Source organism: Thermocaproicibacter melissae, from assembly GCF_024498295.1.
Classification (GTDB): Bacteria; Bacillota; Clostridia; order Oscillospirales; family Acutalibacteraceae; genus Thermocaproicibacter; species Thermocaproicibacter melissae.
The window spans coordinates 1650149-1707819 of sequence record NZ_CP101827.1 but is presented as its reverse complement, the minus strand read 5'-3'; the positions used below and the strand labels follow the sequence as shown (position 1 = coordinate 1707819).

Below are 57671 nucleotides of genomic sequence, written 5' to 3'. Positions count from 1 at the left end.
CGCTCCATGGTTGGCGAGGTTTATGCAAAGATTCCCGAAACCGAAAAGAAGGATCCAGGCAACGGCGTCATGCTGATTGATCTAGCCCGAGAAGCGGCGGAACATGCGTTCGGCCACAAAGAGAATGAAAAAGGAGAAAAAGAATAATTCTATAGTTGACAAAATGCCTGTTCGTGCGTATAATATCAGTAATTTAATACTTTAAAAGGCAACGAAGGGAAAAAGGCATTAACTGCAATGTTTCAGAGAGCCGGCGTTTGGTGCGAGATCGGTACTGTGGTTTTTGCGTATAGCTCATCCTGGAGCCGCCGTATTCGATGCGCAAGCGTTAGAAGCGGCCGCAGCGGCAGCGTTACTGGCCGAGGCCTTGTTTGAGGCTGCTGAGGGCTCATTTTTGAGCCGAAGTTTGGGTGGTACCACGAAAGCAATTTCGTCCCGAATACAGCAAAAGCTGTATTCGGGATTTTTTTTATTGGGTAAGGTATTCCAATTGTGCCTGCACTTTGTGTATAAATCCTTTGAAAACGATAGGCAATTTCAGACTAGAAAAGGAGAGTGTTTGGTATGTATCAAGGCTGCAAAAAGTACATCCCGTTTCATCCGATTTCGTTGCCGGACCGCCAGTGGCCGGATAAGGTCATTGACAAGCCGCCCATCTGGTGCAGTGTGGATCTTCGCGACGGCAATCAGGCTCTCGTGGATCCGATGAATCTGGAAGAAAAACTACTCTTTTTCCAGACGCTTGTTGATATCGGCTTCAAAGAAATCGAGGTCGGGTTCCCCTCCGCCTCCGAAACGGAATATGAAATTCTTCGCACTCTAATTGAAAAGAACTTTATTCCGGACGACGTGACGATTCAGGTGTTGGTGCAGGCGCGTGAGCATCTGATTCGCAAGACGTTTGAAGCAATCCGCGGCGCGAAAAATGTAATCGTGCATTTCTATAACTCCACTTCCACCCTGCAGCGCAAGGTCGTGTTCAAAACCGATATGCAGGGGGTCATCAACATTGCGGTGGAAGGCGCAAAGCTGATTAAAAAACTGACCGATGAAGAAACCGCAAAGAGCGGCATCAACATCCGCTACGAGTATTCTCCGGAGAGCTTTTCGGGAACAGAAATCGAGAACTCCATTCTCATCTGCGAAAAAGTCATGGAAGTGCTTGAGCCTACGCCGGAGCACAAGCTGATTCTGAACCTGCCGAACACGGTGGAATTGGCAACGCCGAACTGCTACGCAGACCAGATTGAATATTTCAGCCGGCACATCAAAAACCGTGACAGCATTATCCTCAGCATCCACCCGCACAATGACAGAGGAACGGCAATCGCCGCAACGGAGCTCGGCATTATGGCAGGCGCCGAACGCGTGGAGGGTACCCTGTTCGGCAACGGTGAGCGCACCGGTAATGCCGATATCATGGTAACTGCCATGAATATGTATTCGCAGGGGGTAGACCCGGGCCTTGATTTTTCCCATATTTCGGACATTCGCCGCATGTATGAAAAATGCACGAAGATGAAGGTCCATGAGCGTCACCCGTATGCGGGAGACCTTGTTTTCACAGCGTTCTCCGGTTCCCACCAAGACGCCATCAGCAAAGGTGAAAAGTATATGGCCTCGGGCGCCACGCAGTATTGGGAGGTTCCGTACCTGCCCATTGATCCGGCGGATGTGGGGCGTCAGTATGAACCGATTATCCGCATCAACAGCCAGTCCGGCAAAGGCGGCGCCGCGTTTGTATTGGAGCAGAGTTTCGGCTTTGAACTGCCTAAGGCGATGCATCCGGAATTCGGTGCTCTCGTCAAGAATGCATGCGACAAGGCCGGCCGCGAGCTGAAGGCGGAAGAGGTTTACGAAATTTTCCGCAAGAATTATATTGATGTTCACGCACCGTACAACCTGAAAAAATATCGCCTCCACGACGCAGGCGAAGGCGAGGTCGGCACGCAGGTGCGCTTTGAAGGCGTCATCCGCTTCGGCCACGAGGACCACATCATCGGCGGAACAGGCAACGGCCCAATCAGCGCGTTCTTCAATGCGCTCCGCTCAGTCGGCATCACGGATTACCAGTTTGTCACTTACCGTGAAAATGCTATCAGTTCGGGCGCTGATTCTCAGGCAGTCTCCTATATTCATCTGACTGCACCGGACGGATCTCCCGCATTCGGCGTCGGTATCGACAACAATATCAGCCTCGCTTCCATTAAGGGCATCATCTGTGCCATCAACCGCGCAGAACAGAAAAAGAAGGGAGAAATGCCCGTATGAGGAGCTATCGAATCGTCCTCCTCAAGGGAGATGGAATCGGGCCGGAAATCGTAACGCAGGCCGCGCTGGTTTTGCAGAAGGCGGGGGAGAAGTTCGGTTTCGGCGTGGAGTTTGAGGAAGCTCTTCTCGGCGGCTGTGCCATTGATGCCGTTGGAACCCCCTTTCCCCAAGAAACGGTGGAGAAATGCAAAGCTGCCGATGCCACGCTGCTCGGAGCGGTGGGCGGCCCCAAGTGGGATTCCCTGCCGGGCGAGAAGCGGCCGGAGGCAGGCCTACTCGGTATCCGCAAAGCGCTGGGGCTTTATGCGAACCTGCGCCCGTCGATGATATTTCCGCAGCTTCGCAGCGCATCTCCTCTGAAGGATTCCGTCATCGGAACGGGGCTTAACATTATGATTGTGCGCGAGTTGACGGGCGGCATCTATTTCGGGGAGCGCGGCAGAAAGCAGGTGGACGGTGCAGAAGCCGCCTATGACACCGAAATGTATACCGTGCCCGAAATTGAACGCATCGCCCGTGTCGGTTTTGAAACCGCGCGCAAGCGCAAGAAAAAGCTTTGCAGCGTGGATAAAGCAAACGTGCTGGAATCTTCGCGCCTGTGGCGCAAAACTGTCGAGCGCATCGGAAAGGAAGAATACCCGGATGTGGAGCTTTCCCACCTGTATGTCGACAACTGCTCCATGCAGCTTGTGCGCGACCCGAAGCAGTTCGATGTCATTGTAACGTCGAATATGTTCGGCGATATTCTTTCCGACGAAGCCTCTATGATAAGCGGTTCCATCGGCATGCTTCCCTCTGCAAGCCTCGGAAACGGTACGAATGGGCTATATGAGCCGGTTCACGGCTCTGCCCCCGATATTGCTGGAACGGGAATGGCAAATCCCCTCGCGACGATTCTTTCCGCGGCTATGATGCTCCGAATTTCGTTCGGCGAGGCGGAAGCCGCCGATGCTGTGGAGAACGCGGTTTCCACAGCGCTGGAAACGGTTCGCACGCCGGATATCTGGACGGAAGGGATCAGAAAAGTCGGCTGCGAGGAAATGGGAAAGACAGTCTGCAGTTTCCTTTAATCTAAGCAAGAAACAAAACAGGCCTGCCGTATCAACGGCAGGCCTGTCTTTTACCATTTTGCAGGTACCTCGGCACAATGACGGTCCTTCACGGCAGCCCGCACTTCCGCAAAACATCCGCAGAGGAGGCACATCCCTCCCGTAAGTCTTTTGCAGGTGCTGCAGATTTTCAGTCTGCGGCTGTATTCCTCCTCGGGGGTGCGTCTGTCCTCGGCGATTGCGTCAATGTATCGCCCGATAAGGCTGCGGTATTCTTCCTCCGTCATGTCCTTGTCGAGGCATTTACGGCACGGAATGCGTTCCATCAGGCAATCGTCAGTTCCATCACGCTGCAGGCCGGAATTTCAAAGCGGAACCCGTCAGCGGTAGTCGTAATATCCTTGAAGTCCTCGATTTTAACAGTGTTCGGCGCTTCAAACGTGTTGAACGCATTGTATTTGTTGGTGAGAATTTTGGCCGTAACGGATTTTGCATCCAGTCCTGCGAGGAGTGCCTCCACGGGATATGCCTTGTCGATGGAAAGGTTGGCAAGGGTGACGTGAACGGTGCCGTCTTCGCTGACGGATGCGGATTCATGAAGACTCGGAACCGTGTCCTCGCCGCCGATGGTTTCGGCTTCCACGAAGCTTTCAATCAGGGTTGCATCCTGATGATCCTTGTAGAGGTCGAACACATGATAGGTCGGTGTCAGAATCATCTTGTCACCTTCGGTGAGGATGACGGACTGCAGCACGTTGACAACCTGCGCAATATTCGCCATGACAACGCGGTCGCTGTGTTTGTTGAAGATGTTGAGGTTGATGGCGGCAACAAGTGCATCGCGCATGGTGTTCTGCTGGTAGAGGAAACTTGGGTTGGTTCCCGGTTCTACATTGTACCAGGTGCCCCATTCGTCAACGACAAGTCCGACTTTATGTTCGGGGTCGTAGCGGTCCATAATGGAGGTGTGGTGGTTAATCAGTTCTTCCATAAAAAGCGTTTTGCGCAGGGTCTTGTACCACTCGGCTTCCGTAAATTCCGTCGCTGAGCCTTTGTCCTCCCAAGTGTTTGGCACGGTGTAATAGTGGAGGGAGAGGGCATTCATGAATTTTCCCGCAAGGCGCATGACGGTTTCCGTCCAGTTGTAGTCGTCGCCGTTCGGGCCGCAGGCAATGCGGTAAAGTTCGTTGCCGCTGTAATTGCGTGCAAAGGTTTGGTAGCGGCGGAATTCGTCGGCGTAATATTCAGGGCGCATATTTCCGCCGCAGCCCCAGCACTCGTTGCCGAAGCCGAAGAATTTCAGCTTCCATGGCTCCGGGTGTCCGTTGGCACGGCGAAGATCAGCCATGGGGGATACGCCGTCAAAGGTTATGTATTCTATCCAGTCATGCATTTCCTGAACGGTTCCGCTGCCGAGGTTGCCTGAAATATACGGTTCGCAGCCAAGCTGACGGCACAGCTCCATGAATTCATGCGTGCCGAAGCTGTTGTCCTCCAGAACCCCGCCCCAGTTGGTGTTGATGAGCTTTTTGCGTTTTGATTTCTCTCCGATGCCGTCCATCCAGTGGTATTCGTCGGCGAAGCATCCGCCGGGCCAGCGCAGAGCCGGAATACGGATGTTTTTCAAGGCCTCAACAACATCGTTGCGCATTCCGTTTGTGTTCGGAACGGGGGAATCCTCTCCGACGTATAGACCGCCGTATATGCATCTGCCGAGATGTTCTGAAAAGTGACTGTAAATTTCTTTGTTGATTTTGCTTTTGCGGTTGCTAGCATTAATAAAAAGTTTGCTCAATTCCCTCACCTCGTTTTAGTTTTTCAGATACAATTTTACACATCATCCTAAAATATTACAATAGAATCGCAATATGTATGATTGAAAAAAGCATTGAAAAAATCTCACAGTTGTTCTCTCATTTCATTGTGATGCCAAAGAAAATAAATGTCCGCGGAAAGGTAGCGGCTTGCCAGTGTCAATGTGGTTCATTCGCTGGAGATTTCTGCAAAGGTTGTCCGGAACCGCTTGATTCGGGGCAGTATAATGGATATGATAGAAGATGGAAAAGTCGGCGTTACCATTCATATTTCATAAAACGCATGACTTGCTCTCCTGAAACATGACGATTATCATCGCCGTGATTGTCGGCACAGTGATTATCTCCATTGTGATGCCCATGTTCGGAATGTACAGTGTGGTGAGCCAAAACTGACTGTTGACCGTGCAAAAAGGAGCGGGAGAGAACCCGCTCCTTTTTTCTGTGTATTATCAGAACATTCCCTGAATGTTGCTGAAAAGCTGTTCCATGGCGCGCATGGTCTTGTGAGCGTTGCGCCGGTAATTGCGGTTGTTTTTCATCATTTTGTCGTTCATCATAGCAATTGCGGCACCGGCTACCATCCCTGCGCCGACACCTTTCAGAAATCCCATAGCCTGTTGACGCATCGCATACAACCTCCAAACTTTGTTTACAGTGCAAATCAATTTTTGAATAATGCTGAATCCATTCATTAATTTACCCCCTATTCCCAGAAAATATTGAAGGGAAATCCTTCATGAAAACAATCGAAAAGGAGAATACTATGCCTGCCCTGAATGTTGTCCTCGTTGAACCAGAGATACCTCAGAACACGGGAAATATCGCTCGCACCTGCGCTCTAACCGGAGCGCGGCTGCATCTTGTTGAACCGCTCGGCTTTAAAATTGACGATCGCAAATTAAAACGAGCCGGGCTTGACTATTGGCATTTGCTCGATATTACCGTCTATCACAGTCTTTCCGATTTTTTCAGCCGAAATTCAGGAATTTTCTACTACTTCTCTACAAAAGGCCGCAAAATTCACTCCGAGGTGTCTTATCCGGACGGCTGCTATCTCGTTTTCGGCAAAGAGACTGCAGGTCTGCCGGAGGATTTGCTCTACAATAATCCGGAAACCTGCGTCCGTATTCCCATGCTGAACAATCCGGATGCCCGAAGCCTAAACCTTTCCAACTCGGTTGCCATAGGTGTTTATGAAGTACTTCGCCAATGGAATTATCCGAATTTGCTGTGTGAAGGGCAATTAAGACAGTATAAATGGTAAATTTTTAACAAACTTTTGGCTCGATGTGTAAAACAGATTTCTTAGTGCTTGAAAAAGCGAAAAAACCGTTGTATAATCGGGAAGGATTGTTATAAAGTAGACAATTTCAACTAATATGAATACAAAGGAGAGGCTATATGAACTACTTAAACAAAAAAACCGTAGAAGATATTGATGTAACGGGTAAAAGAGTTCTTGTTCGCTGCGACTTCAATGTTCCGTTTGATGATCAGGGAAACATTACAGACCCGAAGCGTATCAACGAAGCTCTCAAGACCATTCGTTACCTTATTGACCACAAGGCGAAAGTAATTCTTTGCTCCCATCTGGGCCGCCCGAAGGGCGAATTCAACATGAAGTATTCTCTTGCGCCGGTAGCAGCATACCTCTCCAAAGCTCTCGGTCAGGAAGTCAAGATGGCAAAAGACGTTATCGGCGAAAGTGCAAAGAGCATTGCTGCTTCCCTCAAAGAGGGCGAAGTGGAACTGCTTGAAAACGTTCGTTTCCACAAAGAAGAAGAAAAGAACGACCCCGCTTTCGCAAAGGAGCTTGCTTCTCTTGCTGAAATCTATGTAAACGATGCATTCGGCACCGCTCACCGTGCTCATGCTTCCACCGCAGGCGTTGCAGATTATCTGCCGGCTGTTTGCGGCTACCTGATTCAGAAAGAAATCACGATTATGGGCAAGGCTTTGGAAGACCCGAAGCGCCCGTTCGTTGCAATCCTCGGCGGCGCCAAGGTTTCCGACAAAATCGGTGTTATTACCAATTTGCTTGATAAGGTAGACACCCTCATCATCGGCGGCGGCATGGCCTACACCTTCATGAAGGCGCTCGGTTATTCCATCGGCTCCTCCATCTGCGAGAACGACAAGATTGACCTGGCAAAAGACATTATGGCAAAAGCAAAGGAAAAAGGCGTTCGCTTCCTGATTCCTGTTGACAATGTGATTGGCCTTGAGTATAAGCCAGACACAGAGTTCCGTCGTGTGGATTCTGACACAATTCCGGATGGCTGGATGGGCCTTGACATCGGTGCAAAATCCTGCGCACTGTTTGCCAGCGCTATCAAGGGCGCAGGCACGATTGTGTGGAATGGCCCGATGGGTGTCAGTGAGTGGGAGCATTTTGCAAATGGTACCATCGCTGTTGCTCAGGCTGTTGCAGACAGCGACGCAATTTCCATCATCGGCGGTGGCGACTCTGCTGCTGCGATTGAAAAGCTCGGCTTCGCAGATAAGATGACGCACATTTCCACAGGCGGCGGCGCATCGCTGGAATTCCTCGAAGGAAAAGTCCTGCCGGGAATTGCCTGCCTCAATGATAAATAATTCACTGTGAACTGTCTCGGGGGCGAATTTAATTCGCCCCCGTTTGGCATGTGAATCCTGAAATCTATTGCGAAAGGAATATTAAATCATGAACAAGCAACTCAGAAAGGCAGTAATTGCCGGAAACTGGAAAATGAATAAAACCCCAGCAGAGGCGAAAGAACTCATAGAGGGCATTAAGCCTCTCGTTAAGAATGCAGACTGCGATGTTGTTGTCTGCGTACCTTATGTGGACCTCAGCGTTGTGCTCGAGGCTACGAAAGGAACCAACATTGGTGTCGGCGCCGAAAACTGCCATTGGGAGAATTCCGGCGCGTTCACCGGTGAGATTTCCGCCCCCATGCTTACTTCCATGGGCGTGCAGTATGTCATCATCGGCCACAGTGAGCGCAGAACCTACTTCGGTGAAACGGACCAGACGGTCAACAAGCGCATCCGCGCAGCTCTCAATGCTGGCCTCAATGTTATCCTCTGCGTTGGCGAATCTCTGGAGCAGCGTGAGCAGGGCATTACCGCTGAGCTCGTTGCCATGCAGACGAAAATCGCTCTCTGCGGCGTAACAAAAGAAGAACTCAAGAAGATGATCATTGCCTATGAGCCCATTTGGGCAATTGGCACCGGAAAGACCGCAACCGCACAGCAGGCAAACGAAGTCTGCGCAGTGATTCGTTCCGTTATTGCCGACCTTTACGGCAAAGACGCAGCGGATGCCTTTACGATTCAATACGGCGGTTCCATGAATGCGAAAAACGCGGCAGAACTGCTTGCACAGCCGGATGTTGACGGCGGGCTCATCGGTGGCGCTTCTCTGAAGCCGGCTGATTTCGCTGAAATCGTCAAGGCAGCCAGCAAATAAGAAACTTCCTTAAGGAGCTATGTAAATGAAAAAACCATTGATTCTAATTATTATGGACGGATTTGGCATCGGACCTGATAAGGGGAATGCCATCAAGGCAGCAAAAACGCCGAATCTGGACCGCCTTTTCGCGGAGAACCCCATCACCCAGATCGGTGCGTCCGGTCTTAACGTCGGCCTTCCGGACGGTCAGATGGGCAACTCCGAGGTCGGCCACACCAATATCGGCGCAGGCCGCATCGTATATCAGGACCTGACCCGCATTACAAAGTCCATTGAAGATGGCGATTTCTTCGAGAACTCGGCTCTTGTTGCAGCCGTCGACAATGCCGCGAAGAACGGCAAAGCCCTGCACCTGATGGGCCTCCTCTCCGACGGCGGCGTGCACAGCCACAATTCTCACCTGTATGCTCTTCTGAAGCTCGCAAAACAGCGCGGCTGCAAGAAAGTATATGTTCACGCGTTCCTCGACGGACGCGATGTCCCGCCGACTTCTGGCGTTGATTATGTTGCGGAATGTGTCGCCAAGATGAAAGAAATCGGCATCGGTGAAATTTCGACCGTCATGGGCCGTTATTATGCAATGGACCGCGACAACCGCTGGGAGCGCGTTGGCAAAGCATACGATGCGATGGTTTTCGGCGAAGGCGTGCAGGCTTCTGATCCGGTTCAGGCCGTGAAGGATTCCTATGCTGCCGGCGTTACCGACGAATTCGTGGTTCCTGCCGTATGCTTGAAGAATGCAACGGTTCAGCCGGGCGATTCTGTTATCTTCTACAATTTCCGTCCCGACCGTGCCCGTGAAATCACCCGCACGCTCGTTGACCCGGATTTCAAGGGCTTTGAGCGCAGAAACGGTTTCTTCCCGCTGAATTTCGTCTGCATGACGCAGTACGATGCGACTATGCCGAACGTAAGCGTTGCCTTTGGCCCTGAAACGCTGAAGAATACCTTTGCCGAGTATATTTCGGGTAAGGGCCTCAAGCAGCTTCGCATCGCGGAAACCGAGAAGTACGCGCATGTGACGTTCTTCTTTAACGGCGGTGTTGAAACGGTTTATCCGGGTGAAGACCGTGTCCTGATTAATTCGCCGAAGGTTGCAACTTACGACCTTCAGCCGGAAATGAGCGCCTATCTTGTCACCGACGAACTACTCAAGAGGATTGAAAGCGACAAGTACGATGTTATCATTTTGAATTATGCAAACTGCGACATGGTTGGCCATACGGGTGTCTTTGAGGCTGCTCGCGCTGCGGTGGAAGCCGTCGACACCTGCGTCGGCAAAGTTGTGGACGCAATCCTTGCCCGCGGCGGTACCGCTCTGATTACCGCGGACCACGGCAACGCGGAACAAATGGTCGATGCTGACGGTTCTCCGTTTACCGCGCATACTACGAACCCGGTTCCGTTCTGCGTGGTTGGTTATCCGTGCAAGCTCCGCGAAGGCGGCAGACTCGCGGATATCGCACCTACCATGCTGAAGATCCTCGGTTTGCCTCAGCCGCCAGAAATGACAGGCAAGAGCATTATCGAGTAATTGCTTTGAGCTTTATGAAAATCGCCGCTCCCTACTTGGAAGCGGCGATTTTTTATCGCATGGCGAATCGAGCAATCGAAAAGGAAAGTTAAAAAAGGCCGAGCAAAATGCTCGGCCTTTTCACGTGGACTAAGTAAAGAAGCAGATTTGGCTTGCGCGGAACGATACTTATAAAGCCAAACGATAGATGGCTTTAACATCTTCCGGGCCAAGCTTCATAAATCCGCCGATCGGATTTTCATTCGTAACACCCATATGGCGCACCATCTTAGGAATATCCTCTTCTTTGGCGCCCAATTCCTTGAAGTTTGTGGGCATGCCGATGGATTGCAGGAAAGCGCGGAAGCGGTTAATTCCTTCCTCAGCCGTGATTTCCGGGTTCGCGAAGTTCATGTCGCAGTCCCAAACGCGGACAGCAAACTGCGCAAAGCGGTTAATGTCGTGCTTCATGACATATTTCATCCAAGCAGGCATCATAACCGCCAGACCTGCGCCGTGTGCCACATCGTAAAGAGCGGAAAGCTCATGTTCGAGGCAATGGCTGCTCCAATCCTGCCCGCGGCCGACACCGCAGATATTGTTGTGGGCGACCATTCCGGCCCACATGATGTTTGCGCGGGCTTCATAATCGTGCAGATTCTTGATGACCTTTGGGGACTCCTCAATCATTGCCTTCAGAATTCCCTCGCAAAGGCGGTCGGTAATCTCCACGTTCTTTGTGTTGGTAAAATACCGCTCGCACACATGTGCCATAATGTCGGTAATACCGCAGGCGGTTTGATAAGCAGGGAGCGAGCAAGTGTACTCTGGGTTCAAAACAGAAAACTTCGGGCGCAGTGCTTCACCGGAAGCGCCGAGTTTATACATGCCGTCTTCGTGCGTGATAACAGAGTCGGGAGAACCTTCGCTTCCGGCTGCTGCAATGGTCAGCACGGTGCCGACCGGAAGAGCTTTGTCAACCGGCTTTCCGGTTTTGTAATAGTCCCAGAAATCGCCTTCATAGACCACGCCGGCAGCAATTGCTTTGGCAGAGTCGATTACACTGCCGCCGCCGACGGCCAGAATAAAATCGACGTTCTCTTTGCGGCAAAGATCAATTCCCTGATAGACAAGTCCGCTTCTCGGATTCGGTTTGACGCCTCCCAGTTCTATATAAGAAATGTTGCGGGATTTCAGGGAAGCAATCACCTTGTCCATTAATCCGCTGCGAATGGCAGATCCGCCGCCGTAATGAATCAGTACCTTTTTCCCCCCGAAACGTTCCACCAAAGCACCCACATTTTCTTCGCTGCCTTTTCCAAAGGCGAAATAAGTAGGTGCGTAGAAAGTAAAGTTCTCCATAAACCTGTCTCCTCCTGGATAAAAAATTATAACACTAGGCTTTCCATACTCATTTGCAGGGAAGCATCAATGCTCAAAACCATCATTTTATGCGCTTTCTGCTAGAGTTCACTCCCAATGTATATCCCATTTTATAAATTAATATTGAAATTTTATTAACAAAAAAGAACAATCAAAATTTTATATCGAATCATCTTCCCTGTTAGCTGTTTTGCCGCAGGTGCCATCGTACAGCACCAAGAAATTTATATCCCCTCATTGTCCCCTCTATGTCCCTTTTTATATAATTTTTGTTTACATTTTGTTAATTTTATTTCATTTTCTGTTTACGTTTTGTTAACAAGAACACGAGCCTAAAAATACGAAAAACCCGCATGAATACTAGATTTTCAGCGTTCATGCGGGTTTTTAGTTTGGTGCGCCCGGAGGGATTCGAACCCCCGACCTTTTGATTCGTAGTCAAACACTCTATCCAGCTGAGCTACGAGCGCATTTTCTTGGCTGTCGCGGCAGACAGCTTTATTATTATATTTGATTTTCCAAGCGAAGTCAAGCTTTTTTTCAGAAAGTGGCGATTTCTTGTAAGATTTTTTGTTCCGTTAGACTTCGGGGGAGTGCTTGTAGAGTTCAGGGGAGTACTTGCCACAGCGGAAAATGGAAACTTTGTTGCGTCCGCCTCGTTTTGCCGTGTAAAGAGCCATGTCAGCCCGTTCCAATAATCGCTCGTCGCCTTCGCCGGGGCAGCATGAGGCAACGCCAATCGAAACCGTAATGTGGATGAAGCCGCCGTCCACAAGCGCAAAGTGGCTGCGTTCAATGTCCATGCGAAACTGCTCCGCCGCCGCGAGCGCCTGCATCTCGTCGCAGTTTCGCAGAATTATTGTAAATTCTTCGCCGCCGTTGCGCGAAAGAACGCAGTGCGGAAAATCCCGCTGTAAAATCCAGCTGAACTGAACGAGTATCGCGTCGCCGTTCTGGTGACCGTATTGGTCATTGATTTTCTTGAAAAAATCAATATCGCACATCAGCAGAGACAGGCTTTGATTCAGCCTTCTTGAGTTTCGCACGGCGAGGTTGAACATTTCGTCGAACCGGCGCACGTTATTCAGGCCGGTCAGATAGTCCCGTGTGGATTCTCGGTGCAGACGCTGTAAAAGCACATCTAACTTTTGCTGTGTGTTGGCAATGCAATAGCAAAACGCCGAAAAGAGAAGAAAACATAATGCAAAGGATGTGAAAGTGAGGAAAGAATTTTCCGCAGGTAAAAAACCGAGCAGAGAAGCCGGCAGAAAGCAAACGGTGCAGAGAAACCATTTCTTGCAATCGCTCAGCTTGATTCGGTTTGCCAGAATCACGATACCAGCCATCAGAAGGACGCTGACGATGCCCAAAGCCGTCGCAATGGAAAACCCATGCGTAAAGACAATGCACAGAATCAGCACAACCGAGCAGAAAGCCAGCGGAACCGCTCCGCCGTATATGCCCGCATACAGCAGAAAAATACACCCAACATCGAAGGTGGTTCCGTTAATTGAGATGGGAAAAAGCGCAAGGAGAACACCGGAAACGCCGCAGAACAAGCCGAACAGCCCTTTGAAGATGCGTGGATACCGCTTGAAAAAGCGGCGTCCCTTTTTGTTTAGCCGAAAAGTCAAAAACGACGCGTAGAGGCAACTGACCAGAATGGCAAAGTCGACGAGAATGCAGCGAATCATACGCTTCCTCCCGAATATTTTTCCACGATCCCCATACTCTCAAATTAGCAGAGAATGGCTGCTGTGAAATATATAACCATTATAGCAAAATAAGGAATAACAATCAACAATTTGGAAACATAAGCAATATTTTTGAGAATTATGTCTGAATTCGTGGAAAACAGTTGGGAGCGCGGTAGCTGACAAAAAAAGCGGGCAATCAGTTTTCCTTCGACTTTAACAGGTCGCGTATTTCCGTGAGCAGCTCTTCTGTTTTCGTCAGCTTGGCCGGAGTTTCCGGGGGCTTAATGTCGCTTAAAACAGGAATTTTCTCGCGAATCCGGTTAACGGCGCGGATGACGATAAAAATGGAAAGAGCCACCATAAAGAAATTCAGCAGGTTCTGTAGGAAGATACCGTAATTCAGCACAATATCCTTCGTTCCCGGAATGGAGGTGATGGTCAGTTTTAAATCGGAAATATTGATGCGCCCGATGACAATACTAAGGAGCGGAGAGATGATATCGTTCACGAGCGAAGAAACAACGGTGCTGAAAGCGCCGCCGATGATGACGCCGATGGCTAGGTCGATCATGCTGCCCTTCATCGCGAAACTGCGAAATTCTGACCAGAATTTTTTCATTTAGAAGCCTCCTGTGATATGTTCTTTGGTCAGTATACAAAAACTGGTTGAAAATGTCCAGATAAGCAGAAATATTGCCGGTTATCTCCAAAATTCTATACAAAATGTGGAAAATGTCTCATTGACTTTTGTCACTGTAAATATTATACTGAAAATTAATAGGCACGTGACAATCGCCATAAGGAGGAAGGAATTATGCAGAATAAAATTGCACATGCCGCTGAGCGCAAGGCATTTGAACTGGTTCTGGACGGCGTTATGAAATACGCCAAGAAAGATCGTACCAAAGGTTTTGTTCAGGTCGTTAATGCAATTGAAAAAGTCTTAGGCGATGTCTGGTCACCGCAGGCTTACGAATCGCTGCGTAAGTTCTTAGGAACCGACAGTAAGTGGTCACGTCAGCTGAGCCATATCCTTGACACAGTCGATCCTTTTGTTCTGAAAACATTGATGCTGAATGCCGGTTACGAAGGCGGTTTCCGCGGATTCCGCGATACCCAGAAAAATGCAGAAAAATACGGCTGCAGCATTCCGTATATTGTTCTGTTTGACCCCACCAGTGCCTGCAACCTGCACTGCACCGGCTGCTGGGCAGCGGAATACGGGAAAACGCTGAACTTGAGCTTTGAAGATATGGACAGTCTTGTGTCTCAAGCCAAGGAACTTGGAACTCACAACTTCTTTATGACCGGCGGCGAACCCATGGTGCGCAAGGCAGACATTGTGAAGCTTGCCGAGAAGCATAGAGACTGTGCGTTCATGCTCTTCACCAACGGAACCCTGATTGACGACGCTTTCTGCCAGGATATGAAGCGCCTCGGGAATATCTGGCTGTCTCTCTCGATTGAAGGCTTTGAAGAAGCGACAGACAGCCGCCGCGGAAAAGGCACCTTTAAACGCGTCATGGCAGCTATGGATAAGCTACATAGCTATGGCCTTGTCTACGGCACATCAATCTGCTACACTTCTGTAAACTACAAAGATGTTACCAGCGACGAGTTCTTAGATTTCCTCATTTCAAAGGGCGTTCTGTTCAGCTGGTATTTCCACTATATGCCGGTCGGCAACGACGCTTCCACTGAGCTTCTGCTGACTCCGGAACAGCGTGAATATATGTATCATCGTATTCGTGAGATTCGCGACTGGGAAGGCGGCAAGCCGATTTTCACCATCGACTTCCAGAACGACGGTGAATTTGTCGGCGGATGCATCGCCGGCGGAAAATATTACTGCCACGTCAACGCGAACGGCGACGTTGAGCCGTGCGTCTTTATTCACTATTCGAGCGCGAATATCCACAACATGAGCTGGATCGACTGCCTGCGCCAGCCGTTGTTCCTCGCTTACCAGAAGAATCAGCCGTTCAACGACAATATGCTTCGTCCGTGCCCGATGCTCGAGAATCCGGAGAAGCTGGTTGAATTGGTCCACCAGACTGGAGCAGTCAGCACAGACCTGCTGAGTCCGGAATCCTGCGAACATCTCTGCGGCAAGTGCACGGAGTACGCGAAGAATTGGCAGCCCTGCGCCCAGCATTTGTGGGAAACAAGTCATCCGGAGAAAGTCGCTGCAGAGAAAGTTGCGCAGTAGTTTTCAGAACGCGCGGGCGGTATGAAGATTTCATACCGCCCTTTCTTTTATTAACGTGCAGTTTTATTACTCAATGATAGGGGGCGCCGGCGCAATGAATGTTGCAAGAACATACGGCAACGTCGTCCGCAGGCAGATTGCGGACAAGCCAAAGACTGCCAGTGCCATGATTCGGACCGGACTTTATCTGGAATCGTTTCGCTGTGCCCATTTTGCCGAGAAAAAGATGCCGAAAGCGTACCGCTTTCTCAATTCGAAAGCGGTAGGCGTGGTAGCGGATGCGCTCAGCCACCCGGAAACTTACGCCTGGACGAATATTTTCGCTCCGACGGAGCTGCTGCAGACATTCGGCTTGTCCTGCGTCTCCGTAGAGTGTTTGGCCTCTTACCTTTCCGGCTTTTGGCTGGAGGATTACTTCATTGACCGTGCGGAAGATGTGGGCATTTCCTCAACGCTTTGCTCTTACCACAAAAACTTCATCGGGGCGGTTGAGTCCGGCGTTCTTCCTCTGCCTCGGCTGGGCGTTACGACATCCGTGACATGCGATGGAAACATCGGCACTTTCCGCTATATGGAACAGCGGTTCGGTGTCAAGAATTTTATTCTGGATATTCCGCAGAACTGGTCTCCCGAGGCAGAACGCTATGTTGTGGAACAGCTCCGCAGCCTGATTCAGGTGCTGGAAAACGCGACGGGCAGAAAATACAGTGAAGACGCCCTGCGCGAAACCATTCACCGAGAAAATGAGTCGAAAGCGCATTTTTCCAGCGCCCTCAAGAAACGAATCAGCCACAGTTACCCCAATACGATGACTCTGGTCCTGTTTCTGCTTCTTGCCACGCATTTGAACATCGGTTCTCAGTGGGTGCTGGACTTTTTCCGAATGCTCGACGAAGAAATCGGGACATATCCTCCGGATACGGGGAAGCGTCTGTTTTGGGTGCACACGACCCCGTATTCTCAGCCGACCTTGCAGTCTTATCTGAATTATAATGATAAGTGTTCCATCGTCTGCGACGACTTTAACCTCGATTATATGGAAGAGATGGATGAGACACATCCGCTGGAAGCACTCGCAAGGAAAATGATTTGCAACATTTATAACGGCAGCTTTGAGCGCAAAGCGCAGGCTTGCGTGAAATATGCAAAAGAGTACCAGTGCGATGCGGCGGTTGAATTCTGCCACTGGGGCTGCAAACAGTCCGCAGGCGGCGCGATTCTGCTCAAGGAGGAAATGCGCAAGGCAGGTATCCCCATGCTGATTCTCCACGGCGATTCCGTGGACCGGCGTAACAACCATGACGGGCAGATTCGAACCCGCTTTGAGGCGTTTCTCGAAATGCTGAACCGTGGTCAGGAGGCGACAGAATGATCGGCTATGTCTGTAAATACACCCCGGTTGAGGTGCTTCGCGCGATGGGAGCCGACCCCGTTCTGATGGAGCCGTCGGTCAATGACTTCAACCTTGCGGATACGCTGCTGTATCCAAACATCTGTTCCTACGTCAAAAGTGTTCTCGAAGATGCGGCAGGAAAGGATTATGAGGGCTTTGTCTTGACATCCTGCTGCGATTCCGTTCGCAGACTATATGATGTCCTCCGCGCCCGCTATCCGAAAAAGTTTCTTTTCATGCTGGACCTTCCGCGCTTTGCGTCTGACGCGGCCGCAGGGCTCTATGCCGGGCAGATTCGGAAAATGATGGAAGCTTATGCCGCTTTTTCAGGCAGGCAGTTTGACGAGAATGTTCTTCGCGAAATCATGCTCTGCAATTCTCAATACCGCCATCCGGAGTACGAGCCGAACGACCCGAATGTTTTGCGTATCGCTTTAGTGGGCAACCGCTGCAGCAACGGACTTCGGAATCTGATGCAGAACTGCGGGGTTAAAATCGTTGCCGACCTCACCTGCGCGGGGGCGGAGCGCGAATTTTCTCCCCCTGCGGAAGGGGAAGACCTGATTCTGAATTATACAAAGCAGCTATTAAAACAAATGCCCTGTTTACGCATGGGCGATATATCCGCAAGGCAGCGGCACATTGATGAGGTTGTTTCCCAGACTGACGGGGTGATTTACCACACCGTGAAGTTCTGCGACATTTATTCTTATGAGTATTCAACGCTGCACCGCCGAATCTCGGTTCCGCTGCTGAAAATCGAGACGGACACAACGCCACAGTGCGCAGGCCAGATTCGCACGCGAGTGGAAGCATTTTTGGAATCGCTTGCCGCCGCAAAAGGAATCAAGCCGGTGGACGAAAAACAGAAGCAGAGGGGAGAGAACAGCGTGACAGTCGTTGGCATTGACAGCGGCTCGACAAGCACGAATGCCGTTGTGATGAATGAAAAGAAGGAAATTCTCGCCTCTGGAAGCATCCGCACCGGTGCCAAAACAAGTGTTTCCGCGGAAAAGATTCTGAATGATGTTTTGAAAAAAGCGGGAATCGCGCGAACCGATGTGAGTATGATTGTTTCCACCGGTTACGGACGCGTTTCCATTCCGTTTGCCGATAAAAGCGTGACGGAGATTTCATGCCACGCCAAGGGAGCACGCTACTTCTGCCCCCATGTGCGCACGATTCTCGATATCGGCGGGCAGGACTCCAAAGCAATCCGTTTGAGCGAAACGGGTGAGGTTGAGGATTTCGTCATGAACGACAAGTGTGCAGCCGGCACGGGGCGTTTTCTGGAGGCGATGGCACGAACGCTAGAACTTGATATTTCCGAGCTTGGCCCTGTTTCTCTGAAATCGCAGGAAACGGTTGAAATCAGCTCCATGTGCACGGTTTTCGCCGAGTCGGAGGTAATCTCCCTCATCGCGCAGAACAAGGAAAAGGCCGACATTGCGAAGGGCGTGCACCGCGCGATCGCCGGAAAGGCCTGCTCTTTGCTCAGCCGTGTGGGCGGGGAACCCACTTATATGATGACGGGCGGCGTGGCAAAAAATCAGGGCGTTGTTCAGGCAGTGGAGGAAAAGCTCGGAGCAAAGCTGTTCCTGTGCAAAGACCCAGAGATTGTCGGCGCAGTGGGTGCAGCCCTGTTCGGACTCGAAAGTTTTGAAAAGGCATAAAATCAATCAAGGCACGAAAATAAAAGACTCATTTCGGCTTGTGTGAATTGCATTCCCATTTGAGGGCTGGATAGCCCGTTCGGCGGAAAAAAGTGCCTCTTGCCAAAGCATCTTGCTTTTCTTGGAAAAAGTACGTAAAACATTGTAACTTGTTCTTTACACAGTTTGTTAGGCCTATTATAATATTTTCAAGAAACTTCAATCAGTGGGATTCACAGTAGCAACCAAAATTCGCTTGTTCCGGCATCTGCCAGCTGTGGGACAAAATCGGAGATGGAGAGGGAACAATGGAAGAGGTTTATGAGTTCTTAAAAAAATGCCAGGTCTTTTTCTTAGCGACTGAAGAAGGAGACCAGCCCCGGGTACGTCCGTTTGGCGCCGTAAACATTTATAATGGAAAGCTGTATCTGCTGACCGGAAAGGCCAAGCAGGTTTCCAAACAGATTGCAGCCAATCCGAGAGTGGAGCTTTGCGCCTATGACGGTGAAACATGGCTTCGTGTTTCCGCAACGCTTGTAGAGGATAACAGCATAGAAGCACAGGAGTCCATGCTAAATGCATACCCCAGTTTGAGGCAACAATATCGGGCCGGCGACGGCAACACCCAAACGCTTTACTTGAAGGACGCCGTCGCTGTGTTTTATTCCATGACGGGCGAACCGAGAACCATTACATTCTGAAAAAATTCTTCCTAATCTAAGGGCAGACTTTTGGAGAAATTTTCCTCATTTTGCTTGCAGTGCAATTTTGCAGAAAATGACGAAAAATCATTTAAAACTTGCAAAAAAATTTTACACATTAAATCGTTGCAATCTTAAAGAAATCCGTTGACAGCACAAACGAATTAGCTTATAATAACCTAAAAATCATTCAATAATATACTGATTTAAAGCATGTATGCCCGCTGATATTGTGCACATGAGTGTGCAAATCAATCTTCGGATTGCTTTGCACACTTTTCATTTAATAAAATTGCATGTGCAAGAAAAGAAGGAGGAAGAATCATTTTGAAAAAGCAAATTACAGCGTGTGTTCTCGGCTTGGCTATGGTAGCATCGCTCGCTGGTTGTAAGGATAATGTAGGCTCCGCAGCCCGCGGCGGTTCCGGAGACACCATAAAGATTGGTTTCATTGGCCCTCTTACAGGCGACGCCTCGTCCTACGGCCAGTCCAGCCAGAAAGGTCTCCTACTCCTTGAAGACCAGATTAACAATGCCGGAGGCATCAACGGCAAGAAAATTGAAATCGTTTCGGTAGACGACGAAGGCAAACCAGCTACCACCTCAACAGGCGGAATGAAGTTGATTAACAGCGACAAGGTCGTTGCAATCGTCGGCCCGGTCACCAGCACCTGCGCAAACTCCTTTGCGCCGATTGCTCAGAAGTACAACATTCCAATGATTACCGGAACCGGTACAGATGTCAACATTACAAAAGCTGGCGACTGCATCTTCCGCACCTGCTTCACGGATCCGTTCCAGGGCAAAGTCATGGCGAAGTTTGCGACGGAAGACCTGAAAGCCAAGACCGCTGCTGTCCTTTACAACAACGGTGACGACTATTCCAAGGGCCTTTTCACTGCATTTAAAGACAGCTTCACCGGTACAATTGTTGACACGGAAACCTATAGCAAAGGCGACAAAGACTTCAATGCACAGCTAACGAAGATTTCCGCGAAGAAGCCGGATGTCCTGTTCCTGCCGGAGTACTACAGCGACGTTGCGGTCATTGCTCGCCAAGCTCGCAACATGGGTATCACCGCTACCATCATCGGCGGCGACGGATTTGACTCACCGGAGCTCTTCAGCGTCGGCGGCGATGCAGTAAACGGCGTATACTTCTCCAACCACTATACTTCTGACGATACTTCCGAGGCAGTTGTTCAGTTTATCAAGGATTACAAGGCTAAGTATAACGCGGAACCGGATGCCTTTGCGGCTCTGACCTATGATGCCGGAAAAGTCCTCTGCGAAAGCATTAAGAATGCCGGCAGCACAGATGCCAACGCAATTAAGAATGCCCTTAAGAGCTACAACGGAAGCGTTGTCTGCGGCAAAATCAGCTTTGACAGTGACCGCAACGCTGTAAAGTCTGCAGTCATCATTAAGACCGTGGATGGCAAGAAACAGTTCTATAAGAAGATTTCAGCCTGACCTGCGAAGCGGCTTGCGCTTTGAATCAAGGAAGATGCTTCCCGGGAGGAGAGGCAGCTTTTCCAGCACGGTTGTGGCGTGAAATAGGAGGAAAAGAAGTTGAGTCTAGTTGAAATTCTTCAGCAATTGATCAACGGCCTCTCGCTTGGGAGTGTCTACGCATTGATTGCCCTTGGCTATACCATGGTTTACGGCATTATCGGCCTGATCAATTTCGCCCACTGTGATATTTACATGGTGGGCGCCTACATAGGCCTTTTTGCATCCATAAATCTTCACCTGCCGTTCATTCCGACTCTTCTGATCGCCATGGTTGGTTCGGCAATTGCAGGCGTTCTTGTTGAGAGAATCGCCTACAAGCCGCTGCGGAAAGCGTCGAACATAGCATTGCTGATTACGGCAATGGGTGTTTCTCTCCTTTTGGAGAACACCTTCAATGCCATCTTCGGCGCCGCACAGAGAAGCTACCCGCATGACATCCTTGCGCAGAAGACTATCGCCATTGGACCGGTGCATACCGATTCTCTGCATCTCATCATTTTGCTCACCTCGGTTGTGCTGATGCTTCTGCTGCAGATTATCATTTACAAGACAAAAATCGGCAAAGCTATGCGTGCAACTTCAGCGGACAAGGATGCCGCCGCGCTGATGGGAATTAATGTTGACGCGACCATTTCCGCTACGTTCGCCATCGGCTCCGCCCTTGCGGGTGCGGCCGGCGTGCTGGTCGGAATCCTTTATAACAGCGTTGAACCGTACATGGGAATTCAGCCGGGCATCAAAGCCTTTACCGCTGCTGTCTTCGGCGGCATCGGCCTCATTCCGGGTGCGTTCCTCGGCGGCCTTGTTCTCGGCGTCATCGAAACCTTCGTAACCGCGTGGTATTCACCGCTATCCCATGCCATCGGCTTTATCGTCCTAATTGTCATTCTGATTATCAAACCGAGCGGGCTGCTTGGTAAAAAAGTCAGCGAGAAAGTGTAGGTGAGAGTATGACTGCTTTTGTGAAGAAACTTGCCGTCTATCTCGCCTCCTCGGTAGCAGTATTTGGTGTGTTCTCGCTGCTGATCTATCTAGGCGTGATCGACGCTTACTTAGAACGCATCCTCATGACAATCTGCATCAACGTGATTTTGGCACTCAGTGCAAACCTTGTCATTAATTACACGGGACAGCTTACACTCGGCCACTCTGCGTTCATGGCAATCGGCGCATACGGCGCGGCGGTTGTTAACCAGGCCGGAGTTCCGTTCTTTTTATCCCTCATCATCGGAAGCATCATCGCGGCATTGTTCGGCTTCCTCATCGGCCTGCCGACTTTGCGTCTAAAGGGCGACTACCTTGCCATTACCACGTTGGGCTTCTGCGAAATCATCGTCGTTGCGATTCAGAATATTCCTATGCTCGGCGGCGCACAGGGCTTGACGGGCATTCCGGGCGAAACCACGTTTGCCCTAGTGTTTTTCTCCATGGTTGTCACAATCCTGATTCTTTATCATGTTGTGAATTCCAGGCAAGGCCGTGCGATGATTTCTGTCCGCGAAGATGAAATTGCGGCGGAGGCAATGGGCATCAATACAACACGCTACAAAATCATGGCGTTTACAATTGGTGCGTTCTTTGCGGGATTTGCAGGTGGCCTTTATGCCTTCCTGATGATGTTCATTGAGCCGACTTCTTTCAACTACTTCAAATCCATTGACCTAGTCATCTATGTCGTTCTGGGCGGCAGCGGTAATTTTGCCGGCTGCATCACATCGACGACGATTCTTACCATCCTTCCGGAAGCCCTGCGCTTCCTTGAGGATTACCGCATGGTCATCTATCCGCTGCTTCTGATTGTTATCATGATTATGCGTGTCAAGAAAGTGCGCATTCCGTGGATTTCCGACCTTGTTGACACATTCCGCCGCAAAGGGGGCAAGAAGAATGCCGCTGCTTGACATTCAAAAAATCTCCATCCAGTTCGGCGGCCTGATGGCTGTCTCGGATTTTTCCATGCAGATGGAGAAAAATGACATTTGCGGTCTGATTGGACCGAACGGTGCAGGCAAGACGACCGTTTTCAACATGCTCACCGGCGTTTACCGCCCCACCAGAGGAAAGATTCTGTTTAACGGCAAATCCATCGCCGGTATGAGGCCTTACAACATTACCAGCGAGGGCATAGCCCGTACGTTTCAGAATATCCGTCTGATGAAGAATCTCACGGTGCTTGAAAACGTAAAGATTTCTTACATTTACCAAACAAAATGCAATCTTGCGGAATCGATTCTGCGCCTGCCTAGATATTTTCAGGAAGAAAAAGAGATTGAAGAGAAATCTCTCGAGCTGCTTAAGGTTTTCCATCTTGAGGATAAGAAGAACGAATTGGCCACCAACCTTCCTTACGGGGAGCAGCGCCGCCTTGAAATAGCAAGAGCGCTTGCGACCCAGCCGAAGCTCCTTCTTCTCGATGAGCCAGCGGCCGGTATGAATCCGCAGGAAACCCAGGAACTCAGCGATCTGATTCGCTGGATCCGCGAGAAGTTTGACATTGCCATTCTTCTGATTGAACACGACATGCGTCTTGTTATGGGCGTCTGCGAAAAAATCGTTGTGCTTGATTACGGGAAAATTATTGCCGAGGGTACCCCGGAGGAAATCCGCAATAACCCGAAGGTAATCGAAGCCTATCTCGGTGAGGAGGCTGCCCATGCTTAAGATTACGAATCTGAATGTTTATTATGGCGGAATCCATGCACTCAGCGATGTCAACATGGAAGTCAACGAAGGCGAAATCGTAACGCTGATCGGTGCAAACGGCGCGGGCAAAACCTCTACGCTTCGTGCTATTTCCGGGCTTGTTACCCCTTCAAGCGGAACGATAGAATTTGAAGGGCAGGACATTACAAAAATTCCGCCGCATAAAATTCCTTATCTGGGGATTTCCCATGTGCCGGAAGGGCGCCGCATTTTCGCCAACATGACAGTGGCCGAAAATCTGCAGCTCGGCGCATATCGCCGAAAAGACAAAGCGGAGATTGAGAAAGACTTCGAGTCTGTTTTCACAAGATTTCCGCGCTTGAAGGAGCGCCTCAGACAACGTGCTGGGACCCTCAGCGGCGGCGAACAGCAGATGCTTGCCATGGGTCGTGCGCTGATGTCGCGCCCGAAGATTTTGCTGTTGGACGAACCGTCCATGGGCCTTGCACCGATTGTTGTCCAAGAGATTTTCTCCATTATTCAGGACATCAACAAGTCCGGCACGACGGTGCTCCTTGTTGAGCAGAATGCGAACATGGCACTTTCCATCGCAAACCGTGCCTACGTCATTGAAACGGGGCGCATTACACTGGAAGGTAAAGCTTCCGACCTGTTGAACGACGAATCCGTGAAAAAAGCATACCTTGGCGGCTGACCGCATGAATGAAAAAAGCTCCCGAAATATTTCGGGAGCTTTTTGTGCATCCCGAAATTTTCAACAAAAAATAGCAAAATACTGGAAAATGCGACAGGATTAATGTATAATATATAAAATGGTTCATGCTATTTTCGCCGTTAACCAGAGAAAAGGGGACAAATAGGTATGGAAACAGGATTCTCTACGCAAAATCAAGGTTTCACCCACATGATTAAGCGTATTTGGAACGGACCGGAAGATGAGGAGGATTCAGCAAAGGTGAAGAACATGGATATGCAAGAGCATTCGTACGATATGAGGGGAATAAACGAGGATCGTCTTGAGAACGGGAACCGTCCGTTCCGCCGCGATTATTCGCAGCAGAAACAGATCCCGCAGCAGGATATGCGTAATTTTGAAACAAGCAGCGTGAATGCGACGATTATCTCCAAGGGCACTGTCATTAATGGTAACATCAAGTCCGACGGTGACATTGAGATGTACGGTTCTGTTTCTGGAAGTATCGAAACGACCGGAAGGGTGAAAATCAACGGCAAACAGATCGGTGACGTTCAGGGTTCCAGTGTCGACCTGATGGATTGCACTGTGCGCGGCAATATCAGTGCATCGGATTCTATTGTTGTCGATAGCAATTCGGTCATTGTCGGCGATATTAAAGGCGGAAGCCTTACCTTCGACGGAAAGCTGAAAGGAAATGTCCACGTTATGGGGAATGTGAATTTGCAGGGCAACGCAGTTATCATCGGCGATGTTACTTCCACCACAATCACCGTGGAAAGCGGTGCGCGTCTCCAGGGTTCAATTCAGGTTTCTGACGGCAGCATTGACGACGTAGATCTGCCGGACGATCTACCTGATACAAACAACTAAATTGCTTTCCAGTAAAACGAAAGGCAGCCGGATTAACCGGCTGCCTTTTTATTTTCCTTCTTTTTCTGCGCGCTGGAGTGCCAGCAGCAGGTCGACCATACGCCCATAACTCTGTACGCCGTCTTTTTGGCTGTTGGCTTTCAAATAATTGTCATTGATGGAATCTGCCGCATCGGCCGCTGGGCCGGTAAACCGGCTCCAGTATTCGTTGTTGAACGCCAAGTCGCGCCGGACTCCTTCGCTCAGAGTGGAAAAGATTTGTGCCGCTTTTTGGGAATCCGTTGCAAACAAAGCGTTGGAGGCATAAGTGAACGCCATAGCGGCGCCGGAATAGCGAAAGTCAATATCGTCGCTGCTGCGGCAGGCTAAGTAAGCGATAAAATTCGCCTCATCTTCCCGCATATAGCCGCGCAGATGAGAAAGCTCGTGGCACATAGTAAACGGAATCGTATATTCGGGAACGTCGGTATTGACGTTTGCTTCAAAGGTAAACGGGAAGAATATTCCTGTAATATTGCACTGGGACATCGCCAGTGAGGCTAAAACAGGTTTCGGGGCGCCGTAACCCGAATACAGCAGCGGATATTCTGCGCTGAGGCGGTCAAATGAAACGCGCGCCGTATCCGCATTTTCCCGAAAGTCCCGCTTGTGCAGCAGCATGACGGCATTGCTGTCTGTTTTCACTTTGGCACGAAGGGCATTGGAATCCTCTGCGAGAGATTTGCACAGTTCAATAAGTTCCTCGCTGGACGATTCTTTGACGGTGAGGCCGCATGTCTGCGCAAAGGTGCTGCGGTAATAGTTGATTCCGCAGTTGATGGTAAACAAAAAAAGCAGGATGCCTGCACCGCAAAGCAGATTGATCAAAAAGCGCGCTGCCGTTTCACCGCGTTTCCCTTTTAAACGAATCAGGCGGACAACAAAGCGAACAAAAGCCGCAATCAGAAAGGCAATGAGAAAATATACCAAGATTTCCGCAAGAGAAAACGGCACAAGCGAGGTGACAGCATTCAAGCCGCGCGAAAGATAGGGGTAAATCCGTTCTGCGTAGCTTTCCGCAAAGCCCGGGAGGGACGAAGATGCAAAGATGAGCGCAAATGAAACCGGAATCGTAAGCAAAATCCAAAGCCGGCGGAGCTTGAATACGGCTTTCATAACGTAGGGGTACCTCCGTTCAAGAAGTTGTCCATATTATAGCATAGTTTATTTCCGCCGGGTAGCAGGCGAAATATTGCCCGCAGGAGGGATTATCGCTTGCCGCGTGAAGGGAAAAATGATAGAATAGCACCAGTTAAGAACGCAGGAAAGGAAGAGGGGGTAGTGCAACTTTATCTTAAACCGGAGAGCGGGCGGCCGAAGGTCCTGTTTTCTGTTCTGGACGAAGGCGGCAAGCTGCTGTATGAAGTGTGCGGCGAATATCTGTCCGTTGGGGCGCACTTTGCGCTGCATATTCCCGATGGCGGAACAGCAGCTAAGCTGACGGGCGTCTGTCTGCCGGGAATGTACCGTTTTACAGCGGTAAGCGGAACCCGCAGACTGCGCATCTGGGTCAGAACACAGGCTCCGCACAGAAGCGTGCAGTTCAAAGGCTTGAACTGGCGTTTTCGGGGCAGTCTGCTCACACGTTCGTTTGATGTTGTGGAAGACCACCGCGGCCATTCCGAGCCCTCCGTCGTCATGACGCACGGCAGCTGCTGGATGGGCAGGTCGGAATGTTACGCTGTGACGGTTACACAAGAAGCGAATATTCCGCTCGCCCTTTGTGTTGCCGTCGCAATTGATTGCGCTGCTCCGAACGGTTGTGCTTCTCCGGTTCCCGCGGGATAAATTTGACAAAGCAACTGAGCAATGCAATAATAAAAAGAACATGTATTTTTCTCAGAAACTTGGCACGCATAGCGCTGTCCGAACAACAGAGGAAGGATAAAACATGAGCAGGCAATTAAACAAAACCTATGAGCCGCAGGAGGTTGAAGACAGAACCTATCGGTTCTGGCTTGAGAAAAAATACTTCCACGCGGTACGAGATCCGAAGAAAAAACCGTATACCATCGTTATTCCGCCGCCGAACATCACCGGCAAGCTCCACATGGGACATGCCCTCGATGAAACGTTGCAGGATATTCTGATTCGCTGGAGAAGAATGCAGGGCTATTGCGCTCTTTGGCTCCCCGGCACCGACCACGCTTCCATTGCGACGGAAGCAAAAATCGTCGAAGCCATGCGCAAAGAGGGCCTTACAAAAGAACAAATCGGCCGAGAAGCATTTCTGGAGCGCGCATGGGCGTGGAAAGAGCAGTACGGCGGGCGCATCGTCGAGCAACTGAAAAAGCTCGGTTCTTCCTGCGACTGGGACCGTGAGCGCTTTACGCTGGACGAAGGCTGCTCCAAGGCAGTTCGCGAGGTCTTTGTCCGTCTTTATGAAAAAGGGTTGATTTACCGCGGCGAGCGCATCATCAACTGGTGCCCGCACTGCAAAACTTCCATTTCCGACGCGGAAGTTGAGTTTGAGGAGCGCGACGGCTTCTTCTGGCATCTGCGCTATCCGTTCAAAGACGGCAGCGGCTATCTTGAACTTGCTACCACCCGCCCCGAAACGATGCTGGGCGATACGGCTGTGGCGGTTCACCCCGAGGATGAGCGCTACAAGCACCTTGTAGGCAAAACGCTGATTCTACCCCTTGTCGGGCGTGAGATTCCGGTCATCGCCGATGAATATGTTGAGCGCGACTTCGGAACCGGTGTGGTGAAGATTACACCGGCGCATGACCCGAACGACTTTGAAGTCGGTCTGCGTCATAACCTCGAAGTCATCAACGTCATGAACGAAGACGGCAGCATCAACGAGAACGGCGGAAAATATGCCGGACTGCCCGGCCTTGAGGCCCGTAAGCGGATTGTGGACGACCTCAAAGAACAGGGCTACCTCGTGCGCGTGGAGCCAATTAAGCACAACGTCGGCTCCTGCTATCGTTGCGGAACCATTGTGGAACCACGCGTTTCCAAACAATGGTTCGTAAAAATGAAGCCGCTTGCGGAGCCTGCCATTGAAGCAGTCCGCTCCGGCAAGACGCGGTTTATTCCGGACCGTTATGCAAAGATTTATTATCACTGGATGGAAAACATCCGCGACTGGTGCATTTCGCGCCAGCTTTGGTGGGGGCACCGCATCCCCGCGTGGTATTGCCAGGACTGCGGAGAAACCATCGTTGCCCGCGAAGCTCCTCATGCCTGCCCGAAGTGCGGCAGCACGCATCTGGAGCAGGACCCCGATACGCTCGACACTTGGTTCTCATCGGCACTCTGGCCGTTCTCGACGCTCGGCTGGCCGGATAAGACTCCGGACCTTGAATATTTCTACCCGACCGATACCCTCGTAACGGGTTACGACATCATTTTCTTCTGGGTCGCCCGCATGATTTTCTCCGGAATGGAGCACATGGGCGAAACACCGTTCCGTACCGTGCTGATTCACGGCCTTGTGCGCGACGAAAAGGGCCGCAAGATGAGCAAATCGCTCGGCAACGGCATTGATCCGCTGGAGATTATCGACAAGTACGGCGCAGATGCCCTGCGCTTTACGCTCGCAACAGGCAATAGCCCAGGAAACGATATGCGCTTCTCGCAGGATAAGGTGGAAGCGAGCCGAAACTTTGCCAATAAGATTTGGAACGCCGCACGCTTTATTCTGATGAACCTCGAAGGGCATGACGTTCCGTGCACTCTTCCGGAAGAGCTGTCTCTCGAGGACAAGTGGATTGTCGATTCCTTCAACCGCTTGACGAAGGAAGTTACGGATAATCTGGAGCATTTCGAGCTCGGCATTGCCGTGCAGAAACTCTATGATTTCCTCTGGGATGAGTTCTGTGACTGGTATATTGAAATCTCGAAGATTCGCCTCAACTCCGGCGATGAGAAGGCTGCGCAAAATGCACGTCAGGTGCTAGTCTGGTGCATGTCCTCCACTATGCAGTTGCTGCATCCCTTCATGCCGTTCATCACCGAAGAAATTTGGCAGGCGCTTCCGCACAGCGGCGAGTCCATCATGATTTCCAAATGGCCGGAATATGATGAGAACCACTGCTTCCCCAAGGCGGCCGAAGAGATGCGCAAAATCATGGAAGCGGTTCGTGCCGTGCGCAACCGCCGCGCTGAGATGAATGTTCCGCCTTCCCGCAGAGCGCGTCTCTACATTGCCACCGCAATGCCGGAAACATTCCGCGCGGGAATTCCTATCTTTGAACGCCTTGCTTGGGCCAGCAGCGTTGAAATCGGCCCGTCCTTCACGCTTGACGGCGCCGTAACCATCGTAACGCCAGACGCCAAGCTGTTTATCCCTACGGATGAGCTAGTCGATAAGAAAGCGGAGCTTGCCCGTTTGACGAAGGAACTCGAATCTGCCAAAAAGCAATTCGCAACGGCTGAGGCCAAGCTGAAGAACGAGAAGTTCCTTGCCAAAGCTCCGGCGAATGTTGTGGAAGGAGTTCGCCAAAACGCCGCAAAGCTCAAGGAGCATATTGCCCTCATTGAATCGAGCATTAAAGAAATGCAATAAACTGTTTGATGAACCTCTCCCGTTTTCAGACGAACGGGAGAGGTTTGCATTTTCCGAGGAGAGTCTATGACATACGAAGAAACTCTAAAAAAAATAGACACGTACCATCGGTTCAGCCGAGAGCCGGGGCTGGAACGGATAAAAGAACTTCTGCGCCGGCTCGGCAATCCGCAGAAGGAACTGCGAGCCGTCCATGTCGCCGGCACAAACGGGAAGGGGACAACAAGTACCCTGCTCGCGTCCATCTTGACTGCGGCAGGCTACCGCACGGGGCTGACCGTTTCCCCGCATGTCTGCGATTTCCGTGAGAGGCTGCAGCTAAACGGCCAAATGATTCCGCGGCAGGAGTTTGTTGCAATTGCGCAACGGGTTTTTGCGGAAGCGGACGCAATGCTTGCGGAAGGCCTGCAGCTTACTGAGTTTGAAGTAATTACCGCAATGGCGTTTCTCTGGTTTGCGGAACAGAAATGCGATGTTGCGGTTTTGGAAGTCGGGCTTGGCGGACGGTTTGACGCGACCAATGTCATTGAGTCTCCGCTCGTTTCCGTGATTGTTTCGATTTCCCTCGACCATACCGAGGTTCTCGGCGACACCGTGGAAAAAATCGCAGCGGAAAAATGCGGGATTATCAAACCCGGCTGTCCGGTGGTCTGCAGCCCCGGTGAGCCCCAAGGGGCACTCGAAGTGATTCGGCGCACAGCAAAAGAACGTGGCTGTGCGCTTACGGAGGCCTCCTTGGAGGGAATCCAGATTCTTTCTTCCGGCCTTGCCGGAACGCAGCTGAAATATCGGGGCGAAACGCTTCGGCTTTCTTTCCCGGGAAAACACCAAGTGCAGAATGCCGCAACCGTACTCTCCGCAGTTGAGGTTTTGCGCAGTTCCGGCCTGAACATCTCATCGGATGCGCTGCGGAACGGATTTTCCAACGCAAGGCTTCCCGCGCGGTTTGAGGTGCTTTCGGAAAATCCGCCCGTACTCATCGACGGCGCGCATAACCCCGGAGGAACCTCCGCACTTGCGGCGACTTTGCGTAGCTGCCTGCCCGGTAAAAAAATCGTTGCTGTCATGGGCATGATGGCGGACAAAGACGCAGCACACGCGGTCCGGAATCTTAGCGGACTTTTTTCTTATGTCGCTGCCACGGTGCCGCCCTCCCCGCGCGGAATGAGCGCAGAACAATTTGCGGCCCTTTGGCGGAAAGCAGGGACGGAAGCTGACGCGGCACAAAATCCGCAGGAAGCGCTTCGCCTTGCCTGTGCGCGGCTGGAACCCGGCTGTGCACTGGTCGTCTGCGGGTCGCTGTATCTTGCAGGGGAACTGCGCGAACCGCTCCGAAAGCTACTAGCCGAGCATAAACTGCCGGAAAAGACGCATAAAATATAAGAATGTCCTCAAAATTCGAGCAATAATTTATCCCTTGTCCATTATTTTAATGGATAGGGGATTTTTTATGCCCGAATGGGGCATACTAACTTAATCTGGAATTTGGGGGTGCCCTTCATGGGTGTAAGGCTGATTTTAAAAAACAGTGTTCTCACAGCCGTCCTCAGCGGTGAAATTGATCATCACTCCGCGAGGGAAATCCGCACGGAGATTGATTCAACTGCGGCAAAAGTGCAGCCGAAAACGCTGATTATGGATTTTTCAGCCGTTAAATTCATGGACAGTTCCGGCATAGGGCTGATTATGGGCCGCTGCAAGATGATGCAGGCTTGGAACGGTTTAGTGGAAATCCGCAATTTGCCGCCGAACGTGGAGCGAATTGTTTCTCTCGCCGGGTTGGAGCGCCTGTGCACAATCAGAAGGGGGACTGTAAATGAAACCGATGAATGAAATGGAGTTGTCTTTCCCGAGCTGCTCCGCGAACGAAGGATTTGCAAGGGCTGCCGTTTCCGCTTTTATCGCACAGCTGGACCCCACGGTGGACGAGCTGTGCGATATTAAAACGGCAGTGTCCGAGGCCGTCACAAACTGCATTGTTCATGCTTACCGTGATTCCATCGGAACAGTCTACATAAACTGCCGCATTTACGAAAACGGCAGAGTCGTGGTAAAAGTTCGCGACAAAGGATGCGGAATTGCAGACATCCAACAGGCGATGCAGCCGATGTTCACAACCTCGGAGGGGGAACGTGCGGGTCTTGGTTTTGCGGTTATGGAAAGTTTCACGGACCGTCTGCATGTCTCGTCGCGGCCGGGAAAAGGAACGTCCGTGATTATGGAGAAAACCATTCGCCGCCGTCCTGCGGAAGATGAACACTGACCGTGTCGTTCAGGAGAATGTCGGGCTTGTCCATGCCTGCGCGCGCCGGTTCAAGGGGCGCGGCATTGAGTATGACGACCTTTTTCAGGCCGGATGTCTCGGCCTAGTAAAGGCGGCGGCAAATTTTGATGAAACGCGCGGCGTCCGCTTTTCCACCTACGCCGTTCCGGTCATTCTCGGCGAGATAAAGCGCTTGTTTCGGGACGGCGGCGCCGTTAAGGTGGGCCGTGGGCTGAAGGAGCTTTCCATACGGGCTTTAAAGGAATCGACCGCCTTTGCGGAGCGCGAGGGGCGTCCGCCGAAAATCGGAGAACTGGCCGATATTTTGGGAGTAGAACCGGCAGAAGCCGCGGAAGCGCTCGGAGCCGCACAAGCGCCGCTTTCTCTCACAGCGGATGAAGATGATGGGGGCGGCCAGCTCGACGTCAGTGTTGAGCCGGAGGACGATAAAATTACAGAACTGCTTTCGCTGAAACAGGTCGTTACCGAGCTGAAACCGAAAGATCGAAAAATTATTGTGCTTCGGTATTTTCAAAGCCATACCCAGACGGAAACCGCTAAAGCCCTCGGCATGACGCAGGTGCAGGTTTCCCGACGGGAAAAGAAAATTTTAAATGAACTTCGCAGGAAACTCTCTTAGTTGAATCAAAAGCCCTTTCCTCGGCCTAAGGGTCGGGGAGGGGCTTTTTATATTACTATTACCATATATGCTACGAAAGCACATAAAAGGGAAATATTGCATTTTATTTGTTCAAAGCTATAATTATTTATAGGATTAAGGAGGGATTAGCTTGGCAGTAATCGGCATTGATTTGGGAACGACCAACAGTCTCGCTTCTGTTTGGCGAAATGGAAGATGCGAGCTCATTCCGAATTCATTGGGAGAATATCTGACTCCGTCTGTTGTCAGTGTTGATGAGAACGGCGATATTTTGACCGGCAAAGTTGCAAAGGAGAGACTCATCAGCCATCCGGACAGAACCGCCTCCAGTTTTAAACGTTTTATGGGAACGAAAAAAACTTATACCCTGGGCCCTCATACCTTTCGTCCGGAAGATCTCTCTTCGTTTATTATCCGCCAGCTAAAAGCAGATGCGGAAGCATACTTAAAGGAACCTGTCACGGAAGCCGTCATCAGCGTCCCTGCCTATTTTAATGACAGGCAACGTTCGTCCACCAAGCTTGCGGGGGAACTTGCAGGCCTCAAGGTAGAGCGCATCATCAACGAACCCTCTGCTGCCGCGCTTGCTAATCGTGGCATGGCAGATTTGGAAAAGGTCTTTCTTGTCTTTGACCTCGGCGGAGGAACGTTGGATGTTTCCATTGTGGAGTTGTTTGAAAACATCGTCCAAATCGTTGCGATTTCCGGCGACAATCATTTAGGCGGTGACGACTTCGACGCGGCCATTGCGCAGCGTTTCTTCCAAACATATCCCGAACTAAGCGATGAGTTAACGGTGCAGGAGAGAAATAGCGTGCTGCGTTTGGCAGAACGCTGCAAAATTGCGCTCTCATCGCAAAGTGTGGCTGGCTTTGTGTATGATCACCATGGCAAGCAATATGAAATGGTGCTGGATGAGAAACAACTGATTGAGTGTTGCGCTTCTCTCTTTGAGAGGATTAAAAAAGTGATTCGCCAAGCACTTCGGGACAGTGGGAAAAACATCTTTGACATTGATGCAATCATTCTGGTTGGCGGTTCCAGTAAAATGCCTGCGGTACAAAAATATCTAAAACATTTAACAGGCCGGCAGATGATCAACCGGATTTCGCCGGATTACGCGGTAAGCATTGGGACGGGAATCGCCACGGGAATCAAAAGCCGCAATGGGGAGATAAAAGATCTTGTCCTGTGTGATATCTGTCCGTTTTCGCTTGGTATGAGTGTTTACGATGAGGAATTGAATCGGCTTGTTTTTACGCCGATTCTTGAAAAGAATACCCCTCTCCCTGCAAGCAAGATAAAAGCTTTTTGGACGCGTTATGATTCGGATGATGTTACAATATCGGTTTATCAAGGGGAATCACAGAATTTGGACAATGATCTTTTGATCGATGAGTTTAAAGTTCGTTTCCCCTCGAAAGTTCGTAAGAATACACGTTTTTTTGTCAGGTTTACCTATGACATCAACGGGATTCTTGATATTGAAGTATTTCCGGAGAGCGGAGATAAGCCGTACGTAGAAGAGATTATTAATCGCAGTACTTTGTCTGAAACAGAATTTAAGCAGCATATGGCTGCAATGAACCAACTGAAATTAAGCCCCAATGGGCAAGATGAAAACAGTCTTTTGCTTGCGCGAGGTGGACGACTTTACGCGGAAACTTCTGGGGAAACCCGCACAGAGATTGAAAAAGCACTCACATCCTTTGAATGTGCCCTGAATCAACGTGGCATTGTGGAAATTGAAAGGTCAAAGCGCTACTTAACGGAGTTATTGGACCAAATTGAAGATATTGATTTCGGCTTAAACGAGGATGACTTCACATGAATTGCTGGGAAGTTCTTGGAATTTCTCCCACAAAAGATCAGCGCGAAATAAAAAAAGCGTATGCACGCGCTGTGACCCAACATCATCCTGAGGATGATCCGGAAGGCTTTCAAATTGTCTACCACGCATTTCAGCAGGCAATCGCATATTCAAAAGTAAAAGACGGAAATCCGGCAGAATTTTTCGGCGACCAGAGCCTCTTGCAAATCAGCGAACTTACTTTCAATAAATCGGTTGCATCGGAGCGCAAAGAAGAGTCTTCGGAGTCTCAAGGCTTGATGTATTATACTGCGGAGGCTGACGCAAATCCGCAGCAGGAAGCGTCAAACAGAGCCGAGAATTTCGCTTCGGAAACAAATCATGTGTTCCCGCCGGAGCCTTCGAGGAGTGAGAGCCCTGAACAGTCCTTGCCGAAAAATCAGGTGAACGAAGGAGCTGCATCGGAGCGCAAAGAAGAGTCTTCGGAGTCTCAGGGCTTGATGTATTATACTGCGGAGGCTGACGCAAATTCGCAGCAGGAAGCGTCAAACAGAGCCGAGAATTCCACTTCGGAAACAAATCATGTGTTCCCGCCGGAGCCTGCGGAAAATGAGAATTCTGAGCAACTCTTACAAAATAATCAAGGGAGCGAAAAAACCTCCGAAAAACCAACTGCATCAGAGCAGAAAAAGGGTTACCCAAAGCAGCTCAAATTGCTTGGCCACAAGAGGCTTGATATAAGAGAAGAGCAATATAATTTTGAAGATGTCATCGAACGCGGAAAAGAAATAGAGGAAGATCGAATTGCGAGTTTTCTCAAAACCATTGATTCGATCTATCATGAGAAAAAAGTACTAAAAAGACTAAAAAAGTGGAAACAATGCTTTTCTTCCAATGAATTTGTGCTGCAGCGCAAAAGTGACGAATTCATTTCGCGGTTTCTGTCTTATTTAATTGACCATGGAGATTTAAAGCCCCTAGAATGGACCGCTATTTTTGCTCCCATGCTTCGGGATATGTTGTATTATTATCCGACCGGTGTAGAGCGCCAAAAAATCCTTCTCTTAATGCGCCATAGGAATAAATTGGGCTTTATAACCAAAAAACGTAAACGCTCCTTTGCCTCTGTCATTTTGTGGTTTGTTGTCGTATGGGGAATTATCTTCATCATATGTTGGTCGATTCCCAAAAATTCCAAGAATACTTCAAATGGTATCAGTACACCGGTATATGTCAGTACACCGATCTATCTGGAATTTAAGCCCCTCGAAAAGGAATTAATGGATGTTTATGAAGGAATAACGGAAGGCGAGAGTTATTCAAGCCTGAGCAGAGAATGTGAAGATTTGGACATTACACAAGATGATTACAACCGTATGAAATCGGAATATGTACGCGGTGATGCGAATACCCGTGACCGTATCGCAAGGGAACTTACCGGTTACTATATAGAAAAGATAAAAAAGTCTTCCTCAGGAACATCCGCAGATATTAAATAATTAAAAAAGGGCTCCGACCGAAGGTCAGAACCCTGCGCTTGCGCATATAATGTTATTCCGAGATTATTCTGAGATTTTGTCAATCTCATACGGGGTGTTCTGGTAGACGAAATAATTCAGCCAATTTGAGAACATCAGGAATGCGTGGCTGCGCCAGACGAACGGCGGTTCCTGCGTCGGGTCATCGTTCGGAAAGTAATTCTGCGGCACGAAAGGATGAAGCCCTTTTTTTACATCTCGCAGATATTCTTTCTTTAGAGTGTCTCGGTCATATTCTTCGTGACCCGTAACAAATATCTGCCGCCCGTTTTTTGTCGCTACAATATGTACCCCGGCGGCATTGGATTCGGTCAGGATTTCGAGCTCCGGGTGTTTTTCAATGTCCTCACGACGGATTTCCGTGTAGCGGGAGTGCGGAGCCCAGAAGTCGTCGTCAAATCCGCGCACGAGCGGGTGAAGCGGATCCAGTACACGGTGGCGGAAAATGCCGCTTATCTTCTGCGAGAGCAGATATTTCGGTATTCCGTAGTGATAATAGAGACCAGCCTGCGCTCCCCAGCAAATATGCATGGTGGAGTAGACGTTGCTGCGGCTCCATGTCATAATCTTGCATAACTCCGGCCAGTAGTCGACCTGCTCAAACGGTAGTTTTTCCACCGGAGCGCCGGTGATAATCATGCCGTCAAACTTTTTATCGCAGATTTCGTCAAAGGTCTTGTAAAAGGTTTGGAGGTACGACTCCGATGTATTTTTGGATTTATGGGTTGCCATCTGCAGCAGTGTCACATCGACCTGCAGCGGCGTATTGCTCAGAACACGCATCAGCTGAGTCTCAGTCTCCGCTTTTGTCGGCATCAGATTGAGAATTACAATATTAAGAGGACGTATGTCCTGCGACATCGCGCGCTCATTTGTCATGACAAAAACATTTTCCGATTCAAGAACTTGAACAGCCGGAAGATTTGCCGGTACTTTGATTGGCATTCTTATCCCTCCTACTATTTAGGATTGCTTTTCATTATAACAAAGCCGCTGGAAAGCTGCAAGATCACACAAATTTAAGAAAATTCAAAAAAATTGCTCCAAAAGGTGTTGACAAACGGGCAAACGTGAGGTATTATAGACAAGCGCCTTGCGGAAAGGGCGCTGCGGAAACGAAAGCCAAAAGGCTGGGGGATCGCATGGGACCTTGAAAATTAAACAACGAGTAAGGAATACGGAACCCGTAATTTTCCTTAGAGTAGAGATACTCGCAAAGAGATTACGAATACACGTTAGTGTATCGAAAAGAGCTAAGAGGCTCTAGAAATTGATATAAACGTCTTCGGACGTATATATACCAAATTTTTAGAGAGTTTGATCCTGGCTCAGGACGAACGCTGGCGGCGCGCCTAACACATGCAAGTCGAACGGAACTGTTTTGGAGCTTGCTTCGAGACAGTTTAGTGGCGGACGGGTGAGTAACGCGTGAGCAACCTACCTCTCAGAGGGGGATAACGTCTGGAAACGGACGCTAATACCGCATAACATTCTGAGGTCGCATGGCTTTAGAATCAAAGGAGCAATCCGCTGAGAGATGGGCTCGCGTCCGATTAGCCAGTTGGTGAGGTAACGGCCCACCAAAGCAACGATCGGTAGCCGGACTGAGAGGTTGAACGGCCACATTGGGACTGAGACACGGCCCAGACTCCTACGGGAGGCAGCAGTGGGGGATATTGCACAATGGAGGAAACTCTGATGCAGCGACGCCGCGTGAGGGAAGAAGGTCTTCGGATTGTAAACCTTTGTCCTTGGTGACGATAATGACGGTAGCCAAGGAGGAAGCTCCGGCTAACTACGTGCCAGCAGCCGCGGTAATACGTAGGGAGCGAGCGTTGTCCGGATTTACTGGGTGTAAAGGGTGCGTAGGCGGCTCTGCAAGTCAGGTGTGAAAACCATCGGCTTAACTGATGGACTGCATTTGAAACTGTGGGGCTTGAGTGGAGTAGAGGCAGACGGAATTCCCGGTGTAGCGGTGAAATGCGTAGAGATCGGGAAGAACACCAGTGGCGAAGGCGGTCTGCTGGGCTCTAACTGACGCTGAGGCACGAAAGCATGGGTAGCAAACAGGATTAGATACCCTGGTAGTCCATGCCGTAAACGATGATTACTAGGTGTGGGGAGTCTGACCCTCTCCGTGCCGGAGTTAACACAATAAGTAATCCACCTGGGAAGTACGACCGCAAGGTTGAAACTCAAAGGAATTGACGGGGGCCCGCACAAGCAGTGGAGTATGTGGTTTAATTCGAAGCAACGCGAAGAACCTTACCAGATCTTGACATCCAACTAATCCTGTAGAAATATGGGAGTGCCCTTCGGGGAAAGTTGAGACAGGTGGTGCATGGTTGTCGTCAGCTCGTGTCGTGAGATGTTGGGTTAAGTCCCGCAACGAGCGCAACCCTTGTGATTAGTTGCTACGCAAGAGCACTCTAATCAGACTGCCGTTGACAAAACGGAGGAAGGTGGGGACGACGTCAAATCATCATGCCCCTTATGATCTGGGCTACACACGTACTACAATGGCCATCAACAAAGGGAAGCAAAGCCGCGAGGCGGAGCAAATCCCCAAAAATGGTCCCAGTTCGGATCGCAGGCTGCAACCCGCCTGCGTGAAGCCGGAATTGCTAGTAATCGCGGATCATCATGCCGCGGTGAATACGTTCCCGGGCCTTGTACACACCGCCCGTCACACCATGGGAGCCGGTAATACCCGAAGTCGGTAGTCTAACCGCAAGGAGGGCGCCGCCGAAGGTAGGATTGGCGACTGGGGTGAAGTCGTAACAAGGTAGCCGTATCAGAAGGTGCGGCTGGATCACCTCCTTTCTATGGAGAGAGCGAACAGATGGAAAATCTGTTGCGAATCCAAGGTCAGAATTACGGAGGACCATTCCTGAATCGTTGTTTAATTTTGAAGGCCCCAAGCCGGAGACGGCGAAGGTTCTTCAGGGAAAGAGAACGAGAAAAGACCAAACAGTTGAATAACTCCTATATGGGGGTATAGCTCAGCTGGGAGAGCGCCTGCTTTGCAAGCAGGAGGTCAACGGTTCGATCCCGTTTATCTCCACCAACGGCTATTGTGGCTAAGAAACACTGATAGCCTCTGGCCGGAAGAAGATATGGGCTTATAGCTCAGCCGGTTAGAGCGCACGCCTGATAAGCGTGAGGTCGGTGGTTCGAGTCCACTTAAGCCCACCAGCAGGTTGAGCCTGCAAAATAACATACAGTATCTCAATTGCGCGACTGCGAGGCTGCGGAAGCGGTTGAGTAAAGCGCGACGAATGACACTGTGTGTCTGTACCTTGAAAACTGAATAAAGCACGAAGCAGATATTAAGCGAGAAAAAGTTGTTATCAATTAATCAAGGTTTTGCGAAATCTTGTTTAAGGGAACTGCAATTTTGAGAACCGAACGATATCACATGGTCAAGCTACAAAGAGCGCAAGGGGAATGCCTTGGCACCAGGAGCCGAAGAAGGACGCGACAAACTGCGAAAAGCTGCGGGGAACCGTAAGTAGGTATTGATCCGCAGATTTCCGAATGGAGCAATCCGGCTGGAGTCATGTCCAGTCACCGTATACTGAATTCATAGGTATACGGGGGGAACCGCCTGAACTGAAACATCTAAGTAGGGCGAGGAAAAGAAATCAAGAGAGATTCCGCAAGTAGTGGCGAGCGAACGCGGAAGAGGCCAAACCGAGGGCAGCAATGTTCTCGGGGTTTCGGACAGCTAAGAAATGTGGGAAGTCAGCCGAAAGGTCTGGGAAGGCCTGCGAGACAGCGTGAAAGCCGCGTAGGCGAAGACGGAACACATGGGGCTGTATCCAGAGTACCGCCGGACACGAGGAATCCGGTGGGAAGATGGGGAGACCACTCTCCAAGCCTAAATACTCCCTGGTGACCGATAGAGAAGAGTACTGTGAAGGAACGGTGAAAAGCACCCCGGGAGGGGAGTGAAATAGAACCTGAAACCTTGTGCTTACAAGCACCGAAAGCCCGTCAAAGGGTGATCGGGTACCTTTTGTAGAATGGTCCGGCGAGTGAATGTAACTGGCGAGGTTAAGGACTTAAGGTCCGGAGCCGTAGGGAAACCGAGTCTGAATAGGGCGCAAGAAGTCAGTTGTATTCGACCCGAAACCGGGTGACCTACCCATGTCCAGGTTGAAGTGAGGGTAAAACCTCATGGAGGACCGAACCGACTCCCGTTGAAATGGTAGCGGATGAGGTGTGGGTAGCGGTGAAATTCCAATCGAACCCGGAGATAGCTGGTTCTCTCCGAAATAGCTTTAGGGCTAGCCTCGCACATAATTACCGGAGGTAAAGCACTGAATGGACTAGGGGCCGAAAGGTTGCCGAAGCCTATCAAACTCAGAATGCCGGATAATTTAAGTGCGGGAGTCAGACGGTGTGAGATAAGTTTCATCGTCGAAAGGGAAACAGCCCAGACCCACAGCTAAGGTCCCAAAATATGGTTAAGTGGGAAAGGATGTGGGGTTGCTCAGACAACCAGGATGTTGGCTCAGAAGCAGCCATTCATTAAAAGAGTGCGTAATAGCTCACTGGTCGAGTGGCCCTGCGCCGAAAATTCAACGGGGCTAAAATCATATACCGAAGCTTGGGATTCCGAAAGGGATGGTAGGAGAGCGTTCTGTACAGGATGAAATCAGAGCGGAAGCGCTGGTGGACAGTACAGAAGTGAGAATGCCGGAATGAGTAGCGAGAAATATGTGAGAATCATATTGGCCGAAAGTCTAAGGTTTTTGGAGGAAGGTTCGTCCGCTCCAAGTAAGTCGGGAGCTAAGGTGAGGCCGAAAGGCGTAGCCGATGCACAAACGGTTGATATTCCGTTACCGCAGAAAGATTTAAGTACAGTGACACCTGCGAAGGGCATAACCCGGGCGATGGTTGACCCGGGCGTAAGGGACCGAAATTAGAGTAGGGAAGTATGCCTGAAGTGGGGCGAGAAAAGCTGTATGGATATCTGATGCGCCCGTACCGCAAACCGACACAGGTAGACAGGAAGAAGATTCTAAGGCCAGCGGGAGAAGGGTAGTTAAGGAACTCGGCAAATTGACCCCGTAACTTAGGGAGAAGGGGTGCCACAGCGATGTGGTCGCAGAGAATAGGCCCAGGCGACTGTTTAGCAAAAACACAGGTCTCTGCTAAATCGAAAGATGAAGTATAGGGGCTGACACCTGCCCGGTGCTGGAAGGTTAAGAGGAGATGTGCAAGCATCGAATTGAAGCCCCAGTAAACGGCGGCCGTAACTATAACGGTCCTAAGGTAGCGAAATTCCTTGTCGGGTAAGTTCCGACCCGCACGAAAGGTGTAACGATCTGGGCACTGTCTCAACTACCCGCCCGGCGAAATTGTAGTACCGGTGAAGATGCCGGTTACCCGCGACAAGACGGAAAGACCCCATGGAGCTTTACTGCAGTTTAATATTGGGTTTCGGCAATTTATGTACAGGATAGGTGGGAGACTGGGAAACCGCGGCGCTAGCTGCGGCGGAGTCACCCTTGGGATACCACCCTTAAGTTGCTGAAATTCTAACCTGCGGCCGTAAACCGGTCGGGGGACATTGTTAGACGGGCAGTTTGACTGGGGCGGTCGCCTCCTAAAAGGTAACGGAGGCGCTCAAAGGTTGGCTCAGCACGGACGGAAACCGTGCGAAAGAGTGTAAACGCAAAAGCCAGCCTGACTGCGAGGATGACGGTCCGAGCAGAAACGAAAGTTGGAGTTAGTGATCCGGCGGTATGAGAGTGGAATTGCCGTCGCTCAACGGATAAAAGCTACCCTGGGGATAACAGGCTGATCTCCCCCAAGAGTCCACATCGACGGGGAGGTTTGGCACCTCGATGTCGGCTCATCACATCCTGGGGCTGAATTCGGTCCCAAGGGTTCGGCTGTTCGCCGATTAAAGTGGTACGCGAGCTGGGTTCAGAACGTCGTGAGACAGTTCGGTCCCTATCTGTCGTGGGCGTAGGATATTTGAGGAGAGCTGTCCTTAGTACGAGAGGACCGGGATGGACGCACCTCTGGCGCACCAGTTGTCACGCCAGTGGCACAGCTGGGCAACTATGTGCGGATCGGATAAACGCTGAAAGCATCTAAGCGTGAAGCCGACTCCAAGATAAGATATCCCACAGCGTAAGCTGGAGAGGCCCCTTGTAGACTACAAGGTTGATAGGCTGCATGTGTAAGCACGGTAACGTGTTCAGCTTGGCAGTACTAATAGGCCGAGAGCTTGACCATACTTCGGTCGGGCGCTCATCTCTCGCCCATACCTGCTTCACCTTTATTCAGTTTTCAGGGTATATAAGAGCGGCATCTCGATTGAAAAATCGGGATGCCGTTTTCGTTATAAATAAAAATGCGTAAAGTATCATTTGACCAAATTGCGCATGATTGCGAAAAATACCGCCGTGTTCTCAACACGACGGTATTTTAAGTTGAAAACAAAACCCCAAAAAAATCAAACAGGGTATGGCCGAGAACGGCCGTTTCCAATCCGAATTTCTCGTAAAACATGCCGAAAACAAGGCCGGAGAGGAAAACACTGCAGAACTGTGAAAGCGGAAATTGCCAGTAGATTTGATACATACTGTTCATCGGTGTCAGGTGATACAGTGCAAAGAAGAGAGCGGATATAATGACTGCCAACCATCCGCGCTTGAAAATCCACCGGAACAGGGACTGAAAGCAAAGGCGAAATATGCTAGAGGTTCTAATCCCGACTTTTTTGCGAAGGTTAAACCAAGCGCAGAACTGCAGAATATCCATACTGTACTGAGAAGATAAGGAAAAAATTGGTCTGGTCGGAGGGCTCCGATTAATTCTCCTGCCAAGAATAACAGACTGATTACCAAAGCCGGAGCAAGCTGTTTTTTCAGAAGGTTTTGAACAGGGGGCAGTCTTGCTGCTTTTTCCTCCGAACAATAAAAGCAACAAAAACGCGAAAACGAAAATGCATAAAGGTATGTCTACGATCCGGAACCCTCCATGATATCTTAGCAGGAGACGGGAAACATTCTCCTAAATTATTTCTTTTCAGCGCAAACGGAACTTGCCGACTTCCCCGCGAAGAAGGTCAGCTTGGTTCGAGAGATCTTCGCTTGCGGCTGCACATTCTTCAGAGGTTTCAGAGTTTGTCTGCACCACATCGGAGACTTGCTGAATGGTTGCGCTGATTTGTGCGACACTTGCGCTCTGTGCTTCGGCAGCCGTATGAATCTCGCCAATGTCTTTGATAATGGCATTCAGACTTTCATTGACATCGCGTGCATTGCGCGCCGTTTCTTCCGCAATCGCAAAGCCGGTCTCGACTTTCTCCTGCGAAGAACGAATCAGTTCGGCAGTCTGGCGGGAAGCCTCCGCAGATTTTGCGGCGAGGTTTCTCACTTCATCCGCCACGACGGCGAACCCTTTTCCGGCGGCTCCGGCGTGTGCCGCTTCCACAGCGGCGTTCAGAGCCAAGATGTTGGTCTGGAACGCAATGCTGTCAATTGAACTGATAATTTGCTCAATCTGGGACGAGGAAGTCTTGATTTCGTCCATTGCGGCAAGCAGTTCCTCTGTCTTTTTGCTGGAGCCGGTGAGGCTTTCCGCGGCTTTTGCGGCAGTTTCATTCACGCGGGCCACGAGGGAATTGGTTTTTTCCGTTTTCAACGAGACGTCGCTAATTGCATCCGAAAGCTCCTGCACGGAAGTGACCTGCTTTGAAACGCCCTGCGAAAGTGACTGAGAAATCGCGGCAACTTCGGAGGAACCGCGGTTGACCAGCTCGGCAGACAGGTTGATTTGCTTGAGCGTGGCGTTCATGGAATCCGCAATGGTCTTCATGGCGTCGTGAATGGGGGCAAAATCTCCGATGTATTCCAGCTTGAAATCGGAGGTCATGTTGCCCTTTGAAATTTCTGAGAGCTGGTAGGTAATATCGCTAATATAGACGCGTAGATTTTTTGCCATTGTCTGGAGCGACTCTGCCAAAAGTCCGATTTCATCCTTTGACTTTACGCCGAATTCGTCCGCTTCGAGATTGCCCGCGGCAAGCTGTGCAGCAAATTCGGACATGCTCCGAATCGGTGTTGCAATCTTCTTTTTCGAGAAGAAGTTGAAGATGAGGATGCTTAGTGCAGACAGAACAATCGTAACGAGAACGGTGAGAATAAGGAATTGCCGGCGGTCGGCGTTAATTTGGCTGATGGGCTTGCCCGTAAAAATCATGCCGACAATTTTTCCGTCCGTATCTTTTAATGGAGCAAATTCCGCGTAAAATTCTGCTCCCCAGAGAGCCATTTCGCCGGAATATGTACCGTCCTTCTTCAGAACCGTGTTGATGATTTCAGACGGCGCCTTCTCACCGACGCATGATTTTTTGTTTTGCGTGATGGTTGTACTCAGGCAGGTGTCGCCAAGGAAAATGGCATAGTCGCAGGCTGAGCTTTTTTTCAGAGTATTCAGAAAATCAGCGCGGGAGAGGTCATAGCCTGCCGAAATCATTCCCACAATCGTCCCGCTTTCATCCGAAATGGGCGTCGCGGAACGAATGGCGAGGGCAACATCTTTTCCTTCCATCAGAGCACCTTTGCTGGCAACACCGGTTAAAGCGGATTTGATATCGGCCTGATCCGCAACCGATAAATCGGTCTTGTCGGTAGCAGTGGAGAGCAGCACTTTCCCTTCTGCATCGGTTACCGTCAAGAAATCGACAGAGGGGTTCACATTTCGCAGTTGAATATTGAGTGTGTTGGCAAGGACATCGGTATTCTTGGCAATGATTTGGCTGCGGAGGTCGCTGTCCTGCTCGAGGACATTAATCGCTTTCCTCGCGTTGCCGGTCATCTGCGAAATATTATTCTGCAATGCGGCCATCGAAGCGTCCGTGTCAGCGGTAATGATGCTGTTTGTCTGTATGCTGCTGCCCGTAAACGTAATGACAGCGGTAATGGCAACGGTGATGAGAATGCAGCAGAAAGACATCACAGCCATGAGTCTGCCGATGGAATGTTTCGAGTTATTCGTCTTATCCGATTTTTTTCGTCGGAGGGATTTCTTTTCTTTCGCTGGTTGGTTTTTGAGGTCTTTCAAGACTGTGAAATTGGATGTGGCAGAATCTCCTGATTTCCAAAAACGTTTTCGCCTCATAAATGATTCCCTCCCGGCGAAAAATACTAAAAATACTAGAAAATTTTTGTAAAAATAGCACAATAATCAGAAAAATATAAGGATAAAATTGGAATTATTGAAAATCAATTCAATATTATTCCGAAAATTTACGAAAGTCAATATTTCTCGCCATACAAAAATCAAAAGAAAAGCAAGAAAATGACGACAAAAACTGTAATAGAACAAAAAGCGGGCCTTTCCGGAGAAAGGTCCGCTTTGGAAAAAGATGCGGTTATTCTGAAACGGAGGAGGAATCGAACCGGTAGAGGGTTCCTCTGCCGGAGGAGCCGCCGTATTCGGAAGCGTCAATTTTCGTTGCGTTTTCTTTTACATACGAGATGATATCAGAGGAGCCGCCCATGCCGCCTTCCGAAGAAACGAGGAAGTAAGTGATCTTGCCTTCTTTTACCAACTGCTTGAGCTGGGCCAGCGTCAGGGCGTTGTCGGTTCCGAGGAATCCGCCGTAAGCGACTGCCGGAAGACCGGTGTCCACAATGAACTGCGCAACATCGTTCGCACGCTGTGCCACGACAAGATAACTGCCCTCTTTGTAGTTCTTGACGAGGTAATCTTCCAGCGATTGCGTGGCGCTGTCGTTCTCGACAAAGGCCTCTTGGTTCGGCGTCATGCCGGGCGTATTTTGCGTGGACTTGAGTTCCGGTCCGGCGTAAGGCATCGTCACATTTTCACAGACGTACAAGGTCGAGGTGAGCGCCCAGTAGAAGGAACCGGAAAGCTGGGAAACGGCCATGAGTCCTGCCGCCGCAAGGGCGATTGCCTTTTTGGGGCGAAGCAGATACACTGCCATTGCGATGAGGGCGGCAGCGCCGAACCCGAGAAGAATTGGGAAGAGGGTTGCGCGCAGTTCGGAGTAATAGACCCACACATACCAAGCGGAGAATCCGCTTCCGGTGAGGACTGCCAGAGGCAGGAGCCACTGCCGCCAGCCTTTCCGCATGCGGAATTGACGGAACATCTCCGGGAACCCGATGCCGATTACGCCGGCGATGCCGGGTGCCAGCATGCAGAGGTAATACCTGTGGTAGAACGAGGCAAAGCTGAAGAAAACGGCGATGACAACCAGCCATACGACCCAGAAGAGGAAAATGCCCTGCTTTGTGGTGAGCTTTTGTCCTTTTCTCGGACGGCGCGCGCAGGCGAGAATACAGAAGAAAGCGGGAATCAGAAGCCACGAGGCCTGCCCGTACATGCTCTGCTGCCATAGGCGCGTGATGCCGGCTGTGCCGATGTCGTTGCCGACGGCGCCACCGCCGTTAGCACCCATGCCCATCATGCCCGGACCGCCATCGCCGTTCCTATTGCCGAACCGGGGCATACCTTCCGGATGAAAGCCGTCGGGCGGAATCATGTTGTCCTGTCCGTTTTGGTTGTTGAAGTTATCAGGCGGAACTATGTTGCCTTGCCCGTTCTGGTTGTTAAATCCGTCGGGCGGGGCCATATTATCTTGCTCGTTCTGGTTGTTGGAGTTATCGGGCGGAGACATGTTGTTCTGCCCGTTCTGATTGCTGGTGCCGTCAGGCGGAGTCATGTTGTTCTGGCCGTTCCAATTACTGCTGTTGTCGGTTTGGATTTTGTTGTCCTGCGTATTTTGCTGATTGCTCCCATCCGGGGTGTTCTGTCCGTCTCTGCGAAAGCCGTCCGGACGGTTACGGAAGCCGTCGCCGTTTCCGTTCATCGGGCCGCCCATTCTTCCGCCGCGTGTGCCGCGGAAAAAGCCGCCCATGCCGCCGATGCGTTCCATGCCGTTATGGCCGAGAATCAGTTCCCACTCGGTGTTGTTGGTGGAGCTGCCAACATAGGGACGGTTTGAGGCGGGAGTGAGGTCAACCGCTGCGGCCCATGAAAACGAAACCGCTGCTAGAATGATAACGCTGATTACGCCGGCAAGGAATCTGCGCCCGAGCTTTTCCTTCGCGCAGAGCAGGTAAACAAGAACCACAGCGGGAAGAATCATGTAGGCCTGCAGCATTTTAATGTTAAAGCCGAGGCCGATCATGACCGCACAGAGGAACAAATAGCGCCATTTTCCCGTTTCGATGGAACGGAACAGGAACCACGCTGCAATCAAAAGAACGAGAATGAGCTGCATATCCATGGTATTGTTGCGCGAAGCAACAACCACAGCGGGCGTCAGTGCGAAAACAAGGGCCGAAATTAAGCCCGCGGGCTTGCCGAAACGCTTGGCCGTGAGCACATACATCATGGCGGAGGAAGCAGCCCCCGAGAGTGCCTGCGGAAGAAGCATGGCCCAGCCGTGGTAACCGAATATCATCACGAAAAGTACTTGCACCCACAGCCCAAGTGGAGGTTTGTCAACGGAAACTATGCCTGCGGGGTCAAAGGAAGCGTAAAAGAAATTATGCCAGCTCTGCGTCATGCTTTTGATGGCGGCCGCATAGTAGGCGTTGCCGTAACCGAGCTGGGAAATTTCATAAAAGTTGAGGAAGAACGAAAGAAGCACAATGGCAGCAAGTGTAAACCGGTGCCAGTTCCTTCGCAAGAATCCGTGTGTTTTTCCGCGTGCGGGAAGAACCATGGGCATATCCATGAGCGTCACTCCAACTATCGTAAAACTTCGTTTCGCTTGACAGAATATCCGGAAAATGTGTCGCGGGCATAAAGCAAATTTAAATCAACCGTAACCGTGCCATAAGAATTCCATGAGAAACTTTGAAAAAAGGGTTGACAGGGCAAATAAAAAGTTCTATATTAGTGACAATTCATATATAATTACTATAATATGAAAGGAAGGGCCCGATTATGAAAATGTATGCACGAATGAGCAGCTTTGAGAGCATGATGCGCGAGATGTGCACCATGTGCTTTGCGATGTTTGCAGCCAGACGCAGCCGGGCCGCCGTTCCTCTTGTCATATAACACACAGGGGAATCCTATATTACAAAAAAGGGGCTGCCGGTTGAAAACGGCAGCCTTTTTGTATTCAGCGGGCGGCAGAAATACGAAAAATATGTTTTGAAAGGATGATATTCATGAGCAGCAGAAAATTCGCATTTGACACTTTGCAGGTACAGGCGGGGCAGATTCCCGATCCGGCAACGGGTTCACGGGCGGTGCCCATTTACCAAACGACCTCCTATGTTTTTGCCGGCACCGATGAGGCGGAAGGCCGTTTCGCGCTCAAAATTCCAGGAAACATCTATTCCCGCCTGACAAACCCCACTACGGAGGTCTTTGAAAAGCGCATCGCCGCGCTCGAAGACGGCTCGGCTGCATTGGGCGTAGCTTCCGGCGCAGCAGCCGTGACGTACGCCATTCTGAACATCGCGGGGGCGGGCGACGAAATCGTTGCGGCGAGCACACTCTACGGAGGCACTTACAATCTGTTCGCACACACACTGCCGAAATACGGTATCCGCACCGTGTTCGTGAATCCGGACGACCCGGAAAACTTTGAAAAAGCCATTACCCCAAAGACAAAGGCGCTGTATTACGAGACACTCGGCAACCCCGGAATCAACGTGATTGATTTTGACGCCGTGGGCGAGATTGGCCGAAAGCACCAGATTCCGGTCATCGTTGACAACACGTTTGCAACGCCGTATCTATTCCGCCCGTTCGAGCACGGCGCGAATGTGGTTGTTCACTCTGCCACAAAATTCATCGGCGGGCACGGCACCTCCATCGGCGGCGTGATTGTGGACGGCGGCAATTTCGACTGGACTTCCGGAAAATTCCCGGGCTTTACCGAGCCGGACACGAGCTACCACGGCCTGAAATATGCAGACCTCGGCCCAGCGGCGTTTGTCACGAAGATCCGCGCCCAGCTTCTGCGGGACACCGGCGCGTCACTCTCTCCGTTTCACTCCTGGCTGTTCCTGCAAAGCCTTGAAACGCTGTCGCTCCGCGTGGCGAAGCACGTTTCCAACACCGAGAAAATCACGAAATTCCTCTCGCAGCACCCAAAGGTGCAGGAAGTAAATTACCCGGGGCTTCCTTCCAGCAAGTACTATGAGCTTGCAAAAAAATATTTCCCAAAGGGAGCCGGCTCCATCTTCACGTTCTCGGTCAAGGGCGGCGAGAAAAAGGCGCGCAAGGTCATCGACAGCCTGAAAATCTTCTCTCAGCTCGCAAATGTGGCTGACGCAAAGTCGCTTGTCATTCATCCTTCCAGCACAACGCACCAGCAGCTAACACTGGAAGAGCAGCGCGCGGCCGGCTTCGGTCCGGAGACCATCCGAATTTCCGTCGGCCTGGAAGACGCTGACGACCTCATCTGGGACCTCAACCAAGCATTGGAGAACGACTAAGAAAAATGCCCGACTATGCGAGTCGGGCAGTGTCTATTGCGTTGATGCCGGCAACCAAGTGCACAGCGGTTACGGTGTTTCCATAGCGAAGAGCGATATCCTGTTCCGTCGGGCTTTGGATGGAAAGATCGGCAAGCGTGCCGCCCTCCCACCGCATGTTCAGCGAAAGACCGCCTTTGCCGCGCAGGCCGCAGACGGAGCCGCTGGGCCATTCCTTTGGCAGTGCGGGGAGCAGGACGATTTCTCCGTTTATGCACTGCAGTAGCATGTTTGCGATGCCGGCGGTACCGCCGAAATTGCCGTCAATCTGAAATGGCGGGTGATTGTCAAGGAGGCTGTCGAGCGTGGATTTTTCGAGCAGCAGGCGGATATTTTCCCAAGCCTTTTCACCGTTCTGCAGGCGTGCCCAGAAGTTGATAATCCATGCGCGGCTCCAACCGGTGTGGCCGCCGCCGTGCGAAAGGCGGCGCTCCAGCGTCTTTTCTGCGGCGGCTGCAAGCTCCGGCGTTTTCTGCGGCGTGATTTGTTCCGAGGGGAACAACCCATAAAGGTGCGAAATATGGCGGTGCCCGACTTCCACTTCTTCGTATTCTTCCAGCCACTCGCGGATGGTGCCGTTGGAATGAATCTCCGTTTTCGGAAGGCGGGGCAGAAGTTCTTTCAGCTTGCTTGCAAGTTCTTCCCCTGTGCCGAGAATCTCCGACGCGCGGATGCAGATTCGGAAAAAGTCGCGCAGAATCTGCGAATCCATCGTGCAGCCGATGCAGAGGTTTGCGGTTTCACCCGTTTTTGGGTGGATGTAGCTGTTTTCCGGCGAAAGCGTGGGGGAGACGACCAGCCTTCCCTCTGCGTCCTCCACAAGGTAGTCGATGAAGAAAAGAGCCGTGTCCTGCAAAATCGGCCAGTAGTCCCTCAGGAAAGATGTGTCGAGCGAATATTCGTAGTGCTCCCAGATGTGGGTGCAGAGCCACGGAAACGCCATCACCCAGAAGGTCGAGGGTACCCAGACGTCCTGCGGTGCGGTGTCTCCCCAGACGTCGGTGTTGTGGTGGGCGACAATCCCGCGGCAGTGGTACATGATGCGTGCGGTGTCGCGCCCGTGGGCGGCCATGCGCTTGATATGGAAAAACAGTGGTTGTTCACAGTCGCCGAGACCGCAGACTTCCGCCGGCCAGTAGTTCATCTCCGTGTTGATGTTGATTGTGAATTTGCTGCCCCATGCCGGTTGGAGGTCCCGGTTCCAGATTCCCTGCAGGTTTGCGGGCAGAAGACTTCCGGGCCTGCTCGAAGAAATCAGCAGGTAGCGGCCGAAATCAAAGTAAAGGGCGACAAGGCCGTTGTCGCTTTCTCCCGAACGGAAGCGGCGAAGCCTTTCGTCGGTGGGAAGAAGGTCAAGCGAGGAGTCGTAGCAGAGATGAAGCTCCATGCGGTCAAAATACGAGCGATATTCTCTGCGGTGCGCTTCAAAAAGCTCCTCAAAGCTTTTGGCCATGACCTGTTCCACAGCCTTCTGCGCAAGCAGGCGGTAATCCGCCGAAGCGAAAGAAGTGGCGGCGGAAACAAACAGCTCCGCTTCATCCGCGTTTTCCACCAGAAGATTGCTTCCGACCCGGCGCAGGGTGCCGCCTTTTGTGCGAGCCTTCAAAACCGCGCGGAACAAGATGCCGGTTCCGCCCTCCATGCAGACGGTATCCGGATCCTCCGACTCCGAGGCGCTGAGGTAGTCCGCCCAGAAGGAACGGGACAGCGAGGCGCGGAAGCTGACGCTTCCGGGCTTATCTGCCGTGAAGCGCAGAACAAGAACGTTATCCGGCTGCGACACAAACAGCGTACGGCTGTAACGCACGCCGCCGCAGATGTATTCCACGCGGGCACAGGCGTCCTCAAGGTCCAGCGACCTTTGGTAATCGGAGTAATCGCTGTGCGAGGTGATAAGGTTCAGTTCCCCAAGGGTTTGGTACGCAGTCTCGTTCGGCGGGGTGCCGGTTAAGGCGCAGCAGGCCAGCGCCTCTGCCTGCGAGGCTTTGCCTTCCGCCAGAAGGCTTCGGATTTCATTGAGGTGCGAGTAAGCGTCGGGATTATTGCGGTCCTTAAACGTACCCGACCATAGGCTTTCTTCATTCAACTGAATACAGCCGTGGTCGGGAGAGCCGTTTGCCATAGCTCCCAGTTTCCCGTTGCCGAGAGGCATGCAGTCTTCCCATTTTACGGCGGGCTGCCGATACCAAAGCTTTTTCACGGTGTATGCCACCTTTCTGAAGTCAGCCGCTTGCGCTGCGGCGCAAAAAAACAGAGATAACGTCTTGACAAGGGAAAAATATTGAAATGTAAAAAAACAGCCACCCTATTGGATGACTGCTTTACAGTGTTGGCGTCACCTATTGTCCCAGGCCGTCGCCAGCCAAGTATCGTCGGCGCAAGTGAGCTTAACTTCCGTGTTCGGAATGGGAACGGGTGTACCCTCACCGCAATCAACACCAACTTGTTCAATTTTTCTGTCGTCCCTGACGACTCGTTTATAATATCATATCCTCCGGCAAAATGCAAGTCCTTTTTCTAAAAAAATTTAGAAAAATCTTCGCAGATCACTGCATGAGGCATAAATAATTTCAAAAAATGAATGTTATTCTTCCATCGGGAAAATTTGTATGCTATAATATCCCTATATTTGTTTCAGCGGAACCGTTAATTCCGGAGACTGTTTCCGCCGCTGCAACAATTCATACTTGAAGGGATGAAATAAGCAATGCTGGAGGTTTACAACCTGACAAAGAAGTACGGGAAACTCACTGCGAACGACAATCTGAATTTCAAAGTGGAGAACGGCGAAATTGCAGTCTTATGCGGACCGAACGGCGCAGGGAAGTCAACGGCAATTAAATGCATTACCGGACTTCTGCGTTTTCAGGGCAACATCCTTTTTGACGGAAAAAACAACAAGAGCATTGAAGCGAAACGAACCTTTGGGTATATTCCGGAGCTGCCCGCACCCATTGAAAACCTGACGGTGGGCGAGCACTTGGAATTCATTGCGCGCGCTTACCGCGTGCGTGACTGGAAACCGAGGGCAGAGGAACTGCTGACCCGCATGGAAATGAACGACAAAACAAATAAGCTCGGCAAGGAGCTTTCCAAAGGAATGCAGCAGAAGCTCAGCATCTGCTGCGCGCTGCTGCCCAGCCCGAGAACGATTCTGCTCGACGAGCCTCTCGTGGGGCTGGACCCGCACGCCATTAAAGAACTGAAAACCATGCTCATCGAATTGAAAAATCAGGGCTGCTCCATCCTGCTCAGCACCCATATGCTTGACAGCGTGCGCGATTTCTGGGACAAGGTGCTCATTATGATGAACGGCCGCATTGCCGCATCCCGCACACGCAGCGAAGTGGAACAGACCGGAGAAAACCTGGAGGAGCTGTTCTTCTCCATTACGGAAGGCGCGGGGAGGGAACCCGCATGAAAGCCCTGATTTACCTTGTGCGCAAGGAGATTAAGAACTTTTTTCGCGACCTGCTGCATCACCCCGGCAGGCTAATCATTTACCTTCTCATCATAGCGCTTTTTGTTACTTCCGTCATCGGCAGTATGCAAGAAGGAGAGGAACATACGGGGAATTACGCCGATATCCGCATCCTGCATGGTGTCGTCCTCGCGTGGCTGCTGTTCCTTGGCGTCGCCACTCTGCTGAACGCCTTAAAATCCGGCACCACGATGTTCCAAATGTCCGACGTGAATTTCCTTTTTGTTTCGCCGATTGATCCAAAGACCATCTTGACGTACGGCTTGGTAAAGCAGACAGCTGCCACGCTGCTCGGGTTTATCTTTATTCTGTTTTACAGCCCATTGCTCAATGAACAGTTTAACATCAGCCCAAATTCGGTAGTGGCGCTGTTGGTATATTCCGTATTTCTGCTCATTGTTGTTCAAATTCTTGCGCTGCTGTTTTACAGCTACTGCAACGGCAACGATGAACGGAAAAACAAAGTGCGCACGGTTATTTATGTTTACTTGGGGCTGATGCTTCTGACGGCACTGTATGTGTTCCAGCAGAACGGTGCCACGATGGATGCGGGGATGCAGGCAATCGCGTCGCCGTACCTCGAGTATTTTCCCCTCATCGGCTGGGCGCAGGGGGCGATTTTCGGCGTCATTGAAGGAAACATGACCGCCACAATCTGCTACACCATACTTCTTGTGGCATCGTTTGTACTTGTGCTTGTTCTGTTCCGCCGCACGAACGCCGATTATTATGAAGACGTGCTTCAGTCCACCGAAGCACAGTTTGGTGCCCGCCAGGCGATGAAGGAAAATCGCAGCAGCTTGGCGATGGCAAGAGCGAATAAGAAAGTGCACGTGGGCAAAACGGGCCTCAACAGAGGCTGGGGAGCCAATACATTTTTCTACAAGCATCTCTGCGAGGCACGAAGAGAGAACAAGCTGGTGTTTTTGGGGACTTCTTCGTTTGTCATGCTGGCAGCTAACATCATTGGCGTCTTAGTGTTCAGTGCCATGGACGAAACGGTTCAGCCGGATGACCTCATGCTGGGCTTTTTTGCGTTTGACGTTTATGTCCTTTTCCTGATGAACGCCGTGGGATATTGGGCCAAGGAGCTCGCGAGGCCGTATATTTACCTTGTGCCGGAGGACCCGTTCCGCAAACTGCTCTGGGCGAGCATGATGAACATTCTCAAGCCGATTGTGGAAGGTGCGGTTTTGTTTTTCATCACGACCCTAGTGGCGGACGCAAATCCGCTTTCCGGAATCGCCGCATTCCTCGCTTACAGCAGTTTCGGCATGATATTCGTGGCAGGAAATATTCTGGCCAAGCGGACGATGGGCAGCATGTCGAACCGCGGACTGGTGGCGGGGCTGTTCATGTTGCTCCTCTTACTGATCATGACGCCAGGTGTCTCCGGGAGCGTTGCCGTCTATATGGCGTTGGAAGAAACTGCCGGAGCATCGTTGCTTTTCTTTTCCTCGTTGCCCATAATCGGCTGGAACATTGTAGCCTCGCTGATCATTATTTTCCTGTGCCGCAATCTACTCAGCACCGTAGAGGTTTTGAACTAAAGCGATGCGCGGTAAATTACAAGAAACCGCCGGAAGGAAGCCTTCCGGCGGCGATTTTTTACTCGAAAGCACGGCTTTTAATGCAAATATTCGATATTTCAATTCACCAACTTTCCACAGCGGAAAGAGGATTTAATGCAGAACCACGGTGTCTCCGCACACGGTGCAGCGACATTCGTAGCTTTTCTGCGTGCCGGTTTCGGTATCCAGAATCGAATGGAACTCAAACGAGTCGTTCCCGTCCGTGAGTATGTACTGCGCAATGAGGAAGCGGTCGTCTACGCACGTTACGAACCGGCCGAGCTCCTTCGGCAGGTCGGCATCCACAGAGGAGTTGAGTACTCCGGTTACATGGTAAGCATCTTCCTCATCCGTAATGCGGTAAGCGCGCCCGCCCAGCGGGTCAATGCTGAACTGTGCAGGCTTTTCGTCCGGCCCGAGTGTCAGCTTTGCCGCAACGGTTTTGCGCCCAGTCCGCTTGCTGCAGGCACAGATACGCTGGTCTCCTGTGGGGAAATAACGTGCTCGAAAATACAAATAGTTATCATCTTGCCCCGCATAGCGCACCAGTCCGGCGGTTCCTGCGCTGAGCAGAAGATCCAGCGGGGCACGCTCCTCGCCGTTCTTTACGGAAACGATGAAATCGTGGAGCGGACATTCCCAAACACTGTCGTTGATGTTGTCGCCGAGCCAGCGCATGTTATGGTAGCATTTTTCTTTTTCGCTTTCGCTCCCGTGCGGGCTCAGAACGAGCAGCCACGGCACGCCGCAGCGGCTGAACGGAAGAAAGCCGGAGAGATTGCCGCAGACGCGCGGGTCGCGCGCATAGTAATATTTTCCGTCCTTTAGGTCATAGAGAAAAACGACGCGCGAAAAACCGGTCAGCTTTTCGTATTTACGGAACAGATGTTCATGTTGTTTGTTGGAGACCGTGAAAAACAGAATATGGAATTCATCGAGTGCCAAGCACTGCTGGAAATCGCCGATGAAGTGCAAATTCGCCAAGTCGTGTTCCTCTCCGGTGCGCTTGTCCACACGGATCACCCAAGCTTCGCTTCCGCCGGATTCGCTGACGACCACAATGTCGTTTGGGAAGCTGAAAAAATGCTGCACACACGCCGGCCCGGGAAGGAGATAGTTGGCAATTACCCGTTCGCGCTTCATTACCCGGTTGTACTCCAGCAGAAACAGGCTCGGATGCCCCTCTTCCACTTTCTCTTCCGCGTAATAGATGAGCGAGTCGGTGATCTCGATTAATTCGTCGTTGCAGCTTGTAAATACATTGCGAAGATCCACGACTTTCACGGTGTTTCCCCCCAGACGTTCGCGGCGGCATCAAGCCTCCCGCGTATTTCCCTTTTCGGCTATTATACCACAGCGCAGGCGGGTGAGTCCACGGATTTGGAGCGATTTGCAATCGCCTTTAGGCGCGTTTATAATAAGAAAAAACGATGAGCACGGAGCGATGAAGATTGCATGTAGTAAAACACGGAAAAACAGCGGAAATTGACCTTCACGGCCTCACCGTGGAAGACGCAAAGTGCCGCTTAGAGCATTTTCTCAGCAACGCCTCGCCGGACATGACCGAGGTGAGGGTCATCCACGGCTGCAACAGAGGGCAGGCCCTGCGGGATATGGTGCGCCTTCGCCTCAAGCACCCGCGCATTTCCGCCAAGCTCGTTACCCTAAACCCCGGGGAAACGCGCCTTCTTTTGAAGCCGCCCGCCGAGAAAAGAAAATAGAAAACAATGAAAAAGCAGGTCCGTTTTTGGAACCTGCTTTTTGTATTCATTCAGTTTCCGGCGCGCCGCTTTGCATACTGTTCGCAGAGTTCGCGCGTTAGCGCCAGAATGTTTTCTGCGGAATGGGACTTGTCAAATTCCGCACAATTGCTGCGCATGGCGTTGAGCTTCTGGCTGTCCTCAAGCAGTGAGCGAATCACAGCGCCGCAGTCCGTGTCTTGCTCCAGCTTTACAGCCATGTGGTAGTTCAAAAGAAAATCTGCGTTGTCTTCCTCCTGACCGGGAATGGCGTCGAACACAGCAAGCGGAACGTTGCACGCCAGCGCCTCCGATACGGTCAGCCCGCCCGGCTTTGTAACGAGCAGGTCGGAAGCGTGCATGTAGTTCTCCACCTCGTTGGTGAAGAACACCAGCTTTGTTTTCTTGGGGCTGTTTTCCACCTCGTCGGCAAAAGCGGCGTATAGCTTTTCGTTGCGGCCGGTGATAACGACGATTTGAAACGCAAGGTCAACCTTGGTAATCTGGCGGTAGATGTCGAGAATGTTGGTAACTCCGAAGCTTCCCGCCATAATCAGAATGGTGGGCAGATTCGGGTCAAGTCCGAACTTTTTCAGCAGAGCGGGCTTGTCTGCCGGCGTAAAGAAAACGTCTTCCACCGGAATTCCGAACGGATAGATTTTTTCTTTGCTGACGCCCATGACCTCCATTTTGGGAATCATATCGGAATTTGCGACAACGTATGCGTCAACCTCGCTGCCGATCCAAGCGCGGTGGGGGCCGTAGTCTGTCATCAGCGTGATGAGCGGAACATCCACCCAGCCGGTGGCCTTCAGGTGCGAGACCATTTCGGAAACGAACGGATGCGTTGAAATAATGGCGTCGGGACTGCTCTGCTCAATGGCAGGGAGAAGAAGACGGCCGAAGGTATTGCTGAACCGGTTCAAAAGGCTGGAAAGCGCACTCTTTTTGTTTGTGGCGCGGTAGAGCTTGCCGAAGAGTTTCGGAGTTTTGGTGGCAAGCATATGGTAGCCCTCGCAGACGGTCTTATCCACAATGCTGCCGATGCTTTTCATGGCATCGACAACTTCCACGCTGCAGTCGGGGCAATTTTGTTCGATATAGCTGCTGATTGCGCGGGATGCGCGGAGATGGCCTCCGCCGGTTGCCGCAGTCAGAATTAGAATTTTCATAATAGGCTCCTTCCGTACGGAAAAGGGACAAATTTCAAGCGATATTATAGCATATATTTTTTGCAAGTGAAACCCGCCACTGACCAAACTTGTGTTCGGTCGATGGATAGTTTCAAGGATGTAACTTTACTTCTTGGGATTAATGGAATATAATGTTTGCAACTGCTAGTAATGAAAGATGAACTCTACTTCAGGAGGGGCATGATTACTGTGCCAGATATGGAGAACAAGTCGTTGCAAAATTCCAAGCGGAGAAACGTAAAAATCATTGCCGTTGTGGTTGCTGCCATTGTCGTCTGCGTGGGAGCTTTAGCAGCGCTGTTTGTAAAATCGAAACAGGATTTGGAACATAAAAAGGAAATGGAAGCCGCAGTCAACATCAATAAGTTTTACAGCGGAATTACCGTGCAGGGTGTGAATGTTTCCGGCATGACGATGGAGGAGGCCCTGAAGGCCTTGAAGGAACAGGAAGCTTCCACCATTGGAACTTACCGCATTGTCAT

General features: G+C 50.9%; 44 protein-coding genes, 3 tRNA genes, 3 rRNA genes and 1 pseudogene (2 of these 51 running past the window's edge). 35 read left to right on the top strand and 16 right to left on the bottom strand.

What is annotated here, in order from left to right:
• The 3 genes from NOG13_RS08285 to leuB all read left to right on the top strand — a co-directional run.
• Nucleotides 1-147 carry the 3' end of a histidine phosphatase family protein gene (locus NOG13_RS08285; RefSeq protein WP_283110092.1) on the top strand. 576 nt of this gene lie to the left of the window's left edge, so the window shows 147 of its 723 coding nt (coding positions 577-723); its start codon lies off the left edge, out of view; it ends in the stop codon at nt 145-147.
• Between the two features lie 417 nt (nt 148-564).
• Nucleotides 565-2271, top strand: a complete 1707-nt coding sequence (gene leuA / locus NOG13_RS08280) for a 2-isopropylmalate synthase (RefSeq protein WP_283110091.1) — start codon at nt 565-567, stop codon at nt 2269-2271.
• Nucleotides 2268-3341, top strand: coding sequence for a 3-isopropylmalate dehydrogenase (gene leuB, locus NOG13_RS08275; RefSeq protein ID WP_283110090.1), 1074 nt, complete (start codon nt 2268-2270; stop codon nt 3339-3341). Before leuA ends, leuB begins: the two co-directional genes overlap by 4 nt.
• Before the next feature lie 50 nt (nt 3342-3391).
• Here the strand turns inward: leuB and NOG13_RS08270 are convergent, their stop codons facing one another.
• The 3 genes from NOG13_RS08270 to NOG13_RS08260 all read right to left on the bottom strand — a co-directional run bounded on the left by NOG13_RS08270 (nt 3392) and on the right by NOG13_RS08260 (nt 5763).
• Nucleotides 3392-3646, bottom strand: coding sequence for a DUF6171 family protein (locus NOG13_RS08270; protein WP_283110089.1), 255 nt, complete (start codon nt 3644-3646; stop codon nt 3392-3394).
• The gene (locus NOG13_RS08265) at nt 3646-5115 is read right to left on the bottom strand and encodes an alpha-N-arabinofuranosidase (RefSeq protein WP_283110088.1); all 1470 of its coding nucleotides are present in this window, start codon (nt 5113-5115) and stop codon (nt 3646-3648) included. The genes NOG13_RS08270 and NOG13_RS08265 overlap by 1 nt, the downstream gene beginning before the upstream one ends.
• A 471-nt stretch (nt 5116-5586) precedes the next feature.
• On the bottom strand, nt 5587-5763 hold the full coding sequence (locus NOG13_RS08260; RefSeq protein ID WP_283110087.1) for a hypothetical protein: 177 nt from the start codon (nt 5761-5763) through the stop codon (nt 5587-5589).
• 137 nt (nt 5764-5900) lie between these two features.
• Here NOG13_RS08260 and NOG13_RS08255 point away from each other — a divergent pair, with 137 nt between their 5' ends.
• From NOG13_RS08255 to gpmI, 4 genes are all read left to right on the top strand, one after another.
• The gene (locus NOG13_RS08255) at nt 5901-6401 is read left to right on the top strand and encodes a tRNA (cytidine(34)-2'-O)-methyltransferase (RefSeq protein ID WP_283111181.1); all 501 of its coding nucleotides are present in this window, start codon (nt 5901-5903) and stop codon (nt 6399-6401) included.
• A gap of 137 nt (nt 6402-6538) precedes the next feature.
• A complete protein-coding gene (locus tag NOG13_RS08250; protein ID WP_283110086.1) occupies nt 6539-7732 on the top strand; it encodes a phosphoglycerate kinase in 1194 nt (397 codons plus the stop codon).
• Nucleotides 7733-7820: 88 nt separating this feature from the next.
• Nucleotides 7821-8588, top strand: a complete 768-nt coding sequence (tpiA, locus tag NOG13_RS08245) for a triose-phosphate isomerase (protein ID WP_283110085.1) — start codon at nt 7821-7823, stop codon at nt 8586-8588.
• 25 nt (nt 8589-8613) lie between these two features.
• Nucleotides 8614-10125, top strand: a complete 1512-nt coding sequence (gene gpmI, locus NOG13_RS08240) for a 2,3-bisphosphoglycerate-independent phosphoglycerate mutase (RefSeq protein WP_283110084.1) — start codon at nt 8614-8616, stop codon at nt 10123-10125.
• Between the two features lie 168 nt (nt 10126-10293).
• Here gpmI and NOG13_RS08235 read toward each other — a convergent pair whose 3' ends face one another.
• The 4 genes from NOG13_RS08235 to mscL all read right to left on the bottom strand — a co-directional run bounded on the left by NOG13_RS08235 (nt 10294) and on the right by mscL (nt 13803).
• The gene (locus tag NOG13_RS08235) at nt 10294-11466 is read right to left on the bottom strand and encodes an iron-containing alcohol dehydrogenase (protein WP_283110083.1); all 1173 of its coding nucleotides are present in this window, start codon (nt 11464-11466) and stop codon (nt 10294-10296) included.
• 414 nt (nt 11467-11880) lie between these two features.
• Nucleotides 11881-11957 (bottom strand) — tRNA-Arg (locus NOG13_RS08230).
• A gap of 108 nt (nt 11958-12065) precedes the next feature.
• Nucleotides 12066-13181 carry a GGDEF domain-containing protein gene (locus tag NOG13_RS08225; RefSeq protein ID WP_283110082.1) on the bottom strand — a complete coding sequence of 372 codons (1116 nt, stop codon included), beginning with the start codon at nt 13179-13181 and terminating at the stop codon, nt 12066-12068.
• Nucleotides 13182-13380: 199 nt separating this feature from the next.
• Nucleotides 13381-13803, bottom strand: coding sequence for a large-conductance mechanosensitive channel protein MscL (gene mscL / locus NOG13_RS08220; protein WP_283110081.1), 423 nt, complete (start codon nt 13801-13803; stop codon nt 13381-13383).
• A 195-nt stretch (nt 13804-13998) separates the two neighbouring features.
• On the opposite strand from mscL, the gene NOG13_RS08215 reads away from it, so the two are divergent.
• The 10 genes from NOG13_RS08215 to NOG13_RS08170 all read left to right on the top strand — a co-directional run bounded on the left by NOG13_RS08215 (nt 13999) and on the right by NOG13_RS08170 (nt 24885).
• Nucleotides 13999-15393, top strand: a complete 1395-nt coding sequence (locus tag NOG13_RS08215; RefSeq protein WP_283110080.1) for a radical SAM/SPASM domain-containing protein — start codon at nt 13999-14001, stop codon at nt 15391-15393.
• Between the two features lie 94 nt (nt 15394-15487).
• On the top strand, nt 15488-16765 hold the full coding sequence (locus NOG13_RS08210) for a 2-hydroxyacyl-CoA dehydratase subunit D (RefSeq protein ID WP_283110079.1): 1278 nt from the start codon (nt 15488-15490) through the stop codon (nt 16763-16765).
• Entirely contained in the window at nt 16762-18459 is a 1698-nt protein-coding gene (locus NOG13_RS08205) for an acyl-CoA dehydratase activase (protein WP_283110078.1), read from the top strand. Before NOG13_RS08210 ends, NOG13_RS08205 begins: the two co-directional genes overlap by 4 nt.
• 287 nt (nt 18460-18746) lie before the next feature.
• Nucleotides 18747-19139: a pyridoxamine 5'-phosphate oxidase family protein gene (locus NOG13_RS08200; RefSeq protein WP_283110077.1), complete on the top strand. Its 393-nt coding sequence runs from the start codon at nt 18747-18749 to the stop codon at nt 19137-19139.
• A 327-nt stretch (nt 19140-19466) separates the two neighbouring features.
• A complete protein-coding gene (locus NOG13_RS08195; RefSeq protein WP_283110076.1) occupies nt 19467-20612 on the top strand; it encodes an ABC transporter substrate-binding protein in 1146 nt (381 codons plus the stop codon).
• A gap of 99 nt (nt 20613-20711) precedes the next feature.
• Nucleotides 20712-21596 (top strand): branched-chain amino acid ABC transporter permease, encoded by an 885-nt coding sequence (locus NOG13_RS08190; RefSeq protein ID WP_283110075.1) that lies wholly within the window; start codon nt 20712-20714, stop codon nt 21594-21596.
• A gap of 8 nt (nt 21597-21604) precedes the next feature.
• A complete protein-coding gene (locus NOG13_RS08185; protein ID WP_283110074.1) occupies nt 21605-22555 on the top strand; it encodes a branched-chain amino acid ABC transporter permease in 951 nt (316 codons plus the stop codon).
• Complete coding sequence (locus NOG13_RS08180) at nt 22542-23315, top strand: ABC transporter ATP-binding protein (protein ID WP_283110073.1); 774 nt, start codon at nt 22542-22544, stop codon at nt 23313-23315. The genes NOG13_RS08185 and NOG13_RS08180 overlap by 14 nt, the downstream gene beginning before the upstream one ends.
• On the top strand, nt 23308-24012 hold the full coding sequence (locus tag NOG13_RS08175) for an ABC transporter ATP-binding protein (RefSeq protein ID WP_283110072.1): 705 nt from the start codon (nt 23308-23310) through the stop codon (nt 24010-24012). The genes NOG13_RS08180 and NOG13_RS08175 overlap by 8 nt, the downstream gene beginning before the upstream one ends.
• A gap of 168 nt (nt 24013-24180) precedes the next feature.
• On the top strand, nt 24181-24885 hold the full coding sequence (locus tag NOG13_RS08170; protein WP_283110071.1) for a bactofilin family protein: 705 nt from the start codon (nt 24181-24183) through the stop codon (nt 24883-24885).
• A 48-nt stretch (nt 24886-24933) separates the two neighbouring features.
• Here the strand turns inward: NOG13_RS08170 and NOG13_RS08165 are convergent, their stop codons facing one another.
• Nucleotides 24934-26040 (bottom strand): DUF3810 domain-containing protein, encoded by a 1107-nt coding sequence (locus NOG13_RS08165; protein WP_283110070.1) that lies wholly within the window; start codon nt 26038-26040, stop codon nt 24934-24936.
• 165 nt (nt 26041-26205) lie between these two features.
• Between NOG13_RS08165 and NOG13_RS08160 the strand changes: the two genes are divergently transcribed.
• The 9 genes and pseudogenes from NOG13_RS08160 (at nt 26206) to NOG13_RS08125 (ending at nt 35673) form a co-directional block, all read left to right on the top strand.
• Nucleotides 26206-26712, top strand: coding sequence for an LURP-one-related/scramblase family protein (locus NOG13_RS08160; RefSeq protein WP_283110069.1), 507 nt, complete (start codon nt 26206-26208; stop codon nt 26710-26712).
• A 103-nt stretch (nt 26713-26815) separates the two neighbouring features.
• Nucleotides 26816-29440 (top strand): valine--tRNA ligase, encoded by a 2625-nt coding sequence (locus NOG13_RS08155; protein ID WP_283110068.1) that lies wholly within the window; start codon nt 26816-26818, stop codon nt 29438-29440.
• 66 nt (nt 29441-29506) lie between these two features.
• Nucleotides 29507-30823, top strand: coding sequence for a bifunctional folylpolyglutamate synthase/dihydrofolate synthase (locus NOG13_RS08150; RefSeq protein ID WP_283110067.1), 1317 nt, complete (start codon nt 29507-29509; stop codon nt 30821-30823).
• Nucleotides 30824-30940: 117 nt separating this feature from the next.
• Nucleotides 30941-31273: an anti-sigma factor antagonist gene (locus tag NOG13_RS08145; protein ID WP_283110066.1), complete on the top strand. Its 333-nt coding sequence runs from the start codon at nt 30941-30943 to the stop codon at nt 31271-31273.
• On the top strand, nt 31257-31703 hold the full coding sequence (spoIIAB, locus tag NOG13_RS08140) for an anti-sigma F factor (protein ID WP_283110065.1): 447 nt from the start codon (nt 31257-31259) through the stop codon (nt 31701-31703). The genes NOG13_RS08145 and spoIIAB overlap by 17 nt, the downstream gene beginning before the upstream one ends.
• A complete protein-coding gene (locus NOG13_RS08135; protein ID WP_283110064.1) occupies nt 31693-32343 on the top strand; it encodes a sigma-70 family RNA polymerase sigma factor in 651 nt (216 codons plus the stop codon). Before spoIIAB ends, NOG13_RS08135 begins: the two co-directional genes overlap by 11 nt.
• A 151-nt stretch (nt 32344-32494) precedes the next feature.
• Nucleotides 32495-34195, top strand: a complete 1701-nt coding sequence (locus NOG13_RS08130) for a molecular chaperone HscC (protein ID WP_283110063.1) — start codon at nt 32495-32497, stop codon at nt 34193-34195.
• A pseudogene (locus NOG13_RS09520) lies at nt 34192-34284 on the top strand (DnaJ domain-containing protein); the annotation flags it as partial. The gene NOG13_RS08130 and the pseudogene NOG13_RS09520, both read left to right, overlap by 4 nt.
• Before the next feature lie 111 nt (nt 34285-34395).
• Complete coding sequence (locus tag NOG13_RS08125; RefSeq protein ID WP_283110062.1) at nt 34396-35673, top strand: hypothetical protein; 1278 nt, start codon at nt 34396-34398, stop codon at nt 35671-35673.
• Nucleotides 35674-35736: 63 nt separating this feature from the next.
• Here the strand turns inward: NOG13_RS08125 and metA are convergent, their stop codons facing one another.
• A complete protein-coding gene (metA, locus tag NOG13_RS08120) occupies nt 35737-36657 on the bottom strand; it encodes a homoserine O-acetyltransferase MetA (RefSeq protein ID WP_283110061.1) in 921 nt (306 codons plus the stop codon).
• Between the two features lie 360 nt (nt 36658-37017).
• On the opposite strand from metA, the gene NOG13_RS08115 reads away from it, so the two are divergent.
• From NOG13_RS08115 to NOG13_RS08100, 4 genes are all read left to right on the top strand, one after another.
• A 16S ribosomal RNA gene (locus tag NOG13_RS08115) occupies nt 37018-38535 on the top strand.
• Between the two features lie 168 nt (nt 38536-38703).
• Nucleotides 38704-38779, top strand: a tRNA-Ala gene (locus tag NOG13_RS08110).
• A 51-nt stretch (nt 38780-38830) separates the two neighbouring features.
• A tRNA-Ile gene (locus NOG13_RS08105) sits at nt 38831-38907 on the top strand.
• Between the two features lie 225 nt (nt 38908-39132).
• Nucleotides 39133-41964, top strand: a 23S ribosomal RNA gene (locus NOG13_RS08100).
• 192 nt (nt 41965-42156) lie between these two features.
• Here the strand turns inward: NOG13_RS08100 and NOG13_RS08095 are convergent.
• The 3 genes from NOG13_RS08095 to NOG13_RS08085 form a co-directional block, all read right to left on the bottom strand.
• Nucleotides 42157-42492 (bottom strand): CPBP family glutamic-type intramembrane protease, encoded by a 336-nt coding sequence (locus tag NOG13_RS08095; protein WP_283110060.1) that lies wholly within the window; start codon nt 42490-42492, stop codon nt 42157-42159.
• A gap of 267 nt (nt 42493-42759) precedes the next feature.
• Nucleotides 42760-44856, bottom strand: coding sequence for a methyl-accepting chemotaxis protein (locus NOG13_RS08090; protein ID WP_283110059.1), 2097 nt, complete (start codon nt 44854-44856; stop codon nt 42760-42762).
• Between the two features lie 253 nt (nt 44857-45109).
• The gene (locus tag NOG13_RS08085) at nt 45110-47446 is read right to left on the bottom strand and encodes a glycosyltransferase family 39 protein (RefSeq protein WP_283110058.1); all 2337 of its coding nucleotides are present in this window, start codon (nt 47444-47446) and stop codon (nt 45110-45112) included.
• 442 nt (nt 47447-47888) lie between these two features.
• Here NOG13_RS08085 and NOG13_RS08080 point away from each other — a divergent pair, with 442 nt between their 5' ends.
• A complete protein-coding gene (locus NOG13_RS08080) occupies nt 47889-49166 on the top strand; it encodes an O-acetylhomoserine aminocarboxypropyltransferase/cysteine synthase family protein (protein ID WP_283110057.1) in 1278 nt (425 codons plus the stop codon).
• Nucleotides 49167-49179: 13 nt separating this feature from the next.
• On the opposite strand, the gene NOG13_RS08075 is transcribed toward NOG13_RS08080, so the two are convergent.
• Both NOG13_RS08075 and rrf read right to left on the bottom strand, forming a co-directional pair.
• Nucleotides 49180-51405 carry a glycoside hydrolase family 95 protein gene (locus tag NOG13_RS08075; RefSeq protein ID WP_283110056.1) on the bottom strand — a complete coding sequence of 742 codons (2226 nt, stop codon included), beginning with the start codon at nt 51403-51405 and terminating at the stop codon, nt 49180-49182.
• A 127-nt stretch (nt 51406-51532) separates the two neighbouring features.
• A 5S ribosomal RNA gene (gene rrf, locus NOG13_RS08070) occupies nt 51533-51648 on the bottom strand.
• Between the two features lie 264 nt (nt 51649-51912).
• Between rrf and NOG13_RS08065 the strand changes: the two genes are divergently transcribed.
• Both NOG13_RS08065 and NOG13_RS08060 read left to right on the top strand, forming a co-directional pair.
• Nucleotides 51913-52626, top strand: coding sequence for an ABC transporter ATP-binding protein (locus NOG13_RS08065; protein WP_283110055.1), 714 nt, complete (start codon nt 51913-51915; stop codon nt 52624-52626).
• Nucleotides 52623-54236 (top strand): putative ABC exporter domain-containing protein, encoded by a 1614-nt coding sequence (locus NOG13_RS08060; RefSeq protein ID WP_283110054.1) that lies wholly within the window; start codon nt 52623-52625, stop codon nt 54234-54236. Before NOG13_RS08065 ends, NOG13_RS08060 begins: the two co-directional genes overlap by 4 nt.
• A gap of 132 nt (nt 54237-54368) precedes the next feature.
• Here NOG13_RS08060 and NOG13_RS08055 read toward each other — a convergent pair whose 3' ends face one another.
• Nucleotides 54369-55541 carry a hypothetical protein gene (locus NOG13_RS08055; RefSeq protein ID WP_283110053.1) on the bottom strand — a complete coding sequence of 391 codons (1173 nt, stop codon included), beginning with the start codon at nt 55539-55541 and terminating at the stop codon, nt 54369-54371.
• Nucleotides 55542-55708: 167 nt separating this feature from the next.
• Between NOG13_RS08055 and NOG13_RS08050 the strand changes: the two genes are divergently transcribed.
• Nucleotides 55709-55978, top strand: coding sequence for a Smr/MutS family protein (locus NOG13_RS08050; protein ID WP_283110052.1), 270 nt, complete (start codon nt 55709-55711; stop codon nt 55976-55978).
• Nucleotides 55979-56028: 50 nt separating this feature from the next.
• Here the strand turns inward: NOG13_RS08050 and NOG13_RS08045 are convergent, their stop codons facing one another.
• The gene (locus NOG13_RS08045) at nt 56029-57168 is read right to left on the bottom strand and encodes an MGDG synthase family glycosyltransferase (protein ID WP_283110051.1); all 1140 of its coding nucleotides are present in this window, start codon (nt 57166-57168) and stop codon (nt 56029-56031) included.
• Nucleotides 57169-57369: 201 nt separating this feature from the next.
• Between NOG13_RS08045 and NOG13_RS08040 the strand changes: the two genes are divergently transcribed.
• Nucleotides 57370-57671, top strand: partial view of a VanW family protein gene (locus tag NOG13_RS08040; protein WP_283110050.1) — the 5' end (the start) only. 1279 nt of this gene lie beyond the right edge of the window; the window shows 302 of its 1581 coding nt (coding positions 1-302); the start codon lies at nt 57370-57372; the stop codon falls past the right edge of the window.

What these genes read in the sequence shown, in the direction of transcription:
- leuA (WP_283110091.1), top strand. Translation starts at nt 565, where the DNA reads ATGTATCAAGGCTGCAAAAAGTACATCCCGTTTCATCCGATTTCGTTG.
- leuB (WP_283110090.1), top strand. Translation starts at nt 2,268, where the DNA reads ATGAGGAGCTATCGAATCGTCCTCCTCAAGGGAGATGGAATCGGGCCG.
- NOG13_RS08270 (WP_283110089.1), bottom strand. Translation starts at nt 3,646, where the DNA reads ATGGAACGCATTCCGTGCCGTAAATGCCTCGACAAGGACATGACGGAG.
- NOG13_RS08260 (WP_283110087.1), bottom strand. Translation starts at nt 5,763, where the DNA reads ATGCGTCAACAGGCTATGGGATTTCTGAAAGGTGTCGGCGCAGGGATG.
- NOG13_RS08255 (WP_283111181.1), top strand. Translation starts at nt 5,901, where the DNA reads ATGCCTGCCCTGAATGTTGTCCTCGTTGAACCAGAGATACCTCAGAAC.
- NOG13_RS08250 (WP_283110086.1), top strand. Translation starts at nt 6,539, where the DNA reads ATGAACTACTTAAACAAAAAAACCGTAGAAGATATTGATGTAACGGGT.
- tpiA (WP_283110085.1), top strand. Translation starts at nt 7,821, where the DNA reads ATGAACAAGCAACTCAGAAAGGCAGTAATTGCCGGAAACTGGAAAATG.
- gpmI (WP_283110084.1), top strand. Translation starts at nt 8,614, where the DNA reads ATGAAAAAACCATTGATTCTAATTATTATGGACGGATTTGGCATCGGA.
- NOG13_RS08235 (WP_283110083.1), bottom strand. Translation starts at nt 11,466, where the DNA reads ATGGAGAACTTTACTTTCTACGCACCTACTTATTTCGCCTTTGGAAAA.
- NOG13_RS08225 (WP_283110082.1), bottom strand. Translation starts at nt 13,181, where the DNA reads ATGATTCGCTGCATTCTCGTCGACTTTGCCATTCTGGTCAGTTGCCTC.
- mscL (WP_283110081.1), bottom strand. Translation starts at nt 13,803, where the DNA reads ATGAAAAAATTCTGGTCAGAATTTCGCAGTTTCGCGATGAAGGGCAGC.
- NOG13_RS08215 (WP_283110080.1), top strand. Translation starts at nt 13,999, where the DNA reads ATGCAGAATAAAATTGCACATGCCGCTGAGCGCAAGGCATTTGAACTG.
- NOG13_RS08210 (WP_283110079.1), top strand. Translation starts at nt 15,488, where the DNA reads ATGAATGTTGCAAGAACATACGGCAACGTCGTCCGCAGGCAGATTGCG.
- NOG13_RS08205 (WP_283110078.1), top strand. Translation starts at nt 16,762, where the DNA reads ATGATCGGCTATGTCTGTAAATACACCCCGGTTGAGGTGCTTCGCGCG.
- NOG13_RS08200 (WP_283110077.1), top strand. Translation starts at nt 18,747, where the DNA reads ATGGAAGAGGTTTATGAGTTCTTAAAAAAATGCCAGGTCTTTTTCTTA.
- NOG13_RS08185 (WP_283110074.1), top strand. Translation starts at nt 21,605, where the DNA reads ATGACTGCTTTTGTGAAGAAACTTGCCGTCTATCTCGCCTCCTCGGTA.
- NOG13_RS08180 (WP_283110073.1), top strand. Translation starts at nt 22,542, where the DNA reads ATGCCGCTGCTTGACATTCAAAAAATCTCCATCCAGTTCGGCGGCCTG.
- NOG13_RS08175 (WP_283110072.1), top strand. Translation starts at nt 23,308, where the DNA reads ATGCTTAAGATTACGAATCTGAATGTTTATTATGGCGGAATCCATGCA.
- NOG13_RS08170 (WP_283110071.1), top strand. Translation starts at nt 24,181, where the DNA reads ATGGAAACAGGATTCTCTACGCAAAATCAAGGTTTCACCCACATGATT.
- NOG13_RS08165 (WP_283110070.1), bottom strand. Translation starts at nt 26,040, where the DNA reads ATGAAAGCCGTATTCAAGCTCCGCCGGCTTTGGATTTTGCTTACGATT.
- NOG13_RS08155 (WP_283110068.1), top strand. Translation starts at nt 26,816, where the DNA reads ATGAGCAGGCAATTAAACAAAACCTATGAGCCGCAGGAGGTTGAAGAC.
- NOG13_RS08150 (WP_283110067.1), top strand. Translation starts at nt 29,507, where the DNA reads ATGACATACGAAGAAACTCTAAAAAAAATAGACACGTACCATCGGTTC.
- NOG13_RS08145 (WP_283110066.1), top strand. Translation starts at nt 30,941, where the DNA reads ATGGGTGTAAGGCTGATTTTAAAAAACAGTGTTCTCACAGCCGTCCTC.
- spoIIAB (WP_283110065.1), top strand. Translation starts at nt 31,257, where the DNA reads ATGAAACCGATGAATGAAATGGAGTTGTCTTTCCCGAGCTGCTCCGCG.
- NOG13_RS08135 (WP_283110064.1), top strand. Translation starts at nt 31,693, where the DNA reads ATGAACACTGACCGTGTCGTTCAGGAGAATGTCGGGCTTGTCCATGCC.
- metA (WP_283110061.1), bottom strand. Translation starts at nt 36,657, where the DNA reads ATGCCAATCAAAGTACCGGCAAATCTTCCGGCTGTTCAAGTTCTTGAA.
- NOG13_RS08095 (WP_283110060.1), bottom strand. Translation starts at nt 42,492, where the DNA reads ATGGATATTCTGCAGTTCTGCGCTTGGTTTAACCTTCGCAAAAAAGTC.
- NOG13_RS08090 (WP_283110059.1), bottom strand. Translation starts at nt 44,856, where the DNA reads ATGAGGCGAAAACGTTTTTGGAAATCAGGAGATTCTGCCACATCCAAT.
- NOG13_RS08085 (WP_283110058.1), bottom strand. Translation starts at nt 47,446, where the DNA reads ATGGATATGCCCATGGTTCTTCCCGCACGCGGAAAAACACACGGATTC.
- NOG13_RS08080 (WP_283110057.1), top strand. Translation starts at nt 47,889, where the DNA reads ATGAGCAGCAGAAAATTCGCATTTGACACTTTGCAGGTACAGGCGGGG.
- NOG13_RS08065 (WP_283110055.1), top strand. Translation starts at nt 51,913, where the DNA reads ATGCTGGAGGTTTACAACCTGACAAAGAAGTACGGGAAACTCACTGCG.
- NOG13_RS08060 (WP_283110054.1), top strand. Translation starts at nt 52,623, where the DNA reads ATGAAAGCCCTGATTTACCTTGTGCGCAAGGAGATTAAGAACTTTTTT.
- NOG13_RS08045 (WP_283110051.1), bottom strand. Translation starts at nt 57,168, where the DNA reads ATGAAAATTCTAATTCTGACTGCGGCAACCGGCGGAGGCCATCTCCGC.